The organism is Pseudomonas halotolerans (assembly GCF_039581215.1).
In the GTDB taxonomy this organism is placed as follows: domain Bacteria; phylum Pseudomonadota; class Gammaproteobacteria; order Pseudomonadales; family Pseudomonadaceae; genus Aquipseudomonas; species Aquipseudomonas tehranensis.
The window spans coordinates 339,029-396,699 of sequence record NZ_JBCNTJ010000002.1; the positions used below are offsets into that span (position 1 = coordinate 339,029).

At 60.8% G+C, this 57,671-nt stretch carries 47 protein-coding genes (2 of these 47 running past the window's edge); 21 read left to right on the top strand and 26 right to left on the bottom strand.

The features are described 5' to 3' along the window. The 4 genes from AAIS01_RS04020 to AAIS01_RS04035 all read left to right on the top strand — a co-directional run. Nucleotides 1-829 carry the 3' portion of a pyridoxal phosphate-dependent aminotransferase gene (locus tag AAIS01_RS04020; protein WP_343467902.1) on the top strand. The gene continues 356 nt to the left of window position 1, outside the view, so the window shows 829 of its 1,185 coding nt (coding positions 357-1,185); its start codon lies beyond the left edge, outside the window; the stop codon is at nt 827-829. A 254-nt stretch (nt 830-1,083) separates the two neighbouring features. Then, a complete protein-coding gene (locus AAIS01_RS04025; RefSeq protein WP_343467903.1) occupies nt 1,084-1,878 on the top strand; it encodes a hypothetical protein in 795 nt (264 codons plus the stop codon). Between the two features lie 96 nt (nt 1,879-1,974). Then, nucleotides 1,975-3,903 carry a hypothetical protein gene (locus tag AAIS01_RS04030; protein WP_343467904.1) on the top strand — a complete coding sequence of 643 codons (1,929 nt, stop codon included), beginning with the start codon at nt 1,975-1,977 and terminating at the stop codon, nt 3,901-3,903. A gap of 595 nt (nt 3,904-4,498) precedes the next feature. Further along, nucleotides 4,499-6,652, top strand: a complete 2,154-nt coding sequence (locus tag AAIS01_RS04035) for an autotransporter outer membrane beta-barrel domain-containing protein (protein ID WP_343467905.1) — start codon at nt 4,499-4,501, stop codon at nt 6,650-6,652. A 97-nt stretch (nt 6,653-6,749) separates the two neighbouring features. Here the strand turns inward: AAIS01_RS04035 and AAIS01_RS04040 are convergent, their stop codons facing one another. After that, on the bottom strand, nt 6,750-9,839 hold the full coding sequence (locus AAIS01_RS04040) for a multidrug efflux RND transporter permease subunit (protein ID WP_343467906.1): 3,090 nt from the start codon (nt 9,837-9,839) through the stop codon (nt 6,750-6,752). A 14-nt stretch (nt 9,840-9,853) separates the two neighbouring features. Then, nucleotides 9,854-10,999, bottom strand: a complete 1,146-nt coding sequence (locus tag AAIS01_RS04045; protein WP_343467907.1) for an efflux RND transporter periplasmic adaptor subunit — start codon at nt 10,997-10,999, stop codon at nt 9,854-9,856. A gap of 276 nt (nt 11,000-11,275) precedes the next feature. Between AAIS01_RS04045 and AAIS01_RS04050 the strand changes: the two genes are divergently transcribed. Further along, a complete protein-coding gene (locus AAIS01_RS04050; protein ID WP_047227621.1) occupies nt 11,276-11,977 on the top strand; it encodes a response regulator in 702 nt (233 codons plus the stop codon). A gap of 4 nt (nt 11,978-11,981) precedes the next feature. Then, nucleotides 11,982-13,283, top strand: a complete 1,302-nt coding sequence (locus AAIS01_RS04055) for an ATP-binding protein (RefSeq protein WP_343467909.1) — start codon at nt 11,982-11,984, stop codon at nt 13,281-13,283. 38 nt (nt 13,284-13,321) lie between these two features. Here AAIS01_RS04055 and pncA read toward each other — a convergent pair whose 3' ends face one another. Further along, a complete protein-coding gene (pncA, locus tag AAIS01_RS04060) occupies nt 13,322-13,948 on the bottom strand; it encodes a bifunctional nicotinamidase/pyrazinamidase (protein WP_343467910.1) in 627 nt (208 codons plus the stop codon). A 188-nt stretch (nt 13,949-14,136) separates the two neighbouring features. Here pncA and AAIS01_RS04065 point away from each other — a divergent pair, with 188 nt between their 5' ends. Then, nucleotides 14,137-16,215, top strand: a complete 2,079-nt coding sequence (locus AAIS01_RS04065; RefSeq protein ID WP_343467911.1) for a putative bifunctional diguanylate cyclase/phosphodiesterase — start codon at nt 14,137-14,139, stop codon at nt 16,213-16,215. An 8-nt stretch (nt 16,216-16,223) separates the two neighbouring features. Here the strand turns inward: AAIS01_RS04065 and AAIS01_RS04070 are convergent, their stop codons facing one another. After that, on the bottom strand, nt 16,224-17,327 hold the full coding sequence (locus AAIS01_RS04070) for a DNA alkylation repair protein (RefSeq protein WP_343467912.1): 1,104 nt from the start codon (nt 17,325-17,327) through the stop codon (nt 16,224-16,226). A gap of 227 nt (nt 17,328-17,554) precedes the next feature. After that, nucleotides 17,555-18,178 carry a DJ-1/PfpI family protein gene (locus AAIS01_RS04075; protein WP_343467913.1) on the bottom strand — a complete coding sequence of 208 codons (624 nt, stop codon included), beginning with the start codon at nt 18,176-18,178 and terminating at the stop codon, nt 17,555-17,557. A 162-nt stretch (nt 18,179-18,340) separates the two neighbouring features. Between AAIS01_RS04075 and AAIS01_RS04080 the strand changes: the two genes are divergently transcribed. Then, nucleotides 18,341-18,649 (top strand): RcnB family protein, encoded by a 309-nt coding sequence (locus AAIS01_RS04080; RefSeq protein ID WP_092398933.1) that lies wholly within the window; start codon nt 18,341-18,343, stop codon nt 18,647-18,649. Between the two features lie 5 nt (nt 18,650-18,654). Here the strand turns inward: AAIS01_RS04080 and AAIS01_RS04085 are convergent, their stop codons facing one another. Together AAIS01_RS04085 and AAIS01_RS04090 are read right to left on the bottom strand one after the other, a co-directional pair. Beyond that, nucleotides 18,655-18,978, bottom strand: a complete 324-nt coding sequence (locus AAIS01_RS04085) for a protealysin inhibitor emfourin (RefSeq protein ID WP_092398931.1) — start codon at nt 18,976-18,978, stop codon at nt 18,655-18,657. Next, nucleotides 18,978-20,039: a M4 family metallopeptidase gene (locus tag AAIS01_RS04090; RefSeq protein WP_343467914.1), complete on the bottom strand. Its 1,062-nt coding sequence runs from the start codon at nt 20,037-20,039 to the stop codon at nt 18,978-18,980. The genes AAIS01_RS04085 and AAIS01_RS04090 overlap by 1 nt, the downstream gene beginning before the upstream one ends. Nucleotides 20,040-20,185: 146 nt before the next feature. Here AAIS01_RS04090 and AAIS01_RS04095 point away from each other — a divergent pair, with 146 nt between their 5' ends. Continuing rightward, a complete protein-coding gene (locus tag AAIS01_RS04095) occupies nt 20,186-20,527 on the top strand; it encodes an FKBP-type peptidyl-prolyl cis-trans isomerase (RefSeq protein ID WP_047227612.1) in 342 nt (113 codons plus the stop codon). A 55-nt stretch (nt 20,528-20,582) separates the two neighbouring features. Then, nucleotides 20,583-21,338 carry an ArsR/SmtB family transcription factor gene (locus tag AAIS01_RS04100; RefSeq protein ID WP_343467915.1) on the top strand — a complete coding sequence of 252 codons (756 nt, stop codon included), beginning with the start codon at nt 20,583-20,585 and terminating at the stop codon, nt 21,336-21,338. A gap of 601 nt (nt 21,339-21,939) precedes the next feature. Here the strand turns inward: AAIS01_RS04100 and AAIS01_RS04105 are convergent. The 5 genes from AAIS01_RS04105 to AAIS01_RS04125 form a co-directional block, all read right to left on the bottom strand. After that, a complete protein-coding gene (locus tag AAIS01_RS04105; protein ID WP_092398919.1) occupies nt 21,940-22,959 on the bottom strand; it encodes a branched-chain amino acid aminotransferase in 1,020 nt (339 codons plus the stop codon). Between the two features lie 255 nt (nt 22,960-23,214). Continuing rightward, nucleotides 23,215-24,597, bottom strand: coding sequence for a dihydrolipoyl dehydrogenase (gene lpdA, locus AAIS01_RS04110; protein ID WP_343467916.1), 1,383 nt, complete (start codon nt 24,595-24,597; stop codon nt 23,215-23,217). An 18-nt stretch (nt 24,598-24,615) separates the two neighbouring features. Further along, complete coding sequence (locus tag AAIS01_RS04115; RefSeq protein ID WP_343467917.1) at nt 24,616-25,878, bottom strand: dihydrolipoamide acetyltransferase family protein; 1,263 nt, start codon at nt 25,876-25,878, stop codon at nt 24,616-24,618. Next, nucleotides 25,879-26,937 carry an alpha-ketoacid dehydrogenase subunit beta gene (locus AAIS01_RS04120; RefSeq protein ID WP_343467918.1) on the bottom strand — a complete coding sequence of 353 codons (1,059 nt, stop codon included), beginning with the start codon at nt 26,935-26,937 and terminating at the stop codon, nt 25,879-25,881. A 1-nt stretch (nt 26,938) separates the two neighbouring features. Then, nucleotides 26,939-28,174, bottom strand: a complete 1,236-nt coding sequence (locus AAIS01_RS04125; RefSeq protein WP_256229118.1) for a 3-methyl-2-oxobutanoate dehydrogenase (2-methylpropanoyl-transferring) subunit alpha — start codon at nt 28,172-28,174, stop codon at nt 26,939-26,941. 192 nt (nt 28,175-28,366) lie between these two features. On the opposite strand from AAIS01_RS04125, the gene bkdR reads away from it, so the two are divergent. Further along, entirely contained in the window at nt 28,367-28,855 is a 489-nt protein-coding gene (gene bkdR / locus AAIS01_RS04130; protein ID WP_092398911.1) for a Bkd operon transcriptional regulator BkdR, read from the top strand. A 153-nt stretch (nt 28,856-29,008) separates the two neighbouring features. Here bkdR and AAIS01_RS04135 read toward each other — a convergent pair whose 3' ends face one another. The 7 genes from AAIS01_RS04135 to AAIS01_RS04165 all read right to left on the bottom strand — a co-directional run bounded on the left by AAIS01_RS04135 (nt 29,009) and on the right by AAIS01_RS04165 (nt 36,128). After that, nucleotides 29,009-29,878, bottom strand: coding sequence for an aldose 1-epimerase (locus AAIS01_RS04135; RefSeq protein WP_343467920.1), 870 nt, complete (start codon nt 29,876-29,878; stop codon nt 29,009-29,011). 186 nt (nt 29,879-30,064) lie between these two features. After that, the gene (locus AAIS01_RS04140) at nt 30,065-31,345 is read right to left on the bottom strand and encodes a TRAP transporter large permease (protein WP_092398907.1); all 1,281 of its coding nucleotides are present in this window, start codon (nt 31,343-31,345) and stop codon (nt 30,065-30,067) included. Next, on the bottom strand, nt 31,345-31,872 hold the full coding sequence (locus tag AAIS01_RS04145; protein ID WP_343467921.1) for a TRAP transporter small permease: 528 nt from the start codon (nt 31,870-31,872) through the stop codon (nt 31,345-31,347). The genes AAIS01_RS04140 and AAIS01_RS04145 overlap by 1 nt, the downstream gene beginning before the upstream one ends. A 74-nt stretch (nt 31,873-31,946) precedes the next feature. Continuing rightward, the gene (locus AAIS01_RS04150) at nt 31,947-32,924 is read right to left on the bottom strand and encodes a TRAP transporter substrate-binding protein (protein WP_214918572.1); all 978 of its coding nucleotides are present in this window, start codon (nt 32,922-32,924) and stop codon (nt 31,947-31,949) included. Between the two features lie 55 nt (nt 32,925-32,979). Next, nucleotides 32,980-33,885 (bottom strand): SMP-30/gluconolactonase/LRE family protein, encoded by a 906-nt coding sequence (locus tag AAIS01_RS04155; RefSeq protein WP_343467922.1) that lies wholly within the window; start codon nt 33,883-33,885, stop codon nt 32,980-32,982. 43 nt (nt 33,886-33,928) lie between these two features. Further along, nucleotides 33,929-34,750: an NAD-dependent epimerase/dehydratase family protein gene (locus tag AAIS01_RS04160; protein WP_343467923.1), complete on the bottom strand. Its 822-nt coding sequence runs from the start codon at nt 34,748-34,750 to the stop codon at nt 33,929-33,931. A 190-nt stretch (nt 34,751-34,940) separates the two neighbouring features. Then, on the bottom strand, nt 34,941-36,128 hold the full coding sequence (locus tag AAIS01_RS04165) for an OprD family porin (protein WP_431191900.1): 1,188 nt from the start codon (nt 36,126-36,128) through the stop codon (nt 34,941-34,943). A 599-nt stretch (nt 36,129-36,727) separates the two neighbouring features. Here AAIS01_RS04165 and AAIS01_RS04170 point away from each other — a divergent pair. Beyond that, nucleotides 36,728-37,348, top strand: a complete 621-nt coding sequence (locus AAIS01_RS04170; RefSeq protein WP_092398895.1) for a TetR/AcrR family transcriptional regulator — start codon at nt 36,728-36,730, stop codon at nt 37,346-37,348. Nucleotides 37,349-37,491: 143 nt separating this feature from the next. Here AAIS01_RS04170 and preA read toward each other — a convergent pair whose 3' ends face one another. The 3 genes from preA to hydA all read right to left on the bottom strand — a co-directional run bounded on the left by preA (nt 37,492) and on the right by hydA (nt 41,751). Further along, nucleotides 37,492-38,766, bottom strand: coding sequence for an NAD-dependent dihydropyrimidine dehydrogenase subunit PreA (preA, locus tag AAIS01_RS04175; RefSeq protein ID WP_343467924.1), 1,275 nt, complete (start codon nt 38,764-38,766; stop codon nt 37,492-37,494). Then, entirely contained in the window at nt 38,767-40,134 is a 1,368-nt protein-coding gene (locus tag AAIS01_RS04180) for an NAD(P)-dependent oxidoreductase (RefSeq protein ID WP_343467925.1), read from the bottom strand. A gap of 177 nt (nt 40,135-40,311) precedes the next feature. Next, the gene (hydA, locus tag AAIS01_RS04185; protein ID WP_343467926.1) at nt 40,312-41,751 is read right to left on the bottom strand and encodes a dihydropyrimidinase; all 1,440 of its coding nucleotides are present in this window, start codon (nt 41,749-41,751) and stop codon (nt 40,312-40,314) included. Nucleotides 41,752-42,373: 622 nt separating this feature from the next. Here hydA and AAIS01_RS04190 point away from each other — a divergent pair. The 4 genes from AAIS01_RS04190 to AAIS01_RS04205 all read left to right on the top strand — a co-directional run bounded on the left by AAIS01_RS04190 (nt 42,374) and on the right by AAIS01_RS04205 (nt 47,380). Continuing rightward, nucleotides 42,374-43,852 carry an NCS1 family nucleobase:cation symporter-1 gene (locus tag AAIS01_RS04190; protein WP_092398887.1) on the top strand — a complete coding sequence of 493 codons (1,479 nt, stop codon included), beginning with the start codon at nt 42,374-42,376 and terminating at the stop codon, nt 43,850-43,852. 151 nt (nt 43,853-44,003) lie between these two features. Continuing rightward, nucleotides 44,004-45,287 (top strand): Zn-dependent hydrolase, encoded by a 1,284-nt coding sequence (locus tag AAIS01_RS04195; RefSeq protein WP_343467927.1) that lies wholly within the window; start codon nt 44,004-44,006, stop codon nt 45,285-45,287. Between the two features lie 117 nt (nt 45,288-45,404). Then, the gene (locus tag AAIS01_RS04200; RefSeq protein WP_343467928.1) at nt 45,405-46,889 is read left to right on the top strand and encodes a helix-turn-helix transcriptional regulator; all 1,485 of its coding nucleotides are present in this window, start codon (nt 45,405-45,407) and stop codon (nt 46,887-46,889) included. Between the two features lie 242 nt (nt 46,890-47,131). Beyond that, complete coding sequence (locus AAIS01_RS04205; protein ID WP_343467929.1) at nt 47,132-47,380, top strand: DUF1652 domain-containing protein; 249 nt, start codon at nt 47,132-47,134, stop codon at nt 47,378-47,380. Between the two features lie 157 nt (nt 47,381-47,537). Here the strand turns inward: AAIS01_RS04205 and AAIS01_RS04210 are convergent, their stop codons facing one another. Together AAIS01_RS04210 and AAIS01_RS04215 are read right to left on the bottom strand one after the other, a co-directional pair. Further along, on the bottom strand, nt 47,538-48,923 hold the full coding sequence (locus AAIS01_RS04210; RefSeq protein WP_343467930.1) for a sensor histidine kinase: 1,386 nt from the start codon (nt 48,921-48,923) through the stop codon (nt 47,538-47,540). Next, a complete protein-coding gene (locus tag AAIS01_RS04215) occupies nt 48,901-49,584 on the bottom strand; it encodes a response regulator transcription factor (RefSeq protein WP_047230191.1) in 684 nt (227 codons plus the stop codon). Before AAIS01_RS04215 ends, AAIS01_RS04210 begins: the two co-directional genes overlap by 23 nt. A 280-nt stretch (nt 49,585-49,864) precedes the next feature. Between AAIS01_RS04215 and hcnA the strand changes: the two genes are divergently transcribed. Genes hcnA through hcnC form a run of 3 tightly spaced genes read left to right on the top strand, consistent with a single transcriptional unit; the run spans nt 49,865 to nt 52,873 of the window. Continuing rightward, nucleotides 49,865-50,188 (top strand): cyanide-forming glycine dehydrogenase subunit HcnA, encoded by a 324-nt coding sequence (gene hcnA / locus AAIS01_RS04220; protein WP_343468026.1) that lies wholly within the window; start codon nt 49,865-49,867, stop codon nt 50,186-50,188. Continuing rightward, nucleotides 50,185-51,594 carry a cyanide-forming glycine dehydrogenase subunit HcnB gene (gene hcnB, locus AAIS01_RS04225; protein ID WP_343467931.1) on the top strand — a complete coding sequence of 470 codons (1,410 nt, stop codon included), beginning with the start codon at nt 50,185-50,187 and terminating at the stop codon, nt 51,592-51,594. Before hcnA ends, hcnB begins: the two co-directional genes overlap by 4 nt. After that, entirely contained in the window at nt 51,587-52,873 is a 1,287-nt protein-coding gene (gene hcnC, locus AAIS01_RS04230) for a cyanide-forming glycine dehydrogenase subunit HcnC (RefSeq protein WP_343467932.1), read from the top strand. Before hcnB ends, hcnC begins: the two co-directional genes overlap by 8 nt. A 202-nt stretch (nt 52,874-53,075) precedes the next feature. Here hcnC and AAIS01_RS04235 read toward each other — a convergent pair whose 3' ends face one another. After that, the gene (locus AAIS01_RS04235) at nt 53,076-53,687 is read right to left on the bottom strand and encodes a glutathione S-transferase (RefSeq protein ID WP_343467933.1); all 612 of its coding nucleotides are present in this window, start codon (nt 53,685-53,687) and stop codon (nt 53,076-53,078) included. 53 nt (nt 53,688-53,740) lie between these two features. Beyond that, the gene (locus AAIS01_RS04240; RefSeq protein ID WP_047230196.1) at nt 53,741-54,661 is read right to left on the bottom strand and encodes a MurR/RpiR family transcriptional regulator; all 921 of its coding nucleotides are present in this window, start codon (nt 54,659-54,661) and stop codon (nt 53,741-53,743) included. A 313-nt stretch (nt 54,662-54,974) separates the two neighbouring features. Between AAIS01_RS04240 and AAIS01_RS04245 the strand changes: the two genes are divergently transcribed. Together AAIS01_RS04245 and iolE are read left to right on the top strand one after the other, a co-directional pair. Beyond that, complete coding sequence (locus tag AAIS01_RS04245; protein WP_343467934.1) at nt 54,975-56,912, top strand: bifunctional 5-dehydro-2-deoxygluconokinase/5-dehydro-2-deoxyphosphogluconate aldolase; 1,938 nt, start codon at nt 54,975-54,977, stop codon at nt 56,910-56,912. 212 nt (nt 56,913-57,124) lie between these two features. After that, nucleotides 57,125-57,671, top strand: the 5' portion of a protein-coding gene (gene iolE, locus AAIS01_RS04250; RefSeq protein ID WP_343467935.1) for a myo-inosose-2 dehydratase. 347 nt of this gene lie beyond the right edge of the window; the window shows 547 of its 894 coding nt (coding positions 1-547); its start codon is at nt 57,125-57,127; its stop codon lies beyond the right edge, outside the window.

The window sequence follows — 57,671 nt, forward strand, 5'->3', positions numbered from 1 at the left end:
GATCATCGCTGAGCCCATGTATGTCACCTACGAAGCCGTGTTTGGCGCCTGCGGGGCAACAGTGGTGCCGGTGGCAGTGCGTCCGGAGAACGCTTTTCGGGTTGACCCGGCCGACGTCGCCCAGTTGATTACTCCCCGTACCCGGGCGATGCTGCTCAACAGTCCCAACAATCCTTCCGGCGCCAGCCTGTCAATGTCCACTTGGCAAGCATTGGCGCGGTTGTGCATTGAACATGACCTGTGGTTGATCAGTGACGAGGTCTACAGCGACCTGATCTACGAAGGCGAACACATCAGCCCGGCCAGTCTGCCGGGCATGGCCGAGCGCACCGCCACCCTCAACAGCCTGTCCAAATCCCACGCCATGACCGGTTGGCGCATCGGCTGGGTCGTTGCCCCTGAACCGCTCGCCGAGCATCTGGCGAACCTGTCGTTATGCATGCTGTTCGGTCTGCCCGACTTCGTCCAGCGCGCCGCCCAGGTTGCCCTCGATCAGGATTTGCCTGAGGTGGCCGTGATGCGCGAGGAATATCGCCAGCGCCGCGACCTGGTGTGCGCGGCACTGGAAAACTGCCCAAGCCTTAAAACCGTGCGGCCCGATGGCGGCATGTTTGTGATGGTCGATGTACGCGAGACTGGTTTGGCAGCTCAAGTGTTTGCCGAGCAGTTGCTGGCCGGGTATGGCGTGTCGGTGCTGCCGGGGGAGGCATTTGGGCCGAGTGCGGCGGGGCATATTCGGGTCGGGCTGGTGGTGGGGAAAGAAAAACTGGCCATCGCCTGCGGACACATTGCAGATTGCGCAGCGCAGTGGGTAAAGCTGCACATCTGACAACTAAGTAAGCGTCAACCACCCTTCTGAACCTACTGTATTGAAGGGAGGCACTTCTCTGCAGTGATGAGTCCTGCCTTTCTGAAATATGTTCGATTCCTCCACCGTTCATCCAGGCCTCGGTTCTTTTTGTGTATCCGATGAATGGCGCTGTTACCTGTCAGATCTGACAGTTGGAAATTATCAGCACCCGGCGCTAAATGACCTTGCGGGCTGCGAAAGCGCCGATTGAAATTTTTGGCAAGGTGATCGCCATGGCTTCTTTAGAAACAAACCAAGGCGCTAACAGCGAAGTTCTGGCGAAGCCCCTCTCGGTGGAGGGTATAAATGATAATGATCTGGAAGGTCATGTGCCTCGCGAAATATTGCAGCGGGGCACTCGAATTGTTATTCCCTATTGGATTGATCCACGTCCCAATGATGAACTCTGGATAACCTGGCTTCAAGATGGGCTGGAAGATCGGCTTTATACCGTGTTTTATCCAGTGCCTCTGACGGTGGATTTTTTGTATTTCGATTTGACGCCTCAACATTTAGCCAAGGATGGTGTGGCGTATGTTTATTACAAAGTATGGAAGGGGGCAGGTGGCAGTGATGATCCCTCCCCTCCAAGAAAACTCACCATCGATCACACACCGCTCATCATATTAGCCGAACCCACGTTTCCACACGCGAATCTTTGGGGGTATTTGAATAACAACACCGTTCCACCGTTAACGAGTGGCGCTACGGTCGCAATACCGAGCTTGACCAACATCGCTCTGCCAGGGGATGTGGTAAAAATTCAATGGCAAGGTTATTCGAGCTTGAATGGCAGCGGTCCGCCAGTGTCGGAGACATATGGTACCTGGGAACGAATACTTCAAGCGCCAGACATATCAGCTGGTTTTGATGTGGTGGTTCCGTTTCAGCCAAATATCAGTCCTCTGATCGATAAGGATTCTGCCTTGGTTGTGTATCAGCTTTTTCAAGGGGGTAGGCTCGTTGCCGAGTCAAGGAAAGGGTTGGTAAAAATAGACAGAGTGACACCCGGTGAAAGTAATCCCTAAAACATGAATTTAGTTGGAGAGGCAACCATGGCTATAAAAATAGTTCCCCCAAAAACTCGTACTATGTCCACACGTTCTGGAACGTTGGACCTGGATTTGAATATCGACAAGTTGGCGGACGAGTCAATCTCAATCACCGTTTTGGAATCCGGCGAAATTATTGCAAATCTGGAGCGGCCTATACCCGTAGAAGAGGCGGAGGGTGACGAAGTTGACCTGTTCTATGCACGGGTAGGAGAAGCGTTTGGCATTGCTAAAAATACTGTGTTACTTGGCCTGATCGCTGACCGACCTGCTGGCGTTATACCTATTCCTCTTCCAGCGGCTGACTTTATTGAAGACGCCCAACCCGCGACACCCACTCGTTGGCAGGTTAAGTTTATATTTTTTAAAGACGGTGGGGGCAACTTTGATGAGACCAATATTGTAGAGTTCAATATAGACCGAACGGCACCGTTTGAGGTCAAGTATCCTTCACGTAAAAAAAATCCACCTACGCCTGCGCCGGCCTTTACCAATGCGCCCACGGATCCCTTGAGAACGGTGGACGAAGCCTGGCTGGCTGCCAACACAGACTTGGAATTTACGGTTGACGTGAGCTATCCACTACGTCGTCTCGACGATGTGCTGGAGGTGCATTTTTCCGCCGGCGGTACGGATATTCAGGTCTACCAAGCGGCAGTTCCCGCTACGGGTGTGTTTACGGTGCCGAGCAGTGTCTTGCGAGGGTTGCCAAATGGGCGCATCAATATCCATTATTTTTGGACGGACCTTCCTGGAAATAGAAGCGCAAGTTCATTGCCCGCCGCGCTGTTGACGTTGGGGCTTGCGCTGGATCCGGTCCTTAATGAGCGTCCTTTAGTCCCGGCCACTGATCCAGATGGGACGACAACCTTATACCTCGATGATTTTGCCGGCAGCGGGGTGTTGGGCATTGTCGAACGTTTGCCCATCGATAATGCGGAGCCAGGCGACCAGATAACGTTTTACATCGAAGAGGCAAATGACCCAACTAATTTCAAGGCGTTTGGTCCCCAACCTCTTGCCGATGTGGACTTGAACTTTCCGCTGCCTTATGACAATGGGCTAGCAGATGTTTTTGGAACATCAACAGAGGCCTTGGAAGTCAAAGCCTATTTTGAACTGGAGCGCGGTGCCGCAGCGCCATTTCCTTCCCCTCCCTTATTTTTCTGGATGGACCTGTATCCGCCAGGAGGGATATATCCAGAGTTGCCGGATTTGACCAATCCCGCATTTGCCTTACCTGTCGTAACGGGACAGTCGCAGACAGCTAACGAATTGATACCAGACGATCGCGATAAGGCGGGTAAATTCAAAGTTGTACTCGCCCTCACGGATCCAGCGATTACTCCAGCGGAGACGGTTAAATGTTATGTGAATGATCAGATGGTGGGCGATTTTTCACCCTTCAGTGACGCGATTGAGTTCGAGGTGCCCATTTCGGCGATCATAATAGCCGCGCTTCCGACGCCCAGCGTGCCTGCTTACTGGACACGGCAAAAAACAGGTGTCGACAAGAACGTCATCAAATCTGAACTCCAGACAGTCACTGTCCGAGGAAGGAGAATTGATCTGCCAGAGCCAACTATCAGGATTCGCAATCCTGCCACCAAGGATCAAATCGATTGTTTTGCAATGAACGATGCAACGACCAACTGGCGTTTGGCTCTTACTATTCCGAAATCGACCGTTCTGCCGCAAGGTACAGTCATTACCGCACATTTTGCGGCTTATACGGATGCTGCTGGCGCTAATTTGATCCCCGGCACGGAAGATTCACAAACCTATACTATCCAAGACGCATCGACAGTGGATGTCGCTACTGTCGCAAATGCTGCGGTGTTCAAAGCAGCGCAGCCGGTGCTCGGTTCTCGGGCATTTGGTAAGTATTGGTACACGGCCGATATCGGTGGTTTACAGACCTCGATACCGGTCATTAAACCGCTTGACACAATCACCTCCAGCGGCGAGTACTGCGACAGGCTACCTGTACCTCCAGCATGAGATAAGTATCGCGAGAGGGGTTGGCCCTCTCGCGATACTGTGTGGCTGGACAGGCTGTCTATCGGTTGTATTTATGGGATTAAGGGATTTTTCCTACTTTTGGTGAAGGGTTTTCCGACATCTTTCGTTTGGCTTGCTGTTTAGTCTAGCGAACGTTTTTTCGATGACTTCTCTGCTTGAAGAGAGGTTGTTTAATTGATTATGCGGAGTCCTCATGCCTCAATTTACAACACTCATAAATCGCAAGGGAACGGGTTATCTGCTTGCCATATTGTTCCTCGGCACTCCTGCGGTTCATGCCAGAACTCTTGTTCCTGGGGAAAGTGAGACCGTTACTAATCCTCCAGCACCAGAGGCGTGGGCTGTGTCTCAAGGTGGAACATTGACAATAAACAATGCGAGTGCACTCACGATCAGCTCGCAAAATGCCAATGTCATATTCAACGGTGGTCAGAGTGCGCGGATTGCAGCCCAAGAGGGCTCCGATATCGCGATGACGGGCGCAACTGTAGAAAGCTCGGCGGGGAGAGGAGCGCTTTCGCTCAGCGACAGTTCTGCCACGATCCAAGCCAGCACTGTTACCAGTACCAACAGCATGGGCCTGCTGTTGGGGCGTGACATCAACACCCCAACCGCCTCCAGCGCCACCGTCACGGGCGGAAGCACAATTACCGGACTGGTCGGCGGCGCAAACGCCACGGGTTTCAGTGTCCTGACGGTCAACGATTCGACCCTGCGTGGCACCGGCGCGACCAGTTACGGCGTTCAACTGGAAGGGGCAACGCTTTCGGCGACTGGAAGCACGATCTCCGGTGGGCAGGACGGCCTGCGAATCGGCGTGGATAATACCGGCGTGAGCGCCAGCACGGTCACCTTGAATAACACAGTCGTAACGGGCGGCACGGGTTCGGCAATTGTCGTGGGTGCCTTCGGTGGTCCTGGTGCTGCCACGACCATCAACGTACTCAACGGCTCGCAGTTGAACGGTGGCAACGGAACACTGTTTCAAGCCAGCGATACTTCCACCGCCAACGTCAACGTCGATGCAAGCGCTCTGCGTGGCGACGTCATAGCCGATACCGGCAGTACGGTGTCCTGGCTGATGCAGAATGGCTCCTCGCTTGAAGGAAACTTGCAAAACGTTACCAACGTCAACCTCAACAGCAATAGCACCCTGAACGGTAATGTAATGGCCGTTGCGGGGACAGGGACGGCGGTCAGCCTGAATAACGGTTCAGTGATTAATGGCAACGTGGAGAACGTGTTTGATCTCAGGCTAGACAACAACAGCCAGATGACCGGCGATGTGCGTTCGGACGCCAATGGCACTGTATCGCTCAACAACGGCGCGGTGCTGACGGGGCAGATCACCGACTCGAGCAATCTGAACATTGGCAATGCCGCGCAATGGGTGATGACTGGCGACAATACCGTACAGCGTCTCGGCTTGAGCAGTGGTGTGGTCCGCATGGGCACCAATGAGCAGTTCCAGCAACTGAACATTGGCGAGCTTTCCGGTAACGGTACTTTTGTGATGGGCACCGACCTGGGTAACGGCGATACGGACTTCCTGAATGTTACCGGTACTGCCAGCGGGCAACATCAGTTGCTGGTCTCTGCGACCGGGACCACGCCAACCAGTGCCGAAGCCGTCAAAATCGGCAACATTGCTGCTGGCGATGCGAGTTTCTCGCTGGGCGGTCGAGAAACGGTCGATGCCGGTACCTTCGTCTACCGCTTGAAGAAGGATGGGGAGGGTTTGTACCTTAATCCCGACCGAGACACGGTCAGTCCGTCCACCAATACTGCATTGGCTTTGGCCGGCAGTGCTCGCAGCGTATTGAACGCAGAAATGAACATGCTCAACGATCAGATCGGTGATCGGGGATTAAGCGCACGGCCCGATGCGTCAATGCGTTCGGCCAGCGAGAACGACATCAAGTTGAGCAACAGCGTCTGGGTACGTACTTACGGTAATCAATACAGCGTCGACAACGCCTATGGCGATGGCTACTCGCAGAACCAGAACGGGATCACCGGCGGCGCCGACACATTGGTGGATATCGGCAATCGCGCATGGGTACTCGGTGGCTTCGTAGGCACCAGCCACACCAACATGGATCTGCGGTACGGATCCAGCGCAACGGTCGACAGCGTAAACCTCGGTGTCTACGGCAGTACCTACGACGTCCAGAGCGGTGTATTCGTCAACGTCATGGCCAAGGTCAACCAGTTCAACAATAAAGCCAGGGTCACCATGAGCGACGGTACACGCTCCAAGGGTGAATACAAGGCATTGGGCGCCAGCGCTTCGGTCGCGGTGGGCAAGCATATTCGCTTGCAAGATAACTATTTCATCGAGCCACAGGTGCGAGTCTCGACGGGCGTGACCCAGAGCGACAGCTATCGCCTGGACAACGGCCTGGAAGTCAAAGCCGACACTATGCGTTCTCTGCAAGGGAACCTGGGCCTCAGGGGCGGGCGCGTGATCAGCCTCGAAAATGGCGGCCTGTTGGAGCCGAGTTTGTCGGCGGGCATTAATCACGAGTTCATCAAGACCAACGAGGTCAGGATCAACGACGACAGCTTCGATGACGACCGCGCCAGCACAGCGCTTGAGTACGGTGCGGGCCTGAAGTGGACGCCGGCTCAACGTAACTGGCAGGTTTCCGGCCAGGTCGGTGGCAGCAAGGGGACGACGGTCAGTCAGGATTGGAGCGGCAGCCTGCGAGTCAGCTATTTCTTCTGATGATGGCTTTCACGTCCAGATGATGTTCCCATGCCCCGACAATGTCGGGGCTTTTTTTTTAGACGCGGTCGGGTCTTGGCGATGCTGCGTTGGACGGTTAGCGGGCTTTGCTCACCAGCCTCATCACCCCCACGAAAAACACCGGCACAAACACCACTGCCAGCGTCGCGCTGATCATCCCGCCAATCACCCCGGTCCCAATGGCCTGCTGGCTCGCCGAGCTGGCGCCGGTGGCGATGGCCAACGGCACCACGCCGAGAATGAAGGCCAGGGAGGTCATGATGATCGGCCGCAGGCGCAGGCGTGCCGCCTGCAGTGTGGCGTCGATCAGGTCGTGGCCCTCGTCGTACAGATGCTTGGCAAACTCAATGATCAGGATCGCATTTTTGGCCGACAGGCCGATGATGGTCACCAACCCCACCTTGAAGAACACATCGTTGGGCATGCCACGCAACGACACCGCCAACAACGCGCCGAGTACCCCCAGCGGCACCACCAGCAGGACCGAGGTGGGGATCGACCAGCTCTCATAGAGCGCCGCCAGGCACAGAAACACCACCAGCAGCGACAGGCCCAGCAATAGTGGCGCCTGACTGCCGGACAGGCGTTCCTGCAACGACAGGCCGGTCCATTCCTGGCCCAGGCCGGCGGGGCCCTGGGCCACCAGGCGTTCGATTTCCGCCATGGCTTCGCCGGTGCTGTGGCCGGGGGCCGGCTCGCCGGAAATGCTGATGGCCGGGTAGCCGTTGTAACGGGTCAGTTGTGTCGGGCCCTGGGTCCATCGGGCCTGGGCGAAGGCTGACAGCGGCACCATCTTTCCAGCGTCGTTGCGCACATGGATCTTCAGCAGGTCGGCCACCTGGCTGCGTTGATCGCCTTCGGCCTGGACCACCACCCGCTGCATCCGCCCCTGATTGGGGAAGTCGTTGATGTAGGCCGAACCCACCGCGGTGGCAAGTACGTTGCCGACATCGGCGAAGGATACGCCCAGGGCGTTGGCCTGCTTGCGGTCAACTTCCAGCTGCACTTGTGGCGCTTCGGCCAGGGCGCTTTCGCGCACGTTCATCAGCACCGGGCTCTTCTCGGCGGCGGCGAGTAAAGCCGTGCGAGCCTGCATCAGCGTGGCATGGCCGAGGCCACCGCGATCCTGCAGGCGGAACTCGAAACCGCTGGACGTTCCCAGGCCATCCACCGGTGGCGGCAGCACGGTAAAGGCCATGGCGTCCTTGATCTGGCCGAAGGCCTGGTTGGCGCGGTCGGCAATGGCACTGGCCGAGTCATCGCTGCCACGTTCCGACCAGTCCTTGAGGGTGGTAAACGTCAGCGCGGCGTTCTGCCCGCTGCCGGAGAAGCTAAAACCGAGGATTACGGTGCTGTCGCCCACCCCCGGCTCGCCGGCGTTGTGCGCCTCGATCTGCTCGACCACCTGCACCGTGCGGTTCTTGCTCGCGCCGGGCGGCAGCTGGATATCGGTGATGGTATAGCCCTGGTCTTCCACCGGCAGGAACGAGGAGGGCAGGCGACTGAACAACAGCCCCATGCCCACCAGCAGCACACCGTAGATCAACATATATCGCCCGGTGCGCTTGAGTGCATAGGCCACCCAGCCTTCATAACGATCACCCAATTGCTCGAAACGCCGATTGAACCCGCCGAAGAATCCGCTTTTGGCGTGGGGTTCGCCCTGGGCTACCGGTTTCAACAAGGTCGCGCAAAGCGCTGGAGTCAAGGTCAATGCGAGGAAGGCCGAGAACAGAATCGACGTGGCCATGGACAGCGAGAACTGCCGATAGATGACACCCACCGAACCCTGCATGAAGGCCATCGGGATGAACACCGCCACCAGCACCAGAGTGATACCGACGATCGCGCCGGTGATCTGTCGCATCGCCTTGCGCGTCGCCTCCTTGGGCGACAACCCTTCGCTGGCCATGATTCGTTCGACGTTTTCCACCACCACGATGGCGTCGTCCACCAAAATACCGATGGCCAGCACCATGCCGAACATGGTCAGCACGTTGATGGAAAAGCCCAGGACCAGCATCGTGGCGAAAGTGCCCATCAGCGCCACCGGCACCACCAGGGTCGGGATCAGGGTGTAGCGGATGTTCTGCAGGAACAGGAACATCACGGCGAATACCAGCAACATTGCCTCGCCGAGGGTGTAGATCACTTTGGTGATGGAGACTTTGACGAATGGCGAGGTGTCATACGGGATCTTGTATTCCACACCGGCCGGGAAATAGCGCGCCAGTTCGTCCATCTTCTGGCGCACCCGGTTTGCCGTGCTCACGGCATTGGCCCCCGGTGACAATTGCACGCTGACGGCGGTGGAGGGCTTGCCGTTCAGCCGCGTGGAGAACTGGTATTCCTGACTGCCGATCTCGACGCGCGCCACGTCACCGATGCGTACGTTGGAGCCGTCGGGTTTGGCCTTGAGCACGATGTCGGCGAATTCTTCAGGCGTCGACAATTGGCCCTTGACCAGCACGGTGGCGGTGATTTCCTGGGTCGTGCGGGTTGGCAAGTCACCGATGCTGCCCGCCGAAACCTGGGCGTTCTGCGCCACGATGGCGGCATTGACGTCGGCCGGGGTCAGGTTGAAGCTCAGCAGCTTCTGCGGGTCGATCCAGATTCGCATCGCCCGTTCGGCGCCATACAACTGGGCCTTGCCGACACCGTCCAAACGCTTGATCTCGTTCATCACATTGCGCGCCAGGTAATCGCTGAGGGCCACGTCGTCGAGTTTGCCGTCACTGGAGGTGAGGGTGATCAGCAGCAGGAAGCCGGACGAGACCTTGTCCACCTGCAGGCCTTGTTGGGTGACCGCCTGGGGAAGACGCGACTCGACGGCCTTGAGGCGGTTTTGCACGTCCACCTGGGCCAGCTCGGGGTGGGTGCCGGGCTGGAATGTGGCGGTGATGGTTGCACTGCCCAGGCTACTCTGGGATTCGAAGTACAGCAGGTTATCGGTGCCGTTGAGTTCTTCCTCGATCAGGCTGACCACGCTTTGATCCACAGCTTGCGCCGAAGCGCCCGGGTATACCGCGTAGATCTCGATCTGCGGTGGTGCGACATCGGGGTATTGCGCCACCGGCAGTTGGGGTATGGCCAGCGCGCCGGCCAACAGGATGAACAACGCGACCACCCAGGCGAACACCGGGCGATCGATAAAGAACTGCGGCATGGGCGATGTCCTGCTTATTGGCGCTGGGCAAGTGGAGAGTCTTCGATCCGGACTTTTTCGCCGGGACGTGCATGTTGCAGGCCTTGCACCACGATGCGATCACCGGGTTTCAGGCCGTGGGTGACGATCCAGCGGTCGTTTTGCACAGCGCCCAGTTCCACCGGTTGCAGGCTGACCTGTTGCTGCGCATCGAGCAGCAGCACCTGGGCAACGCCGGCGCTGTCGCGCTGGATGGCCCGTTGCGGCACGCTGATGCCTTGGCGGTCGACGGCTTGCTCCAGGCGCACGCGCACGAAGCTGCCGGGCAGCAGGTCAAGGTCAGGGTTGGGAAACTCGCTGCGCAGGGTGATCTGGCCGGTGCCCGGGTCGACGCTGATGTCGGTGAACAGCAACTTGCCCGGCGACGGGTAGAGGCTGCCGTCATCCTGGATCAGCGTGGCCTTGGCCTGATCCTGGCCGACCTGCTGCAACTGGCCGGAGCGCAACGCCCGGCGCAGTTCGTTGAGTTCGCGGGTCGACTGGGTGAGGTCGGCGTGGATCGGGTTCAATTGCTGGATGAGGGCCAGCGGCGTGGTTTCGCTCTGGCCTACCAGCGCACCCTCGGTCACCAGCGCCCGGCCGATGCGTCCGGCAATTGGCGCGGTGACTGTGGCGTAGCCCAGGTTCAGTTTGGCTCGTTCCACGGCTGCCCTGTTCGCGGCGACATCGGCGGCGGTCTGGCGGACGGCGGCGCGGGCATTGTCGTAGTCCTGGCCGCTGATGGCGTTATCTTCGATCAACTGCGAGTAACGTTGCGCTTGCAGGCGGGCCTGGAACGCGTTGGCCTCGGCCTTGCGCAACGCCGCTTCGGCGCTGTCCAGGTCGGCCTTGAACGGCGCCGGGTCGATGCGAAACAGCACATCGCCTTTCTTCACGTCGCTGCCTTCGCGAAAGACCCGCTCCAACACCACACCGGGGACGCGCGCGCGCACTTCGGCGATTCGCGGCGCGGCAATGCGTCCGCTCAGTTCGCTGCTGATAGAGAGAGGGCGGGCTTCGAGGGTTTCGATCGCCACAGTGGCCAGCGGCGCCGCGTCCTCAGGGCTCGAGGCGCTGTCGCAGGCGTTCAGCAGCAGCGCCCCGAGCAACAGGCCCAAGGTAGCAAAAGGATTCTTTGGCATGGTGCTTCCCCAATAATCAACGTGGCATGCTACGGGGGGTAAAGGGGCGCATTGGTAAAGCTTTGTAGGGGCTGTGTGAAATTGTGTAAGGGGTTTGCTCGGGAGAGGGCGAGGGCGTATATCCTTGGCAGCTTGAGATTTTCTGCGTTTGTCATACCGTCATCGCGAGCAAGCTCGCTCCCACACTGGTTTTGTGTCGCACCGAAAGCCAAATGTGGGAGCGAGCTTGCTCCCGATGAGGCCCTGCCAGGCGCCCCAGCACTTTCTGGATACACCATGCCCAACATCCTCCTGGTGGAAGACGACACCGCCCTTTCTGAACTGATCGCCAGCTACCTGGAGCGCAACGGCTATCGGGTCAGTGTGCTCAGCCGTGGCGATCATGTGCGGGAACGGGCGCGGGTCGATCCGCCGGACCTGGTGATCCTCGACCTGATGTTGCCGGGGCTGGACGGCTTGCAGGTCTGCCGCTTGTTGCGGGCCGATTCGGCCACCTTGCCCATCCTGATGCTCACCGCCCGGGACGACAGCCATGATCAGGTGTTGGGCCTGGAAATGGGCGCCGATGACTACGTCAGCAAACCCTGTGAACCCCGGGTGCTGCTGGCACGCGTTCGGACTTTGTTGCGCCGCAGCAGCCTCACCGAGCCGCAGACAGTCAACGACCGCATTCTCATGGGCAACCTGTGCATCGACCTGTCCGAACGCACCGTGACCTGGCGCGGGCAAGCGGTGGAGCTGTCCAGCGGCGAATACAACCTGCTGGTGGTGCTGGCCCGGCATTGCGGCGAGGTGCTGAGTCGCGACCAGATCCTGCAGCGTCTGCGCGGCATCGAATTCAACGGCACCGACCGCTCGGTGGACGTGGCGATCTCCAAGCTGCGGCGCAAGTTCGACGACAACGCCGGTGAAGCCCGCAAGATCAAGACCGTGTGGGGCAAGGGTTATCTGTTCAGCCGCTCCGAGTGGGAATGCTGAATCCATGTGGAAGCTGCTGATTCGTCTGTACCTGGTCACCATCGTGTCCTACAGCGCCGCGATCTACCTGATGCCGGAACTGGTGGTCCGGCTGTTTCATGAGCGCTTCCTGACCTACAACCTCGATTACTCCCGTGGCCTGCAAACCTTGATGGTCAGGCAGTTCCATAACGTGCCCAGCGAGCAGTGGCCGGCACTGGCGGCACAGATGGACAAGGAGTTCGAGCCGCTGCGCATCGAACTGGCGGCCATCGATGATGCCGGTTTCAGCGCCGCCGAGCAGGCGCGTCTCCAGCGCGGCGAGAACGTGGTGCGCCTGGGCGAATGGGCCTGGCGAACCCTGGCGGCCGCGCCGCTGGATGAGCGCACGGCGGTCAAGATGATCGTGCCCCCGGACCCGACCGAGGTCAGTTGGCTGTATTGGAGCATCAACGTGTTGATCGGTGCGACGATGCTGGCCTGCCTGCTGCTTTGGTTGCGGCCCCACTGGCGCGATCTGGAACGGCTCAAACGCACCGCTGAACGCTTCGGCAAAGGCCATTTGAGCGAACGTACGCAGATTGGCTCCAGCTCGAACATCGGCAGCCTGGCCCACGTATTCGATACGATGGCCGGCGACATCGAGCGCTTGCTCAATCAGCAGCGCGATCTGCTCAATGCGGTGTCCCATGAATTACGCACGCCCTTGACCCGCCTCGATTTCGGCCTGGCCCTGGCGCTGTCCGATGACCTGCCGCCGGCCAGTCGCGAGCGGCTGCAAGGGTTGGTGGCGCACATCCGCGAGCTGGATGAGTTGGTGCTGGAGTTGCTGTCCTACAGCCGTCTGCAGAACCCCGAGCATCTGCCCGAACGGGTGGAGGTAGCGCTGGACGAGTTCATCGACAGTATCCTGGGCAGTGTCGACGAGGACTTGGCCGCCCCGGACGTGGTGATCGATGTGCTGCTGCACGGCGTGCTGGAGCGTTTCGTACTGGACCCGCGCCTGACGGCCCGGGCGTTGCAGAACCTGCTGCGCAATGCCATGCGTTATTGCGAAAAGCGGATCCAGGTCGGTGTACTGGTCGGCGTCCAGGGCTGCGAGATCTGGGTCGACGACGATGGTATCGGTATTCCTGACAGCGAGCGCGAGCGCGTGTTCGAACCGTTCTATCGCCTGGACCGCAGCCGCGACCGCGCCACGGGCGGTTTTGGCCTGGGCCTGGCCATCAGCCGTCGCGCCCTGCAAGCCCAGGGTGGCACGCTGACGGCGCAAGCCTCGCCGCTGGGCGGGGCGCGGTTGCGCTTGTGGTTGCCAACGCCGTGCTGATGCGACTCGAGGCTGTGGGAGGGTTCATTTAGGAGAGGTCAGGCGTCTATTGCGCTCGATTCAATCAGCGCCACACCCGCTTGCTGCATTCGCCGGATTGCCGCCGCCATCGAGCCGTCGATATCAATGCCTCGGCAGGCATCGAGCACCACCAGCGCATTGAAACCGGCCGCCCGGGCATCCAGCGCCGAGAACATCACGCAAAAATCCAGCGCCAGCCCCACCATATACACCGTGTCGATGCCGCGCTCCTTGAGGTAGCCCGTCAACCCGGTGGGGGTCTGGCGGTCGGCTTCCATGAAGGCCGAATAGCTGTCGATGTCCGGGGTGCAACCCTTGCGAATGATCAATTGGGCGTGGGGCAGGTCCAGGGCCGAGTGCAGCGCGGCGCCTTGGGTGCCCTGTATGCAGTGGTCAGGCCAGAGTTTCTGTTCGCCATAGGGCAGTTGAATCAGGTCGAATGATTTTTTGTCCGGATGGCTGGAGGCAAACGAAGCATGCCCGGCCGGGTGCCAGTCCTGGGCGAGGATGACGTGCCTGAATGAACGGCCCAGACGGTTGATCAACGGCACGATTTCGTCACCCCCCGGTACGGCCAGTTGGCCACCGGGTATGAAATCATTCTGAACGTCTATGACCACTAACGCGGTGGTGGGGGCGGTCATGGATGGGTCTCCTGAAAAATGGCCCACCACAGCTTAGCCGAACGGAACGGAATGTCTTTCGTCGCAAATATGCAAGGGCTGATGGCTTTTTGATATTTGGTCGGTACGCCCGTACCACAATTGAGTACAATCGCCGCCTTTCAACCGGGCATGGAAGCAGTTCGGCTTTCCAGTCACGAGAAAAACCCATGCTCATCGGCAGTTATTCACCGGCCCTTGTTTCAATTTCCCTGTTTGTTGCGGTACTGGCTTCTTACACCGCGCTGGACATGACCGGACGCATCGCGACCACCCAGGGGCGCGCAGCGCATGGGTGGATGGCCGGCGGTTCCCTGGCAATGGGCGTCGGGGTCTGGTCCATGCATTTTATCGGCATGCTCGCGTTCACCTTGCCGGTGGAGCTTGGCTACGATGTGTCGATCACCGCCTTGTCGCTGCTGATTGCCATCCTGTCCTGCGGTTTTGCGCTGTGGTTGGTCAGCCAGCCGCAATTGCCGGCGTGGCAACTGGCTTTCGGCGCGTTGATCATGGGCGTCGGCATCAGTGCCATGCATTACACCGGCATGGCGGCGCTGCGGATGCAGCCGGGTATTGATTATGACCCCTCGTTGTTCGGGGCTTCGCTGGTGATTGCGGTCTGCGCTTCGGCGGCAGCGTTGTGGATCGCCTTTCGCCTGCGCCAGAACATCCCGCATGTACGCCTGGCCCGCGCCGGCGCCGCTGTGGTGATGGGCCTGGCCATTGTCGGCATGCATTACACCGGCATGGCCGCCGCGCGGTTCAGCGACGGCAGTTTTTGCGGCGCCCTGGACGGCTTGAGCAGCAAGGGCCTGGACAATCTGGTGCTGATCACCACGCTGGCGGTGCTGGCCATCGCCTTGCTCACCTCAATTCTCGATGCGCGCCTGGAAGCCCGGACCGCTGAGCTGGCCCAGTCGTTGACCCTGGCCAACCGCGAGCTGACCCAACTGGCCCTGCACGACCCCCTCACAGAACTGCCCAACCGCGTGCTGCTGGCCGATCGTATTGATCAAGCCATGCATCGGGTGCATGAGCAGGGCGGCTGTTTCGCCTTGATGTTCATCGACCTGGACGGCTTCAAGCCGGTCAACGATGCTTTCGGCCATCACATGGGCGACCTGTTGCTGCGGGACGTGGCCCTGCGCCTGCGAGAAGATTTGCGCAGCCAGGACACCCTGGCGCGGATCGGCGGTGATGAGTTCGTGCTGTTGGTGCAACTGGCCGAGCCTGACGATGCGTTGCGCCTGGCGGCCCGCCAGGTCGGGCTGATCGGTCGCACGTTCCGGGTGGCCGATCATGACTTGCAGATCTCCGCCAGTGTCGGCATCGCGCTTTATCCGGGCAACGGCCAGAGCGCCGAAGAGCTGCTGATGAATGCCGACGCGGCGATGTACCACGCCAAGGGCGCCGGCAAGAACGGCTACAGCTTTTTCGATGCCTCGATGAACAGCAACGCCCGCAAGCAATTGCAATTGCTGCAAGACCTGCGCATCGCCGTCGAGCAGCGCCAGTTCAGCCTGCATTATCAGCCCAAGTTCGACGCGGCCAATGGCCGTCCGGTGGGTGCCGAAGCCTTGTTGCGCTGGACACATCCAACCCAGGGCCTGTTGATGCCCGATACCTTCATCGACCTTGCGGAAAAGACCGGGCTGATCATTCCCATCGGTGATTGGGTGTTGAACGAGGCCTGCCGCCAGATGCGCGAATGGTACGTGCTCGGCTACACCGACTGGCGCATCGCGGTGAACCTGTCAGCCTTGCAGTTTTGCCACGTGGGGCTGGTGCAGAGCGTCGCTACGGCGCTGGAGACTCATCATTTGCCGGCCAACAGCCTGACCCTGGAAATCACCGAGACCACGGCGATGAGCGATGCCGATGCCAGCATGACCGTGCTGCAGCAGCTCTCGGACATGGGTGTGGACTTGTCCATCGACGACTTTGGCACCGGTTATTCGAGCCTGATGTACCTCAAACGGTTGCCGGCCAACGAGCTGAAGATCGATCGCGGCTTCGTGCGCGACCTGGAGCACGACAGTGATGACGCGGCGATCGTCTCGGCCATCGTCGCACTCGGCCAGGCGCTGGGGCTGCGAATCGTTGCCGAAGGGGTGGAGACCGACGTGCAGCAGGATTTCCTGACCCAATTGGGTTGTGATTCGCTGCAGGGTTATCTGCTGGGCCACCCGCTGCCGGCCGAGCGCTTCCTGCACGACATTCGCAAGACACAACGGCTGGCGCTGGCCTGAGCGGCCGTTCAGGGAACGATGTCGAACGCCGTGCTGCCCAGCCGCTCGCCATTGACCAGCAGATGCACCGCATGCCGGCCCACGTAGTGGCGGCGGGTGGTCAGCTCGCGAATGTGCTGGGAGCGGCTGAGGCTGACGCTCTCCAGGGCGGGCAGGTCGAAAGTCTTGAGCTTGAAGACTTTGGCCGAGGTTCCGCCCGAGGCTTTCACGTAGTCGATGGCATAGTCGATCACCAGACGCTGGCTCTGCTCCAAGGTTGATTGCACCTTGAACGACAAGGTGATGGGCTCGCCGAGCCGAATCACCGCTGGCGTGACCTGCAAGTCCAGTACCTGGATCTGCGCTTTGCCGCCGACCCCGATGACCGCCAGTGCCCGCGCATTACCTTGTTTGATCAGGCTGCGCAAAGCATGGCGGGCGATCCATGCGGTATGGCGATCCTGCAGGGACCAGCCTTCGATTCGGTCCAGCACCCAGTCAGGGTGCTGCTTGGTGATGTCGTTGAGATGATTGGCCACGGACTTGCGTACATACAGGCTGTGGTCGGCCTTGAGGGTCTCAAGGATCGCGGCGGCCAGGTCGGGATTGGCCTGGATCGGTTCCAGATGGAACGACCACGGCAAGCGCGGCCTGCTGCCTTCGCTGGCCAGGCGACGTACGTGTTCGTTGGGATCGTGCGCCCAGTCGTGCATGGCCTTGAGGGTGCGCGTCAGGTCATCGCGCAGGAAATGCCGCACGGCGAACTCCGAGGAGCCGAACCGGGTGAAATACTTGAGCGCATCCAGAGACAAGTCGAAGCTGTGCCGGCCGTAGGACGCCACGTAGTGGGGCAGGAACATGCTGACAAACATGCTGTTGAGGCGGGGCGCCAGGTCTCGCAGCACATCCAGCGAGGCCTCATAGTCCAAGGGCAGTACCGCATGCAGGCACTCACTGACCCGCGCCATGCGTTGCATCACCGACAGCTCGCTCAGCCCGTCATTGGCCATGCTCAGGAACGCCCGGCTATCGAAAGCCGGGTACACCGCGCTCATTTCACTGGCGATGTGCTCAAGGCGTGTGGCGTTGAAGATTTCCTTGAGGGCAGGGGATGAGGTGGTGGGGGTGGTCATGTCGGGGTCCGTGCGATGAGGGTGTGTTGGATTTTAAAGGGGATGTGGCGGCCAAAGTGTAGCTCGACCCGTGGCGAGGGAGCTTGCTCCCGCCGGGCTGCGCAGCAGGCCTGAGGACAGCAGGCGCGACCGCTATGACACGACGGGGGGGATGGTTTGGGGGCCGCTACGCGGCCCAGCGGGAGCAAGCTCCCTCGCCACGGTGGTATCGTTGTTCTTCCCCGGAGTCAAACCTGCGCCACTTCATCCACATACTGGCGGATATGCCTCAACCCGCGCTCCACGGACTCATCCTTCTCGCCCACCGGGGCAAAGTAGTGCAGCACTTCCCGCGCAGTCTCCAGACCCTTGAGCCGCGCCAGCACCCAGGCCGACAGGTACTGGGCGGAGAAACAGCCCCCGGCGGTGGCGATGTTGCCGTTGGCGTGGAACGCCTGGTTGACCACGTTGACACCCGCCGCGACGACCCAGGGTTTACTGGTGGTGTCGGTGCAGGCCGGTGCCTGGCCGAGCAGCCCCAGGCGTGCCAGCAGGAATGTGCCGGAGCATTGCGAACCGAGCAGTTGGCGAGTCGGGTCCAGGCGCAACTGGCTCATGATGGCCGAGTCATTGGCGACCTCGCGGGTCTTCATGCCACTGCCGAACAACACGGCGTCGGCCTTGCAGGCCTGCTCCAGGTCGATCTGGGCGTCGATGGTCAAGCCATTCATGGACGTGATGCGCGGGGTAGGTGAAGCGATGCTCACACGCCAATCCTTATCGCCCACCAGGGAGATGCGGCTGAGCATGCCGTAGGCAATCAGTGAGTCCAGTTCGTTGAAGCCGTCGAAGGTCAGAATGGCAATGTGCATGGCGAGCCCCGGTTTTTATAAATGGCTTTTTTCCAGCCTACGCCGGTTATAGGCATCACCGCCCCGTACAGTCGGCGACGGATTCGTCGCTACAGTAAAAAGGAATGATTGGCGGTCGCTGAAGTCACAGATTTCAGTATTCTCGAAATCACTGGAGTTTTTATGCGCAACCCTACCCTGATCGCCAGCCTGGTCCTGATCACCGGTCTCGCCGCCTTTGGTCCTGTGGCGCAAGCGGTCGAGGCCACCGGAGATGCGGTGGAGCATTCCCCCAACAATGGTCGCCGTTTGGTGGAAGCGGACCGGACCCCGGCTGAATATCAGCGCTCGGACAAGGCCATTAAAAACTGGAAAGAGAAGGGGCTCGAAGCCCCTGAGGAAGGCGCGCAATGGGTGCAGATTCATGACAAGTACGTGATGGTGGTGATTGCCTCCGGGCGGATTCTGAAAATCACCCCCACCACGCGCTAGTTCCTTCAGCTCACTTGGCCTTTGTCCCACAGGCGCACCAGCTCGCCGGGTGCTTGATCTTCAGGCACCTGCAGCACCATTTCGTCGTCCTGGTCATTGGCGCGGTAGCGCACTTCGATGCGGAAAAAACGCTGGTCGCCACGCCCCGGCGCCGCCGAGTCCAGCGGCAGGCAACCCTCCAGTACTGAGCAGATACGCGTGCGCTGGTCGAGATCGCACTGGGCGAAATCGATTTCCCGAGGGCGAGTCAAGGCGGAAATCGCCGCTACGCCGCCCTGACGAGACAGCCGGACCACCGCGTGATCGTCGAGGGGTGGAAGAGGTTTCATCAATGCTCCTCGGTTAAATCGACGCCTACCTGCGCCCAGCCATTCTGCACAGCCTGCACTTCCCGGGCACCGAAGCGCTGGCGGGCGTGCTCGACGGTCAAGCGGGCGAAGGCGCTGAAGGACGCGTCGTTGGCCAATCTTCTGTCGCACAAGGTTTCATACCAGATCCGCCCGGCCTTTTCCCAGGCAAATCCGCCCAGCGTCGTGGCCGCCAGATAGAAGGCGCGGTTGGGAATGCCGGAGTTGATGTGCACGCCGCCGTTGTCCTCGCGGGTGATGACGAATTCACGCATGTGCGCCGGTTGCGGGTCCTTGCCCAGCAGCGGGTCATCGTAGGCCGTGCCGGGGTTGGACATGCTGCGCAGGCCGTCGCCGTTGATCTTGTCCGTGAGCAGGTCGGCGCCGATCAGCCAGTCGGCCTGGTCGGCGGTCTGTTCGAGGACGAACTGCTTGACCAGCACGCCGAATACATCGGAGATGGACTCGTTCAACGCGCCGGACTGGTTGGCGTAGATCAATCCGGCTTCACTTTCGGTCACGCCATGGGCCAACTCGTGGGCCACCACGTCGAGGGAGCGAGTGAAGCGCTGGAAGATTTCGCCATCGCCGTCGCCGAACACCATCTGTGCGCCGTTCCAGAACGCATTTTCGTAGTCCTGGCCGTAGTGCACGCTGCCCACCAGGGCGAAGCCTTTGTTGTCGATGGAGTCGCGCCCCAGCACTTTCCAGAAAAAATCGTAGGTGGCGCCGAGGGCGTTGTAGGCCTCGTCCACAGCCGCATCGCCAGTGGCTGCCTGACCTTCGAGGCGTACCGGTTGGCCGGGCAGTTCCATGGTGTTTTGTGCGTCATGCACGCTGCGCTGGGGTTGGCCGGGCTTGCCCGGCCTGGGCAGCGCTGCGGCGGCGGGCGGGTTGTGTGGCGGACCGGGGTTGTGCCGCAGATTGCGCACATGGGTCAGGGTGCCGAGGGCGCTGGAACGTTGATGTTCGGAGCCGTGGGCGATGATTCGGTTGAGGATATAGGGAGGAATGAAACCGTGGAGCGGGCGAGAGTCGATCATCAGAATATCCTTATCTGAAATGCAGGGTCGATACCCATGTGAACCGAAGCGACCGCTGCGGTTCCCTTGTGCGGGCAACACACAAAAGTTTGCCAGCCACGCGGATTTCTGCGAAAACCCGCGCCTGAACCACACGGGAGTAGCCCATGAACGAAGAACTGCAAATCATCGACCTGGAGCAGGGCGACGGCAAAAGCGTAGTCAAAGGTGCGCTGATCACCACCCAATACCGTGGCACACTGGAAGACGGCACTGAATTCGATTCGTCCTACAGTCGAGGCAAACCTTTCCAGTGCGTGATCGGCACCGGTCGGGTGATCAAGGGCTGGGACGTCGGCCTGATGGGCATGAAGGTCGGCGGCAAGCGCAAGCTGTGGGTGCCGGCGAATCTGGCCTACGGCGAGCGGTCCATGGGGGCCCACATCAAGCCGGGCGCCAACCTGATTTTCGAAATCGAATTGCTGGAAGTGCTGACCCGCGACGATTGAAGGGGTTGCTACTCTCTCCAGTCCTAGCATGGCGCTATTCGTCGGGGAGCGAAACATGAATGCAGAGCAACATGACCTTGGGGTGTCCCAGGTCGCCGCGGCTATTGCCGAACCGGCCCGTACCCGAATGCTGTGCGCGTTGATGGACGGCCATGCCCGAACCAGCACGGAGCTGGCGAGCATCGCCGATGTCAGCGCCTCTACCGCCAGCAGCCATTTGGCAAAGCTCAAGGAACTGGCCTTGGTGCGTTTGTACGTTCAGGGCCGCCATCGCTACTACAGTCTGGCGGATAAACGCGTTGCCCAGGCCCTTGAAGCGTTGATGGTGATCGGCCAGAACGCCGCCCCGACCTTTACCCCGCGCACCCCGGATCGCCTGCAATTCGCCCGCACCTGCTACGACCACATGGCCGGTACGCTGGCGGTGCGCTTGCACGATCGGATGCTTGAAGCCGGATGGCTGGTGGAGGTGGAAGGCCAAGGCTATCGCCTGAGTGACGACGGCGAGGCGCTGTTGCAAGGGCTGGGCATTGATGTCCAGGCGCTTGCCGTTCAGCGACGCCGGTTTGCCTGTCCATGCCTGGACTGGAGCATGCGCCGGCCGCACCTGGGGGGAGCTTTGGGGGCGGCACTGCTGCAAATGGCGATCAAGCGCAAATGGGTGATCCAGGATCTGGATAGCCGGGCGCTGGGCTTGACGGCCAGTGGCCGCAAGGAAATGGCGACGCGATTGGGCGTCGATGTCGAGATGAATGTCGGCCCTGCTGGCGCCATCGCGAGCAAGCTCGCTCCCACAGTGGACCTGCGGTGAACACATGATTGATGGCCACCGACAGACCCTGTGGGGGCGGGCTTGCCCGCGAAGGGGCCTTCACATCCAGCATCCATGCAAGCTGATCCACCGCCATCGCGAGCAGGCTCGCTCCCACAGTGGACCTGCGGTGAACACATGATTGATGGCCACCGACAGACCCTGTGGGAGCGGGCTTGCCCGCGAAGGGGCCTTCACATCCACGCTTGCCCGCGAAGGGGCCTTCACATCCAGCATCCATGCAAGCTGATCCACCGCCTTCGCGAGCAAGCTCGCTCCCACCGTGGAACTGCGCTGAACACATGATTGATGGCCGAACTTTATCGTCGGCGCGGCTTTGGTATTGAGTGGGATTCTACTGGTCAGCGGTTACGGATGGTTTCGCCAGCGTTGGGGGCGATGGCCGGTTTTGCGGCGGGAGTAAAGGAGACAAACCCATGTGGCGAGGGAGCTTGCTCCCGCTGGGCTGCGCAGCAGCCCCAAAGCCAAGCAACGCGATCATTCAGGTGGACCGCATTGCCTGGGTTGCGACTGCTGCGCAGTCGAGCGGGAGCAAGCTCCCTCGCCACAAAAGCCCCCTAGTGCAACGGGGAGGCTTGGATCAGACCTTGACGATCCAACCCGCTGGCGCTTCCACATCGCCGGTCTGCACGCCGGTCAGCTCTTTGTAGAGCTTCTGGGTGATCGGGCCGACTTCGGTTTCGCTGTGGAACACGTGCAGCTTGTCCTTGTAGCTGATGCCGCCAATCGGAGTGATGACCGCAGCGGTACCGCAGGCGCCGGCTTCCTTGAAGTCCGACAGTTTGTCGATGAACACGTCGCCTTCGATCACTTCCAGGCCCAGGCGCGATTTGGCCAGTTCGATCAGCGACAGGCGAGTGATGCCCGGCAGGACCGAAGGGGATTTTGGGGTGACGAATTTGTTGTCGTGGGTGATGCCGAAGAAGTTCGCCGAGCCGACTTCCTCGATTTTCGAGTGGGTCATCGGGTCCAGATAGATGCAGTCAGCGAAGTTCGCCTTCTTGGCCTGGGAACCGGGCATCAGGCTGGCGGCGTAGTTGCCACCGACCTTGGCCGCGCCGGTGCCTTGTGGGGCTGCGCGGTCGAAGCTGGAGATCAGGAAGTTGTGCGGGGTCAGGCCGCCCTTGAAATAGGCGCCGACCGGGATGCAGAAGACCGAGAAAATGAACTCGGGTGCGGTGCGTACGCCAATATTGTCACCCACGCCGATCACGAAAGGGCGCAGGTACAGCGCGCCACCGGTGCCGTAAGGCGGGATGAAGCGCTCGTTGGCGCGGACCACTTGCTTGCAGGCTTCGACGAACTGTTCGGTCTCGACGAACGGCATCAGCAGGCGCGCGCAGCTGCGCTGCATGCGGGCGGCGTTCTGGTCCGGGCGGAACAGGTTGATCGAGCCGTCCTTGCAGCGATAGGCTTTCAGGCCTTCGAAGCACTGCTGGCCGTAGTGCAGGGCGGTGGAGCCCTCGCTGATGTGCAGCACGTTGTCGTCGGTCAGGGTGCCGGCGTCCCAGGCGCCATCGCGCCAGTGCGACAGGTAGCGCTTGTCGGTCTTGATGTAGTCAAAGCCCAGTTTGTCCCAATTGATGCTCTCGTTACCCATGACACCCTCTATTGCTTAACAACCGTCGAAACGGTTCAAGGCTTCTGACGTTTTTTGGATGGGGACAACAATACTTCATTCCGGGGCTGTTTCGCAGCCTGTGGCGAGGGGATTTATCCCCGCTGGGCTGCGAAGCAGCCCCCCTTGGTTCTGATACCCCCATATACCTGACGTCCGGTGCTGACAGGTATTGGGGTTGCTGTGCAACCCAGCGGGGATAAATCCCCTCGCCACAAGGTCATTCACCCACAGCTGTTATAGATGCAACGCATGCCCCAACGCTCGCAACGCCGCTTCCTGCACCGCCTCGCCCAGTGTCGGATGGGCGTGGATGGTGCCGGCGATGTCTTCCAGGCGTGCGCCCATTTCCAGGGACTGGCCGAACGCAGTGGACAGTTCCGACACACCGACGCCGACTGCTTGCCAGCCAACGATCAAGTGATTGTCCCGTCGCGCCACAACCCGCACGAAACCGCTTTTCGATTCCAAGGTCATGGCCCGGCCATTGGCGGCGAACGGGAAGCTGGAAACGATGCAGTCGAGCCCGGCGGCCTTGGCTTCGTCCGGTGTCTTGCCGACCACCACCAGTTCCGGGTCGGTAAAGCACACCGCCGCGATGGCCGTCGGGGCGAACTCGCGAGGCTGGCCGGCGATCAGCTCGGCAACCATTTCGCCTTGGGCCATGGCCCGGTGGGCGAGCATCGGTTCGCCGCTCAAATCACCGATGGCCCAGACGTTGCGCATGCTGGTCTGGCAACGGTTGTCGATTTTTACCGCCGCACCGTTCATTTCCAGCTGCAACGCTTCGAGATTCCAACCCTGGGTGTTGGGTTTGCGACCAACGGCCACCAGCACCCGGTCGGTCTCCAGGTTCAGCGTGTCGCCCGCGGGATCACGCACCTGCAAGGTGCCGGCCTGGGCATCGAAGCCTTCGACGCTGTGCTTGAGGTACAGCTTCACACCCAATTGTTTGAGCGCCTCGTGCACCGGTTGGGTCAGCTCGCCGTCGTAGGCCGGCAGAATCCGCTCCTGGGCTTCGACCACGCTGACCTCGGCGCCGAGCTTGCGGTAGGCAATGCCCAGCTCCAGGCCGATGTAGCCACCGCCCACCACCACCAGGTGCTTGGGCAGCGAGGCAGGGGCGAGGGCTTCGGTGGAGGAAATGATCGGGCCGCCAATCGGCAGCATCGGCAGCTCGACGCTTTTCGAACCAGTGGCCAGCAGCAGGTGGTCGCACTGGATGCGCGTGTCGCCGACGTCAACGGTCTTGCCATCGACGACGTTGGCCCAGCCGTGAATGACCTGGACCTTGTGTTTTTTCAGCAGGGTCGCGACGCCGGTGGTCAGGCGGTCAACGATGCCGTCCTTCCATTCCACGCTTTTGCCGATGTCCAGGCTCGGCGCCGACACCGTGATACCCAGGGCCGAGGCCTGGCTGTGGTGCTGTGTCTGGTGGAACTGCTCGGCCACATGGATCAACGCCTTGGACGGGATACAGCCGATGTTCAGGCAAGTCCCGCCCAGCGCCTGGCCCTCGACCAGAATGGTCGGGATACCCAACTGGCCGGCGCGGATCGCTGCCACGTAGCCGCCGGGGCCGCCGCCGATGATCAGCAGCGTGGTGTTCAAAGTTTGCATCGCCTGCTCCATTGATGATTAGTCCACAAACAGGGTGGCGGGTTGTTCGAGCAGGCCGCGCAGAGCCTGGATGAATTGCGCCGCGTCCATGCCGTCGACCACCCGGTGATCGAAGGAACTGGAGAGGTTCATCATTTTGCGGATCACGATCTGGCCCTTGATCACTACAGGTCGTTCGACGATTTTGTTCACGCCGACGATCGCCACTTCCGGCAGGTTCAGCACCGGGGTACTGACGATACCGCCCAACGCGCCGAGGCTGGTCAGGGTGATGGTCGAGCCGGACAACTCATCGCGGCTGGCCTTGCCATTGCGGGCCGCCGTGGCCAGGCGCGAAATTTCTGCCGCGCTGTCCCACAGGCTGCGGGCTTCGGCGTGACGTACCACCGGCACCATCAGGCCCACATCACTCTGGGTGGCGACGCCCACGTGCACCGCGCCTGAGCGGTGGATGACCTGGGCTTCGTCGTCGTAGCGGGCGTTCATTTGCGGGAAGTCCCGTAAGGCCACGACCAGGGCGCGTACCAGGAATGGCAGCAAGGTCAGCTTGCCGCGATGGGCACCGTGCTTTTCATTCAAATGCACCCGCAGTTCTTCCAGGGCGGTGACGTCGATTTCCTCGACGTAGCTGAAGTGCGCGGCGCGCTGGGTGGCGTCCTGCATGCGCTGAGCGATCTTGCGGCGCATGCCGATCACCGGGATCTGCTGTTCGTCGTGGCGTTCGGCATAGCCTGCACCGCCCTTGGCCTGGACCGATGGCCCTTGGGCCAGATAGGCGTCCAGATCTTCGTGCAGAACCCGCCCGGCCGGGCCACTGCCCTGGACCAGACGCAATTGAATGCCCAGGTCCAGCGCGTGTTTACGTACAGCCGGGGAGGCCAGCGGACGCTCGTCAGGATCGCGGGCCACCGGCGCTTGCGGCGCGGGGCGTGGCGCCGCAGCGGGTTTTTCCATTGTCGGCTCGGGCGTTGCCACCGGCGCGGGTTTCGGCACTGGCGCGGTGACGGCGGGTTGCGCCGATTCCTTGAGGTTGCCGGCACCTTCGACTTCAATGCGGATCAGTTCGCTGCCCACCGCCATGACTTCACCGGGCTCGCCGCCGAGGGCGATCACCCGACCATGCACGGGCGAGGGAATGTCCACCATGGCCTTGTCGGTCATGACATCGGCCAGGACCTGATCCTCGACCACCAGGTCGCCCACCTTGACGTGCCACACCGACAGTTCAACTTCGGCGATGCCTTCGCCAATGTCCGGCATCTTGATAACGTGCGTGCCCATTCAGACCTCCATGACCCGTTTCAACGCCGCGCCTACACGGGACGGCCCTGGGAAATACGCCCACTCCTGCGCATGCGGATAGGGTGTGTCCCATCCGGTGACACGCTCGATGGGCGCTTCCAGGTGATGGAAACAATGTTCTTGCACCAGCGACACCAGCTCGGCGCCGAAGCCGCAGGTGCGCGTCGCTTCGTGGACGATCACGCAACGACCGGTCTTCTTCACGGACTTGACGATGGTCTCCAGGTCCAGGGGCCAAAGGCTGCGCAGGTCAATGACTTCGGCGTCGATGCCGGTTTCTTCGGCGGCGACCTGGGACACATACACCGTGGTGCCGTAGGTCAGGATGGTCACTTCCTTGCCGGGGCGGGTGATGGCGGCGACATCCAGCGGCACCGTGTAGTAACCGTCCGGCACCTGCGCCGACGGGTGTTTCGACCACGGCGTTACCGGGCGGTCGTGGTGGCCGTCGAACGGGCCGTTATACAGGCGCTTGGGTTCGAGGAAGATCACCGGGTCATCGTTTTCGATGGAGGCGATCAGCAGGCCCTTGGCGTCGTAAGGGTTTGAGGGCATGACGGTGCGCAGGCCGCAGACCTGGGTAAACATCGCTTCGATGCTCTGGCTGTGGGTCTGGCCGCCATAGATGCCGCCGCCGCAGGGCATGCGCAGGGTCATCGGCGCGGTGAACTCGCCGGCCGAGCGATAGCGCAGGCGCGCCGCTTCGGAAATGATCTGGTCCGAGGCCGGGTAGACGTAGTCGGCGAACTGGATCTCGGCCACGGGCCGCAACCCGTAGGCGCCCATCCCCACCGCGACACCGACGATCCCGCTTTCGGAAATCGGCGCGTCGAATACCCGGGAGGTGCCGTATTTGTTCTGCAGGCCTTCGGTGCAGCGGAACACGCCGCCGAAGTAGCCCACGTCCTGGCCGAACACCACGACGTTGTCGTCGCGCTCGAGCATCACGTCCATGGCCGAGCGCAGGGCCTGGATCATGGTCATGGTGGTAGTGGTCATGGCGGTGTCCAGCTGGATATTGTTGTTGTGATCGTTCATGTCAGATCCCCAACTCCTGACGCTGGCGCTTCAAGTGCTCCGGCATCTCTTTGTAGACGTCTTCGAACATGGTCGCGGCGCTTGGAATCTGCCCGCCGGCGAGGGTGCCGTACTGCTCGGCTTCCTTCTGCGCGGCGATCACCTCGGCTTCGAGTTCGGCGGTGACTGCAGCATGTTCCTCTTCGGACCAGTGGCCGATTTTCACCAGGTGCTGCTTGAGGCGCGCAATCGGGTCGCCCAGCGGAAAGTGGCTCCAGTCGTCGGCGGGGCGGTATTTGGACGGATCATCGGAAGTGGAGTGTGGGCCGGCGCGGTAGGTGACCCATTCGATCAGCGCCGGGCCGAGGTTGCGCCGGGCGCGTTCGGCGGCCCAGCGCGAAGCGGCGTAGACCGCCATGAAGTCGTTGCCATCGACCCGCAGCGAGGCGATGCCGCAGCCGACGCCGCGTCCGGCGAAGGTGGTGGCTTCACCGCCGGCAATGGCTTGGAACGTGGAGATTGCCCACTGGTTGTTGACCACGTTGAGGATCACCGGCGCCCGGTAGACGTGGGCGAAGGTGAGGGCGGTGTGGAAGTCCGATTCGGCGGTGGCGCCGTCACCGATCCAGGCCGAGGCAATCTTGGTGTCGCCCTTGATCGCCGAGGCCATGCCCCAACCCACACCTTGGATGAATTGCGTGGCCAGGTTGCCGGAAATGGTAAAAAAACCGGCGTCCTTGACCGAGTACATGATCGGCAACTGCCGGCCCTTGAGCGGATCGCGCTCGTTGGACAGCAGTTGGCAGATCATGCCCACCAACGGCACGTCGCGGGCCATCAGGATGCTTTGCTGGCGATAGGTGGGAAAGCACATGTCATCGATGTTCAGGGCCAAGGCCTGGCCGCTGCCGATGGCTTCCTCGCCGAGGCTCTGCATGTAGAACGACATTTTTTTCTGGCGCTGGGCGACCACCATGCGGTTGTCGTAGATGCGCGTCTTGAGCATGGCGCGCATGCCTTTGCGCAGGATCTCCAGAGGCACGTCTTCGGCCCATGGGCCGTGGGCATTGCCCTGGTCATCGAGCACGCGAATCAGCCCGCGGGCGAGGTCGGCCGTGTCGGACGGTTCAACGTCGATGGAGGGTTTGCGCACCGTGCCGGCATCGCTCAGATGCAGGTAGGAGAAGTCGGTCTGGCAGCCGGGACGGCCCGAGGGTTCGGGGACGTGCAGGCGTAGCGGTTCATACGCTGGGTTCATGGCTTTCTACGCTCGATCTTGTGAATTTCTTGTAGTGGGCGCGCTAGCTGACGAACTTTCCCGGGTAAGGAAAATTGTCCTACAACAATCATAGGCTCGACGCAGAAGAATATTTTTCTCTGTTGGGTTGCTGTTCAGATCATTTGCAGATAAAAAATCTGCACAACGATAAAAAACAGGATTATTTGTCTCATGCGTAAACTGGATCGCACCGACATCGGCATTCTGAACAGCCTTCAGGAAAACGCCCGCATCACCAACGCCGACCTCGCCCGCTCGGTCAATCTATCGCCCACGCCTTGCTTCAATCGGGTCCGGGCGATGGAGGAGCTGGGGGTGATACGCGAGCAAGTCACGCTGTTGGATGCCGATCTGCTGGGCCTGCATGTCAACGTGTTCATTCACGTCAGCCTGGAAAAACAGGTGGAGGAGGCGTTGCAGCACTTCGAAGAGGCGATCTCCGACCGGCCGGAGGTGATGGAGTGCTACCTGATGGCCGGCGACCCGGATTACCTGATCCGCGTGCTGGTGCCGTCGATCCAGTCGCTGGAGCGGTTCATGATGGACTTTCTGACCAAGGTCCCGGGTGTGGCGAATATTCGTTCGAGCTTTGCGCTCAAGCAGGTTCGCTATAAGACCGCGCTGCCGCTGCCGGCCAACGGGTTGACCTTGGGGACCTGAACGCCCGTTGGGCCTGTAGGAGCTGTCGAGTGAAGCGAGACTGCGATCTTGTCCCAGACAATTGAGTCGCGAGCAAAAGATCAAATCAAGATCAAAAGATCGTCCGAACGCGGCCCGAGCCTTCGGCATCTCCAGAAGCCTGGCTGGAGGGGGCTACAGGAGTCGGTACTGCATCGAAAACCCCAATGCCACCGACTGCCCTTGCTCCAGCAAGCGCAACCCTGGCCGCCCTGGCAGGTGGTGGGCATTGACCGGATGGCTGACCGGTTCGATGCAAAAGAAATCCAGGCCCACCGGACAGTAGAGCAGGAAGTATTCGCTGCCGCTGGCTCTGCATTCCAGCTCATAACCCAAGTCCGGTTGCTGGATCAGGCAATGCCCGTCCCACCCGGCAAAGCCGTTATCCACCAGTGTGTCCGGCAGCAAGCGGGGTTGTTGGAAGTCCCAGATGTGAGGAACGCTGCCCAACGTTGTCGGCAGTTTTTTCTCATCGCACATCCAGACGTCGGTCGCACGGGTTTGCAGGCGCGTGCCAGCAGTGCGCGGGAAGTACGGGTGCAAACCCAGCCCGTGCCACGCGGCCTGTTCGGCCCGGTGGGTGACGTGCATCGCGATCTGCAACTGACCGCCGCTCAAACGGATCCGCAGGCTGGCGCAGTAGGCGAACGGATGTTGGCTGTCGAGCTGCAACAGCGCTTGTTGTGGGCTGTGTTCGATCACTTGCCAGGGCTGCTGCCAGGCGCTGCCATGGATCGGGAACGGGTCGTTGGGGCTATTGGCTTCCAATGCGAGCCAGCCGTCAGGGCAATCGAAACCGCCCTGGGCGATCCGGTTCGACCACGGGATCAGCGGGAAGCAGCCGAGCTTGCCGGGCAGGCCGTTTTCCAGCGCTTGCGGCGCGGGCGGGCGTAGCAGGGGAGCACCGGTGCTGCTCAATGTCCATTCAACGAGACTGGCGCCCAGGTGCGGGGCCAGGGTCAGGCGAGTCTGTTCGTCTTCGAGGTGGAGAAGAGGCGGCGTCATGGTGACCTTGTTTTGCAAGGTTGAAGAAACTGTTGTGGGGAAAGCCGGATTTTTGTGTGCGAACCCTGTGGCGAGGACTTGTGGGAGCAAAGCTTGCTCGCGATGCAGGCTCCTTGGTTTCCTGGGAGACTGCGTCATCTTCATCGCGGGCAAGCCTTGCTCCCACTAGGGGATTGTCGTTGTTTCTTACAACACCAGACGCGGCAACCACAGCGAGATCGCCGGAATGTAGGTCACGGCCAGCAACACCAGGAACAGCACGCCGTAGAACGGCAGCAGGGCCTTGACGGTGCTTTCGATGCTGACCTTGCCAATGGCGGCGCCGACGAACAACACCGCGCCCACCGGTGGCGTGATCAGCCCGATCCCCAGGTTCACCAGCATGATCATGCCGAACTGCACCGGGTCCACGCCGATACCCATGATCACCGGCATCAGGATCGGTGTCAGGATCAGGATCAGCGGCGCCATGTCCATCACCGTACCCAGGACCAGCAGCATCGCGTTGATGCACATCAGGATCACGTAGCGGTTGTCGGAGATCGTCAGGAACAGGGTGGTGATCTTCGCCGGGATCTGCATCAGCGTCATGATGTAGCCGAAGCTGGCGGCGAAGCCGATCAGGATCATCACGATGGAGATGGTACGCACCGTGCGATGCATCAGTTTCGGCAACTCGCTCCACTTGTAATCGCGGTAGATGCACATGGTCACGAAGAATGCCCAGAGCACCGCGATGGCGGCCGATTCGGTGGCGGTGAAAACACCCGAGAGGATGCCGCCAAGGATGATGAACATGGTCATCATGCCCCACATGGCTTCCCGGCAGATTTTCAGCGCCTGCTTGAGGGGAATCACTTCGCCCTTGGGATAGTTGCGCTTCTTCGCGAAGATCAGGCACAGCACCATCAGGCAGGCGTTCATCAGCAGGCCCGGCACGATGCCGGCCATGAACAGTGCACCGATGGAAACCGTACCGCCGGCCGCCAGGGAGTACAGCACCGCGTTATGGCTGGGCGGGGTCAGCAGGGCTTGTACCGAACCACTGACCGTCACTGCGGTGGAGAACTCCCGCGGGTAGCCGCGACGTTCCATCTCCGGGATCAGTACCGAACCCACCGAGGCGGTGTCGGCCACCGAGGAACCGGAAATGGCACCGAAGAACGTCGAGGCCATGAGGTTGACCAGTGACAGACCGCCGCGCACGAAACCCACCAGCACCCCGGCGAAGGCCACCAGCCGGCGAGACATACCGCCCTCGGCCATGATTGCACCGGCCAGGACGAAGAACGGAATGGCCAGCAACGAGAATTTATTCACCCCGCCCGCGACCTGGATCATCACGGCCTGAAACGGGATGTCGATCCACCACGCGCCGATCAGCGCAGCGGCGCCCAGGGCGTAGGCGACCGGCATGCCGATCAGGATCAACAGGAAAAAACTGCCCAGCAGAATCAGAGCGTCCATTAAGCGGCACCTTCACTTTCTTCGACCAGGTCGAACTGCACGACCCGACGCTTGCTCTGATCACCGAGCAAGAGTTTTTCCAGGACAAAAATCAGGGTCAGAAAACCACCGACCGGTATGGGCATGTACGTGATGCCGACCCGCAGCGTGGGCAGGGCGCTCATGTATTGATTCCAGGTGGATATGCAGAGTTTGGTGCCGCCGCTGATCATGAAGATGCAGATTACCGCCATCAGCAACTGGGAAAACACCGAGGCCGCGGTTTTCAAGTGAGGGGGCAAGCGGTTGGTGAGCATGTCCACGGCCATGTGCGCACCGGCGCGGTAGCTGGCGGCGGCGCCGATGAACGTGAACACGATCATCAGCAAAATTGCCGTGGGCTCAGGCCAGCTTGAGCCAGTGCCCAGCACGTAGCGGGCGAATACGCCCCAGGGAATCATCAGAGCAATTGCCAGGACAGAGAGGCCGGCGACCCAGATGCAAGTCATGTAAATCTTATCGTTGATGCGCAGCAGCAGATTCTTCATCGGGTTCCACCGTAACCGGGCACGCCCCGTGAAATCGGGCGCGCCTGGCCTTTTCAAGTACAGATTGAGAGGTGTTACTGAACGGCTTCGATACGCTTGATCAGTTCGGCGTACGGCGCACCGTATTTGGCCCGGATCGGCGCGGTGGCGTCATAGAAGGGCTTCTTGTCGACCGTAATGAACTCAACGCCGGCAGCTTTGAGTTTCTCTTCACTGGCGAGGGTCTTCTTGTCCCACAATTCGCGCTCATCCAGTTGGGACTGCTTGGCGGCTTTTTTCACCAGGGCCTGCTGCTCGGGGGTGAGTTTTTCCCAGGTGAACTTGGACATCACCACTGGCTCCGGCAGGATCAGGTGACCGGTCAGGCTGTAGTACTTGGCGTTCTGGTAGTGGTTGTGCTCAAGCATGGTCGGCGGGTTGTTTTCCGCGCCGTCGATCACACCGGTCTGCAGCGCACTGAAGATTTCACCGGTATCCATCGCAATTCCGTTACCGCCCATGGCGTTGAGGGTCTCGATGAACATCGGGTTGCCCATCACGCGAATCTTCATGCCCTTCATGTCTTCAGGCTTGTGCACCGGCTTCTTGGTGTAGAGGTTACGGGTGCCGCCGTCCATCCAGGCCAGGGCCACCAGGTTGAATTCGGAGTTGGTGATCTTGTCGAGGATTTCCTGGCCGATTTCACCGTCGATGATTTTGCGCATGTGCGCCTGATCACGGAACACGAAGGGCATGTTGAACACGTTCACGTCCGGCACCACCGGGCCAACGATACCCAGGCTGACGCGGGCCATCTGTACGGCACCGACCTGAAGCTGCTCGACCACTTCTTTCTCCGAGCCCAACACGCCGCCGGAGTACATTTTGAAGGTGAACGGGTCTTTATCGCCTTTGCTCTCCTCGACGAGCGTCTTGCCGAGGATTTTTTCCGCTTCCACGGTTGGATAGCCATCGGGATGGATATCGGCAAACTTGATCTCAAGCGCCTGTGCCGCTTGCGCAAGGAAGGCCAGGGGGAGGGCGGCGATCAGAAGCGTACGTTTGAAATTCATGGTCAATCTCCAGTGTTGTTGTTTTTATGTCTATCGAATGAAGCGGTGGTGCAGATCAGTTGGCGGCGTGTTTCGGTCCTCCGAAAGCCGTTTCAGCAAGGCCCTTGACGCCAGGGTTGAGGGCAAACACGCCTCCGGCCAGCGATTGCGGATCGGTGTCGTCGCCAGGGCGGATCGAGGTGACGAACAGGGTGTCCAGACGGCTGCCGCCAAAGGCGCACATCGTCGGTTTCTTCACCGGCACCGCCAAAGAGCGGTCCAGTCGGCCATCCGGGGTGAAGCGATGGATGAGGCCGGCGTCGTTGGCGCAGATCCAATAGCAACCTTCAGCGTCCACCGCCGCGCCGTCCGGGCGTCCGGCCAAGGGCATCATGTCGACGAACAGCCGCCGGTTGGAGGGCGTGCCGCTGTCGATGTCGTAGTCGAAAGCCCAGATCTGCTGGACCAGCGGATGTGAGTCAGAGAGGTACATCGTGCGCCCGTCCGGGCTGAAGCCCAGGCCGTTGGGCACGATGAACCCGCCCAGTTGCGCCGCGACCGGGCTGCGCTGCCCGCCATCGAAGCGGTACATCCGGCCGACGTCGGCATTGGCACCCATGTTCAGCACCATGCTGCCGGCCCAGAAGCGGCCTTGGCGGTCGCAGCGGCCATCATTGAGGCGCATGTCGCTGCGATCGTGCTCGACACTGGCGCACAGTTCGCTGTCCAGGCTGCCGTCATCAAAGGGGTGCAGGCGAAAGAAACCGCTCTCCATGCCGGCGATCCAGCCTCCGTCCTGGTGACGGGCAATGCAGGCAAGCATCTCGGGCGTTTCCCAGCCCTTGAGTTGCCCGGTCCCGGCGTTCCAGCACTGCAGGCCACCGCTGGGAATGTCTACCCAGTACAGAGCGTTTTCCTCGGGGACCCAGACCGGGCTCTCACCGACAGCGTTGCGTGCATCGACAATCAATTCGGCTTGCATGGTGATTCCTTGGTTCGTTCGTATCCCATGAAAAACAGGCCAATCAGTTGTCGAACGGGCCGGCTGCGACAAAGGCGCCGCCCTGGTAGACCCTGGCCGGGTCATCGGCGGCCGGCATCGGTTGTGCTTCGACCTTGGCGCGGAAGACTTCGGAGCTGTCCTTGGGCTGGTAGCCCAGGTGCGCGGCCTGGCTGTTGTCCCACCAGACGTCGCGGTTGGCGGACATGCCATACACCACGGTGTGGCCGACTTTCGGGGTATAGAGCGAGCATTCGATCAGTTGAGTGAGGTCGTCGAAGCTCAGCCAGGTGCTCATCATTCGGCGGTTTTGCGGTTCGGGGAACGACGAGCCGATGCGGATGCTCACGGTTTCGATGCCGTAGCGATCGAAGTAGAAACTGGCCATGTCTTCGCCGTAGGACTTGGATAAGCCGTAGTAGCCATCCGGACGGCGAGGGGAAAGGGCGTCGAGGGTTTCGTCCTGCTTGTAGAAACCGATGACGTGGTTGGAACTGGCGAAGATCACGCGCTTGACGCCATGCTTGCGGGCGGCTTCATAGATGTGGAACACGCCGCTGATGTTGGCGCCGAGGATTTCTTCGAACGGGCGCTCTACCGAAACACCGCCGAAATGCAAAATGGCATCGACGCCTTCCACCAACTGATGCACCGCGTGTTTATCAGACAGGTCGCATGGCACCACTTCTTCACTTTCATCAATGGCCGGGGCCATGTTGGCGATGTCCGACAGGCGAATGTGGCGGGCGAAAGGCTTGAGGCGTTCGCGCAAGACTTTGCCCAGGCCGCCGGCGGCGCCGGTCAGCAGTAGACGATTGAAGGGCTGGCGAATGTGTGTCGTAGTCATGAAATTACCTGAGCAAACGGTGAGAGGTATCAGTTGTTATAAGTTGTCGTACGACCTAGAGGGAATATCCTTATCCTACCGCTACCTTGTCAACGTTTGATCGACGAATCGCTCTACCACGGCGTCCCTGCCTTTGGCTGTCGCGTCGCCATGGCCTTTTTGAACAGCGACCATGGCGACGGATCCCGGCTTAAAGCAGCGAGATCGGGTAGCTGACGATCAAGCGGTTTTCGTCGAACTCAGTGGTGCTGAAGTCCCGGCGCATCGTCGAGTTCCGCCATTTCACGTTAAGGCTCTTCAACGCACCGCTCTGTACGGTGTAGGCCAGTTCGCTTTCGCGGCCCCATTCCTTGCCGTCGGTGATGGTGCCGGTGTGTACGTTGTCACCGCTGATGTAGCGGTTCATCAGGGTCAGGCCCGGCACACCGACGGCGGCGAAGTTGAAGTCGTGGCGCACTTGCCAGGATTTTTCCTGGGCGTTGTCGTAGCTGGAGTTGTAGCTGTCGTTGGCCAGGGTGCCGCCGCTGGTGCCGTTGACGCGCATCCAGCCATCGTCGCCGCTGAGTTTTTGCAGGCCGACGTAGAAGGTGTTGCCACCGTATTTGGCCGAGAGCATGGCGAAGGCGGTTTTGTTGTCCAGGTCGCCCGCCAGGGCACTGCCTTCTTCCTTGCCGATGAAGTAGCCTAGGTTGGCGCCCAGGGTCCAGTCACCGATGGGCTGGCTGTGGGTCAGGTTGAAATATTTTTGCTGGTAGATGTCCGACAGTTCCGCGTACCAGACGCCGACCTGGGTGCGCTTGTCGTTGAAGGCGTATTCGCCGCCGCCGAAGTTGAAGCGATCGGAGAGGAACGCACCACGACCGTTCATGGACATGTCTTCCATGCTCGCGTCGTTGCGCATGCTGTTGGCGCGGAACTGGCCGCCGTAGAGGCTCAAGCCGTTGATCTCGGTGGAGGTGACCTGACCGCCGCGGAAGGTCTGCGGCAGGGAGCGGCCGTCGTCAGAGCGCAGGATCGGCAGCACCGGCATCCATTCGCCGACTTTCAGTTCGGTTTTCGACACCTTGGCCTTGAGCGCGACGCCCAGGCGACCGAAGTCATCGGCCGGACGACCATCATCATGCACCGGCAGCAAGCCGGTATTGGCAGTGCCACGACCGCCGTCGAGCTTGACCGAGTACATGCCCAGCACGTCCATGCCGAAACCCACCGTGCCCTGGGTAAACCCGGACTTGGCGTCGAGAATGAAACTCTGGGTCCATTCCTCGGCTTTGCCTTGCGCGTTATCCGGGTTGGTGAAGTTGCGGTTGATGTAGAAGTTGCGCAGGTTGAGATTGACCTTGGCGTCTTCGACGAAACCTTCGGCGCTGGCGGCCATTGGCAAGAACAGGGCAAGGCTGCTGCAACTGATCAGCCCCAGGGCATGCCGGGCGTTGAAAAGGGTACGACGGGTTGGGTGACCGGGTGAAAAACGGACAGGTGTGCTCACTATGACGCTCCCTACTTTTTTGTTGTTTTTATTTGTCATACGTCGTCGTACAACATGAGGCGGATTATTTGGGCGTCGTTCCTCCTTGTCAACTGGCCATTATTGGAATTGTCACTGTCCTTGCGCTTGAAGATGAGGCGTTACGTTGGTTTCAGGGGCGATGAGGGCGGTCCGGGAAGCTTCGGCCCCCTCAATCCAAGGGGCTCAGAATAGCTGCGCCTGCTCTTGGTTGTGCGATGACTGGTCTAAGACATTAGTCGAATGCTGGCGATTGGAAGGCTTAACGGAGTTCTTGTGGCGAGGGAGCTTGCTCCCGCTGGACTGCGAAGCAGGCCCAGGTTCTTTGTTTCAGCACAAAATCTTGGGGCGGCTTCGCCACCCAGCGGGAGCAAGCTCCCTCGCCACAAAAGCTTTCCCACAAGCGGCGCCGGTGTTTTCAAAAGTGGGTGAATGCTAGTCTTGACCAACGCTGTCGCCAGGGAGCCCTCATGGGCAATCACAAGATCGAGATTCGTCGCAGTAACGTCGAGAAAATCCTGCTGGCCGCCGAGAAGGTCTTTGCCGAAAAGGGCTTCGGCGGCACCGCCATGGCCGACATCGCCGCCGAGGTGCAACTGCCCCGATCCAACCTGCATTATTACTTCAGCACCAAGAGCGAGCTGTACAGTGCCGTGCTGTTCGACCTGCTGGAGGTCTGGAAGCAGGATGCCTTGTGCTTCGAGATGTTCGATGATCCACGGGTGGTGCTCAGCAGTTACATCCGCGCCAAGATGAACCACTCCCGCAGTCGGCCCTACGGCTCGAAGGTCTGGGCTAACGAAGTGATTCACGGCGCTCCGACCCTGGGGCAGGCGCTGGATGCCAGTCTCTACGACTGGGCGAAGATGAAGGAAGCGAAGATCCGCCAGTGGGTGGAGGACAAGCGCATCCTCCCCGTAGAGCCCTCAAGCCTGCTCTACATGATCTGGGCCTCGACCCAGCACTACGCCGACTTCGACCACCAGATCAACATCCTCAATGATCACCAGCCCCTGTCCGACATGCAGTTCGAGCGGGCGGTGCAGACGGTGACCAGTGTGATTTTGCGGGGGATTGGGTTGGAGCCCTGAGGTTTTGTGGCGAAACTGATGGCCTCATCGCGAGCAAGCTCGCTCCCACACTGGATCTCTGGTGTACACAACATTTGTGTACGACACGATCCACTGTGGGAGCGAGCTTGCTCGCGATGGCGTCAGTCCAGACACCTCAGTCCTCAGACCGCTACATGGTAAGGATTACGCGGATCATGGTTCCAGTCCAAAAACGGCTTGCCCGTTTCCACCGTCACCATCTCGATGCAGTCCTGCACCGGGCAGGTGATCTGGCACAGGTTGCAGCCCACGCACTCTTCATCGATCACTTCATATTTGCGCGTCCCGTCCGCTTGCTTGAGGCTGGCGATGGCCTGGTGGGAGGTGTCTTCACAGGCGATGTGGCAACGACCGCAACCGATGCAGGCCTCTTGGTCGATCTTCGCGATGACCTGATAGTTGATGTCCAGGTACTTCCAGTCGGTGGTGTTACTCACCGCGCGACCGGAAAATGCCTGCAGGTTGGCGTGGCCGTGCTCGTCCATCCAGCGTGACAGGCCGTCCTTCATCTCTTCGACAATCCGAAAACCGTGGAGCATCGCCGCCGTGCACACTTGCACGGCGCCACTGCCCAGGGCGATGAATTCCGCCGCGTCGCGCCAACTGCCGATGCCGCCGATGCCGCAAATCGGCAAGCCCTGGGTCTGCGGATCGCGAGCGATTTCGGCGACCATGTTCAGGGCGATCGGCTTGACCGCCGAGCCGCAATAACCGCCGTGGGTGCTCTGACTGCCGACGATGGGCAGGGCGACCATGCGGTCCAGGTCGACACTGGTGATGGAGTTGATGGTGTTGATCAACGACACCGCATCGGCGCCGCCCCGATGGGCCGCCCGGGCGGCGACGCGGATGTCGGTGATGTTCGGCGTGAGCTTGACGATCACCGGCAGCGAGCAATAGGTCTTGCACCAGCGCGTGACTTGCTCGACGTACTCCGGCACCTGGCCGACGGCCGCGCCCATGCCGCGTTCCGGCATGCCGTGGGGGCAGCCGAAGTTCAGCTCGATCCCATCGGCACCCGTGGCCTCCACCAGGGGCAGGATGCGTTTCCAGGACTCTTCCACGCACGGCACCATCAACGACACGATCAGCGCCCGGTCCGGCCAGTCCTTTTTCACCTGGGTGATTTCCCGCAGGTTGATCTCCAGCGAACGGTCGGTGATCAGCTCAATGTTATTGATGCCCAGCACCTCGCGATTGGCGCCGAAGTGGGCGGAGTAACGCGACGACACGTTCACGGCCGCCGGGTCCTCTCCCAGGGTTTTCCAGACCACGCCACCCCAACCGGCCTCGAAGGCGCGGACCACGTTGTAGGCTTTGTCGGTCGGCGGCGCGGAGGCCAGCCAGAACGGATTGGGGGCTTTGATGCCGGCGAAGACAATCGACAGATCGGCCATTTACGCAGCCTCCACGTTGAGCATGAGTTGAGCGTTGATCGCCTCGGCGGCGAGCTTGCCGTGCTGCACCGCCTGCACCGTCAGGTCTTGGTCCAGACTGGTGCAGTCACCGCCGGCATACACGCCGGCAATACTGGTACGCAAATGTTCATCCACCAGGATTCGTCCATCCTGGCGCTTGAGTTCCCGGGCCAGCGGGTCCGCCAGTGCGTGGTCATCGAAGGCCTGGCCGATGGCTTTGAAAATTCCGTCGGCGGGCAGCTCGAAGGTGTCGGTGCCGATGACCAACCGACCGTTCTCCAGGTGGGTGCGGGAGAAACGCATGCCCCGCACATTCCCGGCCTCGTCCAGCAGCACTTGTTGCGGTTGGGCCCAGGTCAGCAGACGCACCTGATTGGCTTTGGCGATGTCTTGTTCATGGGCGGTGGCGCCCATGTCCTCAAGCCCGCGCCGGTACACCAGGCTGACGTCCCGGGCGCCGAGACGGGCCATCTGCACGGCCATGTCGATGGCGGTGTTGCCGGCGCCGAGAACGATGCAGCGGTCGGCCAGCGGCAATTGGCTGAGGTCGTCGGCCTGACGCAACTCGCGGATGTACTCGGTGGCGGCCAGCAGCCCCGGTGCTTGTTCATCGCTCAGGCCCAGTTGTTTGCTGGCGGCCAGGCCAAGGCCGAGGAACACAGCGTCGAATTGCTGGTGCAAATCGCTCAAGCTGAGGTTTTCGCCAAGCTTCTGGCCGTGGCGGATTTCGATGCCGCCGATGTCCAGCAGAAAGTCCAACTCGCGCTGGGCATAATCGTCCACCAGCTTGTATTTGGCGATTCCGTATTCGTTGAGGCCGCCAGCCTTTTCCCGGGCTTCGAACACCACCACGTCATGGCCGTGCATCGCGCTGCGGTGAGCACAGGACAACCCGGCAGGCCCCGCGCCGACCACGGCAATGCGCTTGCCGGTGGCGGCGGCGCGTTTGAAAGGGTGCTCGCTGAAGTGGGCGTTGTCCACGGCGTAGCGTTGCAACAGGCCGATCAGTACCGGTGCGCATTCGTGGGCGTTGTTGCGCACACAGGCTTGCTGGCAAAGGATCTCCGTGGGGCAGACCCGGGCACAACTGCCGCCGAGGATATTGGCCGAGAGAATCTTTTGCGCGGCGCCCTGAACGTTGTCCTGATGGATGTTGCGAATAAACGAAGGGATGTCGATCTCGCTCGGACAGGCGGCCACGCACGGCGCGTCGTAGCAGTACAGGCAGCGGGAGGCTTCCAGGTGGGCCTGGCGCGCGTTGAGCGGCGGCGCCAGGTCGCTGAAGCGCGCGGCGAGGGTGGTCGGGTCTTCCTGGGAATGGGGGAGGTGACTCAAGGGCTGGATCATGGAATGGGCCTCACGGTGTTTGAGGTGCTGCCTCTGGTGGGCAGTGTTTTTGGTGTCCGGACTGGCCTCATCGCGAGCAGGCTCGCTCCCACAGGGATCTGCGGTGCACACAGATTTTGTATCCATTCAAAATCCAGTGTGGGAGCGAGCCTGCTCGCGATAGGCCGTAGGCCGTTATCAGCGTTTCACTGCAACCGGCCGGTGCAATTCAGCCCGCTTGCTCAACAAATCGAACACCGCCGGGTAAGCCGGTCGTTCGATGTAGCGTCCCGCTCCGCGTTCGGCCCGCAGGTCGCCATCGACCCAGACCAGTCGGCCCTGGCTGATGGTGTGGCTGGGCACGCCGCGTACGGTCTTGCCTTCGAAGATGTTGAAGTCCACCTGCTGATGGTGAGTCTTGGCCGAAATCGTGCGGCTGCCTTGCGGGTCCCAGAGCACCAGGTCGGCGTCGGCACCGACGCGAATGGCCCCTTTGCGCGGGTAAAGGTTGAAGATCTTCGCGGTGTTGGTGGAGGTGAGGGCGACGAAATCATGCATCGACAATTTGCCGCTGTTGACCCCTTCATCCCAGAGCACCGCCATGCGGTCTTCGATACCGGCGGTGCCATTGGGGATTTTGCTGAAGTCTTCGCGGCCGGCGGCTTTCTGCTCGGCGCAGAAGCAGCAATGGTCGGTGGCGGTGGTGTGCAGGTTGCCTGACTGCAAGCCATGCCAGAGCGCCTCCTGATGCCCGCGAGGGCGGAAGGGCGGGCTCATCACGTAACCGGCGGCGGTCTGCCAGTCGGGGTGGCGATAAACGCTATCGTCCAGCAGCAGATGCCCGGCCAGTACTTCACCGTAAACCGGCTGGCCCTGGCTGCGGGCATAGGTGATTTCATCCAGGGCTTCCTTGGTCGACACATGCACCAGGTACAGCGGCGTGCCCAGGGTTTGGGCTATGCGGATGGCCCGGCTCGCGGCTTCACCTTCCACTTGCGATGGCCGCGACAGCGGATGGGCTTCGGGACCGGTAATGCCCTGGGCCAGCAACTTGCGCTGCAGGTGATCAACCAGCTCGCCGTTCTCGGCATGCACCGTGGGCACGGCGCCCAGTTCCAGGCACCGCTCGAAGCTCGCCACCAAGGTGTCGTCGGCCGCCATGATCGCGTTCTTGTAGGCCATGAAGTGCTTGAAGCTGTTGACCCCGTGCTGGCTGACCAGCTCGGCCATCTCTTCACGAACCTGTTCACTCCACCAGGTGATCGCCACGTGAAAACCGTAGTCACTGGCGCTTTTTTCCGCCCAGCCGCGCCACTGGTGGAAGGCCTCCATCAGCGACTGCTGGGGATTGGGAATGACAAAGTCGATGATCGATGTCGTGCCACCCGCCAGGCCTGCCGCCGTGCCACTGAAAAAGTCTTCGCTGGCGACGGTGCCCATGAACGGCAACTGCATGTGGGTATGCGGGTCGATGCCGCCCGGCATCAGGTATTGGCCGCTGCCGTCGAGCACCTCGGCATCGGCGGGCGCATCCAGGTTTTCACCAATGGCCTTGATCACACCCTCGGCACACAACACATCGGCGCGATAACGTTCATCATGGGTTATTACGGTGGCGCCACGGATCAACAAAGACATTCCGAGTTCCTCGCAGGCATGACCGACTGATGCCGGTTCTTTATGTTGTATAGATCATGATGGGAAGGTGATGAAGTCGTGCAGAGTTTTAATCCTGTCACAGTTGTCAGGATTAGAAGCTAGCTGGAGTTTAACGAATCGGCAAGATTATTTTTAATAGGCTGTTTGAATATATAACTCATTGAAAAATATCAATTAAATCCATGAATCACCAAAATGGTGAGCTGCCTCACCATTTTGACGCACTTGACAGGTTCATTATTTGAACGAGATTTATCATGCTAAATCAGCAGCTTGAAAGACGTGAAAGTGCGGTTTAGACGCTTCGCAATATTGTGAGGTGCACCACTTTGAATCTCGGGCTCGACAGAACGTGCAGGTCATCTAGCCTCATGGGCACTGGCACGCAGTGCGAGTGAACAATGAAATTAAATTAAAGCGTTAAAGATCAAAAAGTTGTCAGCGTTATTTCGTTCAACCGGTCAACCCGGCGCGGCAATCGGCACAGTTATTGAGTGCTGTCGCTGCCAGGCAGGGCCGCCGGTAGAACGCGCGCTTTACATGCAAGTACTCCGGCCATCGCCAGTCGATGAGCAAAAATAATGAAAACAGTGGAGCGGACATGACCAGATCAACAGTGACCGAGCGCGATGGGTTATTCGAGCTTGAAGCCGGCAGCGACGTGCTCGACAGCCCCCGATACAACCATGACATCGCGCCAACCCAGGTGCATGAGCGAACCTGGAATAAATGGCACATCACCGCGTTATGGGTCGGCATGTCGATCTGTGTGCCGACCTACACCCTGGGCGGCGTGCTCACGGCCTATTTCGGGCTGTCGGTGGGCGAAGCGCTGCTGGCCATCCTGTTCGCCAATATCATCGTGCTGATTCCCCTGACCCTGAACGCCTTTGCCGGGACCAAATACGGCATCCCGTTTCCGGTGTTGTTGCGCTCGTCCTTCGGCGTCATTGGCTCCAACGTTCCCTGCCTGATCCGCGCGCTGGTGGCGTGTGGCTGGTTCGGCATCCAGACGATGTTTGGCGGGTTGGCGATTCACCTGTTTCTCGGCTCGGTGTTCGAAGGCTGGAAGAGCCTGGGTGGCACCGGCGAAGTGATTGGTTTCATGGTGTTCTGGGTCCTGAACCTGTGGGTGGTGCTGCGCGGTGCCGAATCGATCAAATGGCTGGAAACCCTGTCCGCGCCGCTGTTGGTGCTGGTGGGGGTTGGCCTGCTGATGTGGGCGTTGCCCAACGTCTCCCTGACCGAGTTGATGGCGGAGCCGGCCAAGCGCCCAGAAGGTGCCGGCGTGACCAGTTATTTCCTGGCGGGGCTCACCGCGATGGTGGGGTTCTGGGCCACGCTGTCGCTGAACATTCCTGACTTCAGTCGTTATGCCAAGAGCCAGAAAGACCAGATCGTGGGGCAGATCATCGGCCTGCCGCTGACCATGTTCCTGTTCGCCGCCCTCGGCGTGGTCATGACGGCGGCCTCGGCGAAACTGGTAGGCGTGACCGTCTCCGACCCGGTGACCCTGATCGGGCATATCCAGAGCCCGCTGTGGGTGGCCCTGGCCATGGTGCTGATCATCATCGCCACGCTCTCGACCAACACCGCCGCCAACATCGTTTCGCCCACCAACGACTTCCAGAACCTGGCGCCGAAACTGATCGGCCGAACCAAGGCGGTGATGCTGACCGGCCTGGTGGGGCTGGCATTGATGGCCCATGAATTGCTGAAAAAACTCGGTCTGATCGTTTCCGAGGTCAGCCTTGAGTCGGTCTATTCCAACTGGCTGCTGGGTTATTCGAGCCTGCTGGGGCCGATTGCCGGGATCATGGTGGTGGACTATTTCCTGATCAAGAAGCAGCAACTGGACCTGGCCGGGCTGTACCGCGACGACGTCTACCCAGCCTGGAACTGGAACGGCTTCATCGCCTTTGGCGTGCCCGTGGTACTGACGCTGCTGTCCCTGGGCAGCGACGCGTTCAGTTGGTTCTACAGCTACGGCTGGTTCACCGGCTCGGCACTGGGCGGGGTGATCTATTACGGGTTGTGCAGTATGCGGGCGAGCCCGTCCATCGCTAAAACTGCGGTGTAAAGGAGGGCCCCATCGCGAGCAGGCTCGCTCCCACACTGGATTGGGGTGAATGCAAGTCTGTGTGCACAGCAGATCCCCTGTGGGAGCGAGCCTGCTCGCGATAGCGGCCTCAAGTACAACGAGAAAATGCCTGAAAAAACTGGAGATCCCCATGAACGCAGCCGTCGACGTTCTACAGTCCACCCAACAGCACATCAACCGCGACCGCCTGTGGCAGTCGCTCATGGACCTGGCGCAGCTCGGTGCCACGGTCAAGGGTGGGGTGTGCAGGTTGGCCCTGACCGACCTGGACCGCCGGGCCCGGGACTTGTTTGTGCAATGGACCGAGGCGGCCGGCTGCACGGTCAGCATTGACGCGGTGGGCAATATTTTCGCCCGTCGCCCGGGGCGCAATCCGAACCTGCCGCCAGTGATGACCGGCAGCCACATCGACACCCAGCCTACCGGCGGCAAGTTCGACGGATGCTTCGGTGTGCTGTCCGGCCTGGAAGTGCTGCGCACCCTCAATGACCTGAAAATAGAAACCGAGGCACCGTTGGAGGTGGTGGTCTGGACCAACGAAGAAGGCTCGCGCTTCGCCCCGTGCATGATGGGCTCCGGTGTATTCGCCGAGAAGTTTACCCTCGAAGAAACCCTGGCCAAGACCGACGCCGAGGGTATTACCGTGGGCCAGGCGCTCAACGCCATCGGCTACGCCGGGCCACGCCCGGTCAGCGGGCATTCGGTGGGGGCGTATTTCGAGGCGCACATCGAGCAGGGGCCGATCCTGGAGGACGAACGCAAGACCATCGGCGTGGTGATGGGCGCATTGGGGCAGAAGTGGTTCGATCTGACCTTGCGGGGCGTCGAAGCCCACGCCGGCCCGACCCCGATGCACCTGCGCAAGGACGCCCTGGTGGGTGCCTCGATCATCGTCGGTGCCGTCAACCATGCCGCCCTCGGCCATCAACCCCACGCCTGTGGCACGGTTGGCTGCCTGCAAGCTTATCCCGGTTCGCGCAATGTCATCCCCGGCGAAGTGCGTATGACCCTGGATTTTCGTCACCTGGAGCCGGCGCGTCTGGACTCGATGATTGCCCAGGTCAGGCAAGTGATCGAGGACACCTGTCAGCAACACGGCCTGACATACGAATTGACCCCTACCGCCGACTTCCCGCCGCTGTACTTCGACAAGGGCTGTGTCGAAGCGGTGCGCGGTGCGGCCCAAGGGCTGGGCCTGTCGCATATGGACATCGTCAGCGGCGCCGGCCACGACGCCATTTTCCTCGCCGAACTGGGGCCGGCCGGAATGATTTTCGTGCCGTGCGAAGGCGGCATCAGCCACAACGAAATCGAAAACGCCGCCCCCGACGATCTTGCCGCTGGTTGCGCGGTATTGCTGCGGGCAATGCTGGCGGCCTCACAGGCGATTGCCGAGGGACGCATGGCGGCTTGAAGGGGCTTGAGGATTAAAAGATCGCAGCCTCGTTGCACTCGACAGCGCCTACAGGGGAACGTGTCATTACTGCGGGTGGTCGTAATTTCCATGCTTCTCTGACCACATGGAGACCCGATGAACCAGGATGTCCCCACTACCGATACCAATCGTCGCCAATTGCTGCAAATCATCGCCGGGCTGTCTGACGGGGTGATGTTGATCGAAGTCGATCAGACCATCGCCTGGGCCAACGAAGCGGTGTTGACCATGCACGGGATCACTGACCTCAAGGAGCTGGGGGCCAATGCCGGCGAGTACGTCCAGCGGTTCAATTTGCGTTATCGCAACAACCACCCGCTGACTGCGGACAACTACCCCATCGCTCGAGTTGCCCGGGGCGATGAGTTCAGCGATGTTCTGGTGGAGGTCACGCCCGAGGCCGATCCGGACCGTACCTGGGTTCATCGGATTCGCAGCATGGTGCTGACCGATCGCAGCGGTGAGGCGGAATTACTGGTGCTGATTCTCAGCGATGCCACCGAATGGGCCAGTGCTGAACAGCGTTTCGAGAAAACCTTCGCGGCCAACCCGGCGCCGGCGGTGATCTGTCGCCTCAGCGATTTGCGCTATATCAAGGTCAACCAGGGCTTTCTGGAGATGACCGGCTACAGCCGTGAGCAAGTGATCGGGCGTTCGGTGTATGAGCTGGACGTGCTCGAGGCGGCCGAGAAGCGGGATCTGGCCGTCGAACGGCTGGGCCAGGGCGCGACCATTCCGCAGATGCAGGCCGAGTTGAAATTACCCGGTGGCGGCAGCAAGCAGGTGATCGTCGCCGGCCAACCGTTGGACCTGCATGACGAAGACTGCATGCTGTTTTCCTTCATGGACATGGAGCCGCGCCGCAAGGCCGAAACGGCGTTGCGCCAGAGTGAGGAGCGTTTTGCCAAGTCCTTCCGCCTCACGCCCGTGCCAACCCTGGTGTGCAGCGCCGAACAGCAACTGATGGAAGTCAACGAGGCCTTTCTCCAGACCAGTGGTTACGCCAGTGAAGAGCTGCTGGGCAAAACCGTGGAGGAAATCGGCTTTCTCGACCCGGATGCCAGCGCCGCGCTGTTTGCCACGCTGGAAAACAACGCAACGGTGTCCAGTGTCGACGTCAAGGTTCACAAAAAGGGCGGGGAGCAGATTGACTGCGAGATGGCGGCCGATACCGTCGTCATCCAGGACAAGCCGTGTTATTTGCTGGTCTTGATGAACATCACCGAACGCAAACGCTCGGAGCTGGAGCTGGTGGCGGCCATCGAAGAGGTGATGAAAGATGCGTCCTGGTTCAGCCGTACCCTGATCGAAAAGCTGGCCAATGTGAAAAGCATCAACGCCCAGTTGCCCAGCACTTCATTTACCGAACTCACCGCCCGGGAGCGTGATGTGCTGGGGCTGATCTGCCAGGGCCTGGCCGACAAGGAAATCGCCGCGCGCTTGAAGCTGGCCCCTAACACCGTGCGCAATCACGTAGCAACGCTGTACTCCAAACTCGATGTACACAGCCGCAGCGAGGCGATCGTCTGGGCTCGGGAGCGGGGCCTGTTCGCCAATGAGTGGCGAATGAAGGCACCATGATAGCCAGTGCAAATGCACCGGGCGTGCTGGTGCAAATTCGGGTTTTGCACAAAGCATTGGCTCCTTAGGCTGTGAGGGTGCGGGATTTTCCATGGAACGCCGCGCCCCCTACGAAATAGTCAAGGAACACGCCACAATGCGCAGTGAACGAATCAATCGTACAGTCGACAGGATGTTTGCAGAGCCTATGGGCTCGGAGCTGCCCACCGGTCGTTTACGGCTTCAGCCCTGAGGTGCAACGGATGACCCTACTGGCCCCCCTGCGTGCCCGACTCGAAGAAAGCTTTACACCGCTGGCCTGCGAATGCAGCCTCAATGGCGACGGAACCCTTACCGTACGCCTTTATCACCGCGAAAGCGGGGAAGTGGATCTGGTGGTGAGCGGCATGAGCGTTGACAGCGTTCGCTCTGAAGAAAGCCTGGCAAAGCTGATCGATGAGTTGCGCTATGAACTTGAAAACACCCCGCTGCATCGAAGTGATCCCGCCTGAATGATCCGCTGGACTGTGTAGCCGCTGCATAGGAGCTATGTAGGAGCTGTCGAGTGCAACGAGGCTGCGATCTTTTGATCTGCTCTTTCGCTTGCGATTCAATTGTCTGGGAAAGGATCGCAGCCTCGTTGCACTCGACAGCTCCTACAGTCGCTCCCTACAGCAGCGTCGCACGGCAATCGAGCACCAGCCGCGCGCCGCCCTGCTCGCTGCCGCCCACTTCCAGCGTGAACCCGTGCAAATTGACAATCGCCGCGACGATCGACAGCCCCAGGCCAAAGCCGCTTTGCTGGCTGCTACCCTCGGCGCGGTAGAAGCGGCGAAACACGGCCTTGCGTTCCGCCTCGGGGATTCCGGGGCCGGAGTCGAGCACTTCGATGCGGCTGCTGTCGCCCTGATCAACACCCCGCAGGATCACTTTGCCGCCCGGCGGGGTGAATTTGATCGAGTTGCTCAGCAGGTTGGACACGGCCTCGAACAGCAGAGCCCGGTCGCCGTTGAGCAAGGGCAGGGCATCAGGCACTTCGAGGGTGAAGGTCAGTTCCTGCTCCTCGGCCAGCGGCAGATAAAAATCGTGCAGTTCCTGCAACAACTGCAACGGATCGAGGCGCATAAACCCTGAGCGCCGTTGCTGGTCTTCCAGTTCGGAAATCCGCAACAACCCCCGAAACCTTGCCATCAAGGTGTCAGTCTCGGCAATCACTTGATCCATCTGTAATGCTTCGGGCGAGCCGTCCGGGGCTTGCTGCTGGATGCGATAAAGCTGGGCACGCAGGCGAGTCAGTGGGGTGCGCAGGTCATGGGCGATGTTGTCGCACACGCCCTTGACCTCGTTCATCAGCCGTTCGATGCGATCGAGCATGGCGTTGACGATCGCCGCCAGCATGTCCAGCTCATCGCGACGGCTCGACAGCGGCAGGCGATGGGTCAGGTCGCCTGCCACGATGGCCTCGGCACTGGCCTGCAGTTTGCGGATGCGCTGCAACGGTCGCCGGCGCAACAGATGCCAGCCGGCAATGCCCGGCAGGATGGTCAGGGATACGCCCCAGAACAGCGCGTGCAGAATGATGCGAGTGACGGCGAACAGCGAGCCGTTGTCCCGCGCCAGCACCAACCAGCGTCCATCCTGGGTCCGGGTCGCCACCGCATCGCAACTGTCGGAAGGAATGCCTGGATCTCTGGAATCAACGCAGCCGCCGAGCATATGAATCTTGCCGTCCAGCGGCAGGTCGGTGGGGACGTGCCGGATCGGTCCGCTCAAGTGGCGCAGTTGCGGATCGAACAGGCCATAGGCGTCGACGCCGCGTTCATCCAGGGTCAGGCTGGCCAAGAGCGCATCCTCCAACTGATCGCCATGAATGCGCGCGAACAGGTGTTGGCGCTGCATCAGCGAGTGCTTGGCAAGGCTGTCGAGGTAGCCGAATACTTCGTAGTACATCACCCCCATCAGGACTGCGCTCCAGAGCACGAACAGCGAACTGTACAGCGCCAGCAGGCGGCTGCTGGAGGAGCGCCAGCCCTTAGCGGGGTTCAGCAATGACATAGCCGGAGCCTCGTACCGTGCGAATCAGCGGTTCCAGGCCCGGCGGGTCGATTTTCTTGCGCAGGCGGCCGATATGGACGTCGATCAGGTTGGTGCCGGGGTCGAAGTGATAGCCCCAGACCTCTTCGAAAATCATCATGCGCGAGAGGATCTGGCCGCTGTTGCGCATCAGGAACTCCAGCAGTTTGTATTCGGTGGGCAGCAGGCTGAGCAGTTGCCCGTTGCGGCTGGCTTCGCGGCTGATCAGGTTGAGTTCCAGGTCGGCCACCCGCAGCGCGGTTTCCGGCTCGCGGGCACCGTTGTTGCGCCGCAGCAGGACTTCGACCCGGGCGGCCATTTCGTCGGTGGCAAACGGCTTGGTCAGATAATCGTCGCCGCCGGCCCGCAGGCCGCGCACCCGCTCGTCCACATCGGAGAGGGCGCTGATCATCAGGATCGGCGTGGCCACACCCATGGTGCGCAACGTCGTGACGATCACCAAACCGTCAAGTTCGGGCAGCATGCGGTCCAGGGTGATCAGGTCGTAATCGCCGCTCACCGCCCGCTCCAGACCCTCGCGGCCGTTGTCGACCCAGTCGACATCCAGGCCGTTGCGGGTCAGTTCGGCGACGATTTCACGGGCGGTCACGGCGTCGTCTTCGATGGTCAAAATGCGGTTCATGGGCGGTACCGGGTGAGAAATTGGAGCCATTGCGCAGCATTCTGCCAAAAAATACCTGTCGGCTTGCTGAAAAAATGTTCATGCACGCCGACAGCGGTATTCACTGGCCTGGATCAACACTTGGTCACAAATAATCCCTAACATAAATTCAGCACGCACCATCATGCTGCGTCCGTTGCCCTGCTTTGGCGCGCTGCCGCTGATGGGCACTGACACAAACCGGTGATGGTGTGCCGCAAGGAGCCGAGACCTCACTGAACTTTCAAGGAAGAGCTGCATGATGCAACCTCAAGACCTTCTACGTCGAAAATTTGATATCCAGCCGCTGAAACAGGCCGACATGACGGTGCAGCTTGACGGGCAGTCCGTCAGCGCAGCGCAAGGTGAAACCGTCCTCAGCGTCATCCAGTCCCTGGGCCAGCGCCAAGTGGCCCGCAACGATCACGACCAACTCAGTGGCGCTTACTGCGGCATGGGCGTGTGCCAGTGCTGCCTGGTCAAGATCAACGGCCGCCACAAGCGCCGCGCCTGCCAGACCCAGGTGCGTCCCGGCATGCAGATCGAAACCCGGGCCAATCGCATCGCTGAAACGGAGGCATTATGAACCTCCATCCGGTGATTGTCGGCGGCGGGCCGGCGGGCATGGCAGCGGCCATCGAGCTGGCCACCCACGGGGTGCGTTGCACCCTGGTTGAGGAAGCGCCGCGCTTGGGTGGCGTGGTCTACCGCGGGCCGCTGCGCGACGGCGTGAGCCTGGACTACCTGGGGCCGCGCTACAGCGAAGCCCTGAAGAAACTTCACGGTGAGTTCCAGCGCTACGCGGGGCTGATCGATGTGCGGCTCAACCACCGTGTCATCGGCGCCGAAGGGTTCAAGGCGCTGATGCTGCTGGACGCCGATGAACAACTGCGCGAGGTGACCTATTCCCACCTGGTGCTGGCGGCCGGTTGTCATGAGCGCAGCGTGCCGTTCCCTGGCTGGACGCTGCCGGGGGTGATGCTGCTCGGTGGCCTGCAATTGCAGATCAAGAGCGGAGCGGTCAAACCGCCGGGGCCGGTGGTGATCACCGGTACAGGCCCGTTGCTGCCGCTGGTGGCCTGTCAGCTTCACGCTTCAGGGGTGGCTGTGGCGGGTGTCTATGAGGCTTGTGCCTTCGGCAGGATCGCCAGGGAAAGCCTGGCCTTGCTGAACAAACCACAATTATTCCTCGACGGCCTGAGCATGCTGGCTTATCTCAAACTGCATCGCATCCCCGTGCGTTATGGCTGGGGAGTGGTGCAGGCCAATGGCGATGGCGAGTTGGACATCGTCACCGTCGCACCGTATTCCAGTACCTGGGAGCCTGACCTCGAACGCGCCGAGCAGGTTCCGGCCCAGACGCTGGCGGTCGGTTACGGTTTCATTCCGCGCACCCAGTTGAGCCAGCAGATGGGCCTGGAGCATGGCTTCAGCGGTGACGGTTATTTGCGGGCGGTGTCCGATGCCTGGCAACAAAGCAGCGAGGCGCACATTCACCTGGCCGGCGACATGGGTGGTATTCGTGGCGGTGAAGCCGCCATGCTGAGCGGGCGCATGGCCGCGCTGTCGATCCTGGCGCAGGCCGGCGTGCTGGCTTCGTCCACGGCCCTGGAGCATCGCGACCGGTATCAAGCGCAACTGGCGCGGATCATTCGCTTTCGCGCCGCCGTGGATCGCTACACCCAACGCGGTGCCGGACAAACCGCTCTGCCGGCCGCCGATACGGTCATTTGTCGCTGCGAACATGCGACCCGCGCCGACATCGACCGCGCCCTGGAGCAGGGCGTGCAGGACATGGCCAGCCTGAAAATGCGCACCCGCGTGAGCATGGGCGATTGCCAGGGGCGGATGTGCGTGGGCTATTGCAGTGATCGCCTGCGCCAAGCCACCGGGCGCGCCGACGTTGGCTGGCTGCGGCCACGTTTCCCCATCGACCCGATTCCCTTTTCAGCCTTTCAGAACGTTGGCCCGGAGGCCGTCCAGCATGACTGAGCATCCAGACCGCAAGCACTATGACGTCGTCATCGCCGGCGGGGGCGTGATCGGTGCTTCCTGTGCCTATCAACTGTCCAAGCGCAAGCACCTGAAGATCGCCTTGATCGACGCCAAGCGCCCCGGCAACGCCACCCGGGCTTCGGCCGGCGGCCTCTGGGCCATCGGTGAATCCGTGGGGCTGGGCTGCGGGGTGATCTTCTTTCGCATGATGTCGGCCAACCGCCGGCGCCAGGCCCGGATAGCGGATCAGAGCGCCGCCGTGGCGGTGGACGCCAGCACGCCGCACATCCTGCCCCAGTCGTTCTTCGATTTTGCCTTGCAGTCCAATGCGATGTACCCCCAACTGCACCGCGAGCTGATGGACAACCATGGCATGGACTTCAAGTTTGAGCAGACCGGGCTCAAGTTCGTGATCTACGACGACGAAGACCGTTTGTACGCCGAGCACATCGTCGCCTGCATTCCCCACTTGGCCGATCAGGTACGCTGGCTCGACCAGGCCACCCTGCGCGAGGCTGAGCCGAATGTCAGCCATGAAGCCCGGGGGGCACTGGAGTTCCTGTGCGACCATCAGGTCAGCCCGTTCCGGCTGGCCGACGCCTACACCGAGGGTGCCCGGCAGAACGGCGTCGATCTGTTCTTCAACACCAACGTGGCGCAGGTGCTTCGAGACGGGGCGCGGGTGACGGGGGTGAGAACCGTCGAAGCCGGGACCTTCACCTGCCGGACGCTGATCAATGCCGCCGGTGCCTGGGCCGCGGACCTGAGCGAACAGGCCACGGGCGTGCGCATCCCGGTCAAGCCGGTCAAGGGGCAAATCCTGCTGACCGAGCGTATGCCGAAGCTCCTCAATGGGTGCCTGACCACCAGTGACTGTTATGTCGCGCAAAAGGACAACGGCGAAATTCTCATTGGCAGTACCACCGAAGACAAAGGGTTCGACGTGACCACCACTTACCCGGAGATCGAGGGGCTGGTACAGGGCGCGGTGCGGTGCATACCGCAGTTGGCCGACATCAACCTGAAACGCACTTGGGCCGGTTTGCGTCCCGGTTCACCCGATGAATTGCCGATCCTGGGGCCGATGCGCGGCGTGGAGGGGTACCTCAATGCCTGCGGGCACTTCCGCACCGGCATCCTGACCTCGGCCATCACCGGAGTCTTGCTGGACAAACTGGTGAATCACGAGCCCTTGCCGCTGGACATCACGCCGTTCCTGGCGGATCGGTTTGAGGTGGCGCCGATGGTAAAGCCAAAGGAAATGGAGTTGGTCTGAGTAAATCCTATGTGGGATTTGTGGTGAACACATATCCTGCGGTCCCCCGCAAACAAACTGAGTGCGAGCCTGTGGGAGCAAAGCTTGCTCGCGATAGCGGTATACCAGTCAACATTGTTGCAGGATGATCCAGCACTATCGCGAGCAAGCTTTGCTCCCACAGGTACTCTGGTTACCCCCAGGATTTTTTGTTCGCAGCCGGCTATTCCATCGGCGTGCTGACAAACGCCTCCAACCCTTCGGCATAGGCAGTAAACGCGCTGATCGACGGAAATGACTTGCCCTGCACCTGATCCGGTACCACCAGGTGGGTGAAGCTCCAGGCCACCGCCACGGTGATGCCCGCCTGATCGAGGGTGCCATCGGTGGCCAGGGGCTGTTTCACCAGTTCCTGTTCGAGCATGTCATAGGCCGCCGCCAGTTGGCCTTCTACGCGTTCGACCCAGGGGGCGTGTTGGATTTCTGTCGGCCGAAGGTTGCGTTCGTAATAGATCTGCACGGACTTCTCGCACGCCGCCAGGGCCAGGCCAATCACGCGCAGTGCGCGCAGCCGTTGCCCACTGTCGACCGGCATCAGGCTTTTGCCCGGCGCGGCCAAGGTCTCGAGGTAGTCGATGATCAACGTGGAATCCATCAACACGCCGCCATCGTCGAGCACCAGAGTGGGGGCCTTGACCACCGGGTTGATGCCCTGGAATTGCTCGAAATGCCTGAACACCGAAACCGATTCGTGCTCCAGCGCGATCCCTAGACACTTGGCGCTGATGGCGACACGTCGCACATAGGGTGAATCCAGCATGCCGATCAGTTTCATGGCTTTTCCTTTAGCGACTTTTTATAAGGCAACTTATAAGGCAACCTCGGACATCAATCCTCGAAGCCCACCTGTTCATGGATTTCATCGACCTTGAGCTCCAACCGATAAGCCACGGCGATAAAAAGAGCCTGGCACAAACACAGGGTCGCACTCAACGAGCGGAAGGCGAAGGAACTGCCTTCGTTCACCAACAGCACCGCATTGGCCCGTTTGGCCAGGGGCGACAGGTTGCTGTCGGTGATAATCAGCGTCTTGGCCTGATGATGCTGGGCAATGCGCAGGCAGTGCTGGGTTTCCTTGCCGTAGGGCGTAAAGCTGATGGCGATCACCAGATCGTTGGCCCGCACGCTTCGCATCTGCTCGCGATAACTGCCCCCCAGTCCGGAAACCAGGTGAATGCGTTTGTTGGTGTGTTGCAGGTTATAGACCAGATAATCGGCCACTGCGAACGAGCGCCGCACCCCGACCACATAGATGTTGTCGGCGTTGACCACCAGGTCCACGGCTTTGTCGAAGGCCTGATCGTCCAGCTCCAGGCCCAGGCGCTCGATGCCCGAGAGGGTGGCGTTGACGCATTCGCGCGCCAGATCGCCGCCGCTGGCTTTCTGCGACTTGTTGGCGATCATGCTGCGGATGCGCTGCTGGTAGTTCTGCACCGGCGTGGTCTTGTGGGTATAGGCTTCGCGAAACAAGGCCTGCATTTCGCTGAACCCGCTGAAGCCGAAACGCTGGGAGAACCGCACGATGGCCGACGGATGCACTTCGCATTCGCGCGCAATGTCGCTGATGCGATCGACCATGATCCGGTCGCTTTGCTGACTCATGTAGCTGGCGATGCGTTTGAGCTGGCGCGGCAGGCTTTCATACTCGTCGGTAATCAGTTGCAGCAGACGCTCGGCATTGATCGGTGGGCTTGAAAGGGCGGGTTCGGACGCACTCTCGGACGGCGCCGGCAGATCGGGGCGGGTCATAGAAAATCCTTCTGGCTTGTTCTTATAGGGCGGCCCGGGAAAAGGGCCGGCCCTCGACAATAGGTTGGCTGATCGCAGTCTACAGCGTAGGCGCGGGGAAAATCATGGGCAGACAACGTGGCAGTGCCTGCTGAAACGATGCACTGCGTCTGGCACGCTCCAGTGATAGCGTATTGGAAAAAATATTCCACGTAAAAAATTTATAGAATAATTATTGATTGTTGGCTGCCCCTCGTTTTAGTCTGCATCCACCAAGAGCGTTGGCGCCGGTTTCGGTGGCCCGCGCGGGCTGATAAAAATAACAGGAGCCAGCATGGGCCAGACTCGTTTTGCCAGTGGGCGTCAATTGGATGTGATCTGCCTGGGACGCCTGGGCGTCGATCTTTACGCGCAGCAAATCGGAGCGCGTCTGGAAGATGTCGCAAGCTTCGCCAAATACCTGGGTGGTTCGTCGGCCAACATCGCCTTCGGCACCGCGCGGTTGGGGCTCAAGTCGGCGATGCTGAGCCGGGTAGGGGACGACCATATGGGCCGTTTCCTGGTGGAGTCCCTGGCCCGCGAAGGCTGCGATGTCAGTGGCATCAAGGTCGACCCTGAACGTCTGACAGCCATGGTCCTGCTGGGTATCAAGGACCGGGAAACCTTTCCCCTGGTGTTCTACCGGGAAAATTGCGCCGACATGGCGCTGCGCGCCGAAGACATCAATGAGGCGTTCATTGCCTCCAGCAAGGCCCTGCTGGTCACCGGCACGCATTTCTCTACCGAAAGCGTCTACAAGGCCAGTACCCAGGCACTGGATTACGCCGAAAAACACAACGTCAAGCGCGTGTTGGACATCGACTATCGCCCGGTCCTCTGGGGCCTGGCAGGCAAGGCCGATGGGGAAACCCGCTTCGTCGCCGACCAGAAAGTCAGCCAGCACGTGCAAAGTATCCTGCCGCGTTTCGACCTGATCGTCGGCACCGAAGAAGAATTCCTGATCGCTGGTGGCAGCGAAGACCTGCTGAGCGCGCTGCGTACCGTGCGCTCGCTGACGGCGGCGACCCTGGTGGTCAAGCTCGGCCCGCAAGGTTGCACGGTAATTCATGGCGCCATCCCGACCCGGCTTGAAGACGGCGCGATTTATCCTGGTGTACGGGTCGAGGTCTTGAATGTATTGGGCGCGGGCGATGCGTTCATGTCGGGCTTTCTCGCCGGTTGGCTGGAGGACGCCAGCGATGAACGCTGCTGCCAGTTGGCCAATGCCTGCGGTGGCTTGGTGGTGTCGCGCCATGCCTGTGCCCCGGCGATGCCGACCCGGGCTGAACTCGACTACCTGTTCAACAGCCCGGTGCCGATTACCCGGCCGGATCAGGACGTGGTCTTGCAGCGTTTGCATCAGGTCAGCGTGCCGCGCAAACAGTGGAAGCAACTGTTCATCTTTGCCTTCGATCATCGTTGGCAACTGGTGGAACTGGCCCACAAAGGCGGGCGTGAGCTGAGCGCCATCAGCGAACTCAAACACCTGTTCATTCAGGCCGTGGAGCGGGTCGAGGCCGACCTGAAACGTCAGGGCGTCGAGGCCGATGTCGGTTTGCTGGCCGATCAACGTTTCGGTCAGGATTCGCTGAACGTCGCCACCGGACGTGACTGGTGGGTAGCGCGGCCAGTGGAGGTGCAGGGTTCACGGCCGCTGGCGTTCGAACACGGGCGCTCCATCGGCAGCAACCTGATCGCCTGGCCCCAGGAGCAGATCATCAAGTGCCTGGTGCAATTTCACCCCGACGACGAACCGCTGCTGCGCCTGGAACAGGAGGCGCAACTCCTGGCGCTGTATCAGGCGTCCCAGGTCAGCGGCCATGAACTGCTGTTGGAAATCATCCCGCCCAAGGATCATCCGTCGCCGCACCCGGATGTGCTGTATCGCGCTCTCAAGCGCCTCTACAACCTGGGCATCTTTCCCGCGTGGTGGAAGATTGAAGCTCAGGGCGCGGACGAATGGAAACGGCTCGATGAGCTGATTCAACAGCGTGATCCGTACTGCCGTGGCGTGGTACTGCTGGGCCTTAACGCTCCGGCCGCCGCCCTGGCCGAAGGGTTCCGCCAGGCCAGTCAGAGCACAACCTGTCGTGGGTTTGCCGTCGGACGGACGATCTTCCAGGAGCCAAGCCGCGCCTGGCTGGCCGGAGAAATCGACGATGAAGCGTTGATCCGGCAGGTGCAGGGCAGGTTTGTAGAGTTGATCGAGGCGTGGCGCGCTGCAAGGGCTTAATGGCAATGCCGGGCTTTTCTGTGGCGAGGGGATTTATCCCCGTTGGGCTGCGAAGCAGCCCCTTAACAACGGCTGAATGCAAACTGACTGACACACCGGGTTGCCCGGGTTTGGGGCTGCTTCGCAGCCCAGCGGGGATAAATCCCCTCGCCACAGTATGTATTCACAAATGGTTTTCGATATTTAGTATGAAAACAATAAAAGGTGCAGCCATGCCCGCTATTCGAATTGGCATCAACCCGATTTCCTGGAGCAACGACGACCTGCCATCGCTGGGTGGCGAGACGCCGTTGAGTACGGCGCTGAGCGAAGGCAAGGCAATCGGTTACGAAGGTTTCGAGCTCAACGGCAAGTTTCCCAAAGATGCCAAGGGCGTTGGCGATGTGCTGCGGCCCTACGACCTGGCGCTGGTCTCCGGCTGGTATTCCAGTCGCCTGGCCCGGCGCTCGGCGGCCGAAGAGATCGATGCCATCGCCAGCCATGTCGAGTTGCTGGCGCAAAACGGCGCGACGGTACTGGTGTACGGCGAGGTGGCCGATTCCATTCAAGGCCAGCGCATCCCGCTGATCGAGCGACCGCGTTTTCACACGGACGAAGCCTGGCAAGACTACGCTGAAAAACTCACCGAACTGGCCCGCTTCACCCTGTCCCGGGGTGTGCGCCTGGCGTATCACCATCATATGGGCGCCTATGTCGAATCGCCTTCGGACATCGACAAACTGATGGCCCTGACTGGCAGCGAGGTCGGCCTGCTGTTCG

Bases quoted from the DNA above. Each gene is read 5' to 3' on its own strand.
- AAIS01_RS04025 (WP_343467903.1), top strand. From the start codon at position 1,084: ATGGCTTCTTTAGAAACAAACCAAGGCGCTAACAGCGAAGTTCTGGCG.
- AAIS01_RS04035 (WP_343467905.1), top strand. From the start codon at position 4,499: ATGGGCCTGCTGTTGGGGCGTGACATCAACACCCCAACCGCCTCCAGC.
- AAIS01_RS04040 (WP_343467906.1), bottom strand. From the start codon at position 9,839: ATGCCGCAGTTCTTTATCGATCGCCCGGTGTTCGCCTGGGTGGTCGCG.
- AAIS01_RS04045 (WP_343467907.1), bottom strand. From the start codon at position 10,999: ATGCCAAAGAATCCTTTTGCTACCTTGGGCCTGTTGCTCGGGGCGCTG.
- AAIS01_RS04050 (WP_047227621.1), top strand. From the start codon at position 11,276: ATGCCCAACATCCTCCTGGTGGAAGACGACACCGCCCTTTCTGAACTG.
- AAIS01_RS04055 (WP_343467909.1), top strand. From the start codon at position 11,982: ATGTGGAAGCTGCTGATTCGTCTGTACCTGGTCACCATCGTGTCCTAC.
- pncA (WP_343467910.1), bottom strand. From the start codon at position 13,948: ATGACCGCCCCCACCACCGCGTTAGTGGTCATAGACGTTCAGAATGAT.
- AAIS01_RS04065 (WP_343467911.1), top strand. From the start codon at position 14,137: ATGCTCATCGGCAGTTATTCACCGGCCCTTGTTTCAATTTCCCTGTTT.
- AAIS01_RS04070 (WP_343467912.1), bottom strand. From the start codon at position 17,327: ATGACCACCCCCACCACCTCATCCCCTGCCCTCAAGGAAATCTTCAAC.
- AAIS01_RS04075 (WP_343467913.1), bottom strand. From the start codon at position 18,178: ATGCACATTGCCATTCTGACCTTCGACGGCTTCAACGAACTGGACTCA.
- AAIS01_RS04080 (WP_092398933.1), top strand. From the start codon at position 18,341: ATGCGCAACCCTACCCTGATCGCCAGCCTGGTCCTGATCACCGGTCTC.
- AAIS01_RS04085 (WP_092398931.1), bottom strand. From the start codon at position 18,978: ATGAAACCTCTTCCACCCCTCGACGATCACGCGGTGGTCCGGCTGTCT.
- AAIS01_RS04090 (WP_343467914.1), bottom strand. From the start codon at position 20,039: ATGATCGACTCTCGCCCGCTCCACGGTTTCATTCCTCCCTATATCCTC.
- AAIS01_RS04095 (WP_047227612.1), top strand. From the start codon at position 20,186: ATGAACGAAGAACTGCAAATCATCGACCTGGAGCAGGGCGACGGCAAA.
- AAIS01_RS04100 (WP_343467915.1), top strand. From the start codon at position 20,583: ATGAATGCAGAGCAACATGACCTTGGGGTGTCCCAGGTCGCCGCGGCT.
- AAIS01_RS04105 (WP_092398919.1), bottom strand. From the start codon at position 22,959: ATGGGTAACGAGAGCATCAATTGGGACAAACTGGGCTTTGACTACATC.
- lpdA (WP_343467916.1), bottom strand. From the start codon at position 24,597: ATGCAAACTTTGAACACCACGCTGCTGATCATCGGCGGCGGCCCCGGC.
- AAIS01_RS04115 (WP_343467917.1), bottom strand. From the start codon at position 25,878: ATGGGCACGCACGTTATCAAGATGCCGGACATTGGCGAAGGCATCGCC.
- AAIS01_RS04120 (WP_343467918.1), bottom strand. From the start codon at position 26,937: ATGAACGATCACAACAACAATATCCAGCTGGACACCGCCATGACCACT.
- AAIS01_RS04125 (WP_256229118.1), bottom strand. From the start codon at position 28,174: ATGAACCCAGCGTATGAACCGCTACGCCTGCACGTCCCCGAACCCTCG.
- bkdR (WP_092398911.1), top strand. From the start codon at position 28,367: ATGCGTAAACTGGATCGCACCGACATCGGCATTCTGAACAGCCTTCAG.
- AAIS01_RS04135 (WP_343467920.1), bottom strand. From the start codon at position 29,878: ATGACGCCGCCTCTTCTCCACCTCGAAGACGAACAGACTCGCCTGACC.
- AAIS01_RS04140 (WP_092398907.1), bottom strand. From the start codon at position 31,345: ATGGACGCTCTGATTCTGCTGGGCAGTTTTTTCCTGTTGATCCTGATC.
- AAIS01_RS04145 (WP_343467921.1), bottom strand. From the start codon at position 31,872: ATGAAGAATCTGCTGCTGCGCATCAACGATAAGATTTACATGACTTGC.
- AAIS01_RS04150 (WP_214918572.1), bottom strand. From the start codon at position 32,924: ATGAATTTCAAACGTACGCTTCTGATCGCCGCCCTCCCCCTGGCCTTC.
- AAIS01_RS04155 (WP_343467922.1), bottom strand. From the start codon at position 33,885: ATGCAAGCCGAATTGATTGTCGATGCACGCAACGCTGTCGGTGAGAGC.
- AAIS01_RS04160 (WP_343467923.1), bottom strand. From the start codon at position 34,750: ATGACTACGACACACATTCGCCAGCCCTTCAATCGTCTACTGCTGACC.
- AAIS01_RS04165 (WP_431191900.1), bottom strand. From the start codon at position 36,128: ATGGCCGCCAGCGCCGAAGGTTTCGTCGAAGACGCCAAGGTCAATCTC.
- AAIS01_RS04170 (WP_092398895.1), top strand. From the start codon at position 36,728: ATGGGCAATCACAAGATCGAGATTCGTCGCAGTAACGTCGAGAAAATC.
- preA (WP_343467924.1), bottom strand. From the start codon at position 38,766: ATGGCCGATCTGTCGATTGTCTTCGCCGGCATCAAAGCCCCCAATCCG.
- AAIS01_RS04180 (WP_343467925.1), bottom strand. From the start codon at position 40,134: ATGATCCAGCCCTTGAGTCACCTCCCCCATTCCCAGGAAGACCCGACC.
- hydA (WP_343467926.1), bottom strand. From the start codon at position 41,751: ATGTCTTTGTTGATCCGTGGCGCCACCGTAATAACCCATGATGAACGT.
- AAIS01_RS04190 (WP_092398887.1), top strand. From the start codon at position 42,374: ATGACCAGATCAACAGTGACCGAGCGCGATGGGTTATTCGAGCTTGAA.
- AAIS01_RS04195 (WP_343467927.1), top strand. From the start codon at position 44,004: ATGAACGCAGCCGTCGACGTTCTACAGTCCACCCAACAGCACATCAAC.
- AAIS01_RS04200 (WP_343467928.1), top strand. From the start codon at position 45,405: ATGAACCAGGATGTCCCCACTACCGATACCAATCGTCGCCAATTGCTG.
- AAIS01_RS04205 (WP_343467929.1), top strand. From the start codon at position 47,132: ATGACCCTACTGGCCCCCCTGCGTGCCCGACTCGAAGAAAGCTTTACA.
- AAIS01_RS04210 (WP_343467930.1), bottom strand. From the start codon at position 48,923: ATGTCATTGCTGAACCCCGCTAAGGGCTGGCGCTCCTCCAGCAGCCGC.
- AAIS01_RS04215 (WP_047230191.1), bottom strand. From the start codon at position 49,584: ATGAACCGCATTTTGACCATCGAAGACGACGCCGTGACCGCCCGTGAA.
- hcnA (WP_343468026.1), top strand. From the start codon at position 49,865: ATGCAACCTCAAGACCTTCTACGTCGAAAATTTGATATCCAGCCGCTG.
- hcnB (WP_343467931.1), top strand. From the start codon at position 50,185: ATGAACCTCCATCCGGTGATTGTCGGCGGCGGGCCGGCGGGCATGGCA.
- hcnC (WP_343467932.1), top strand. From the start codon at position 51,587: ATGACTGAGCATCCAGACCGCAAGCACTATGACGTCGTCATCGCCGGC.
- AAIS01_RS04235 (WP_343467933.1), bottom strand. From the start codon at position 53,687: ATGAAACTGATCGGCATGCTGGATTCACCCTATGTGCGACGTGTCGCC.
- AAIS01_RS04240 (WP_047230196.1), bottom strand. From the start codon at position 54,661: ATGACCCGCCCCGATCTGCCGGCGCCGTCCGAGAGTGCGTCCGAACCC.
- AAIS01_RS04245 (WP_343467934.1), top strand. From the start codon at position 54,975: ATGGGCCAGACTCGTTTTGCCAGTGGGCGTCAATTGGATGTGATCTGC.